Source organism: Rhodospirillaceae bacterium (genome assembly GCA_018660465.1).
Classification (GTDB): Bacteria; Pseudomonadota; Alphaproteobacteria; order Rhodospirillales; family JABJKH01; genus JABJKH01.
In genome coordinates, this window is sequence record JABJKH010000089.1 from 57,672 (window position 1) to 113,865 (window position 56,194).

Consider the following 56,194-nt stretch of genomic DNA (forward strand, 5'->3'; position numbering starts at 1 on the left):
GGCCGCGAGTTCCTGAGTTCGCTCGCGTATATCCGTTCCGAGGTCCTTAATCTTCTCCGACGACGTTTCGGATAATTCTGTAATATCGCGCAACTGTTTGCCGAAGGCTTCCGCAAGGCTGTTGGTCCGCGTTGCGCTGTGTTCGAGTCCCTTTGTTCCTGCGCTGATCGCCTCCGTCATGACTGTCATACGGGCTTCGCCCTTGTCCGCGCTCTGAACCAAGTCCTGATGGGTCACCCTCAAAGCATCCGTCAACTGACCGACATGGGTGCTGGACTTGTCTGCAGTTTCAACAACATCTTGTGCGCGTTGGCGCAAAGCTTCGCCCGCAACGTTGATACGAAGCACACTATGGGTCGATGCCTTTGACAAATCGTCGGCACGGCTCATCAGGCTGTCGCCAACTTCCGTCACAACTCCGATGGCCTTTTCAGACGCCTCGCCTAAATCATCTGACCTTTTACGGAGCGAGTCGCCGACTTGCTCAACATCTTGAAGCACCTTTTCAGAGGCGATTGAAAGATCATGCATCGTCTGGCGTAACCGGTCACTAACACCATCGGTACGGCTTGCCACCCGATCAGAGGCATCTTCCAATTCTCCGGCCTGACGTCGGAACTCATTGCCTGTTGCCGTCATGCGAAGCGAAACGTTCTCTGATGTCGCAGACAATTGACGGGCCTGTTCCGTCAGGTTATCGCCGATTTGGCGAACGTTATCTGTTACTTTTTCCGATGTTTCACTCAGGTAGCCCGTTTGCCGCCCCAAGTTGGTCTCTATCTCAGATGAATGTATGGCTACCGTTTTCGCGGTATCAGCCAAGTCTTGCATTTGTCGATGGAGGACCTGTCCAATGACCTGAGCTTGTGCTGTCACGCCCTCAGTACGCTTTGCCAGGTTATCCGTGTGCTCGTCCAACACTCCAGCCGTCTCATCGACACGCGCCGCTGCGGTATCTGAGGCTTCCAAAAGCTCTCGAACGCGACCTTCCAATATGTCGCCTATATCTTCTACGCGCGTGATGGACTGATTGGTTATTTCATCAAGGCGGTCCGTGCGCTGATCAAACGTAGAGGCCGTTTCCAATGATAGGGCTGAGGCCTGTTCTGCCGCTTGGCTCAGTTCGTCGCCCCGTCGGTGCAGCAATTCGCTTAGGTTTTCCGCCCGCGCCGACGCCCGGTCCGCCGTCGTTGCCAGATCATGAGACTGCTTGTGCAGAACCTCGCCGACATCACGCGCGCGAACCGTTGCCTTTTCGGATACATCACTCAGGTCTTCAGTCTGACGCTTCAGTACTTCTGCAATGGCTTGCGCACGAAGGTCCGCATCCTCGGAGACCTTCGACAGCCCGACGACCTGCTGGCGGATTAATTCGTAGATACCTTCTGCCCGCTCAGACGCTTCGTCCGAAGCCTTGGAAAGATCACGCGACTGACGACGCAGCGATTCGCTAATCTCCCGCATTCGGGATTCGGACTTGTCGGTTGGGTAAATGAGACGCCGCAGGTACCAGCGTAGCGCCTCAGATTCGTGGCGCGTCTGACGCCCCCGTTCAAACAATGCAATGACCATCCATAACAGTGCAATCGGCGTTGTTACCCCGGCCGCCATAGCCGCAAGCTCATAGGGCTGCAAATGTGGCAGGTTTTCCCAGCCCATATACTGATCAATGTAAAAGATAACGGGAGCCAGCCAGCCAACGGTCAGCACCATTCCGGCGATACTGAACAGCCGGTACCGCAAATAAAACGGTGCCGTCCAACGCGGAAACAGGCTTTCGTCTTCAGCCGCGGCAAGAGCGGCCTCACGGCTTTCCTCAGGTAGGTTCCACAGCTCGTCTTTAGCTGTGAGCAGATCGTCGTCGCCCGACGGTGCCTGATCCTGATTATTTTGATCGGTACTGGTTTTAGCCATAGCGGACCACCCCAAACTCAATGCCCAATTATCCCACGCTACATTTGTGGTATGAATCTAGCATATTAACAGCCTAGGCCGTTAATTTTTCAATAATTCGAAGCCCTAAAAAAGATGCTGCCCACCGGTAATCCAGACCTCGGTCCCCGTAACATAAGCAGAATCATCCGAGCACAGGTAATACACCGTGCCCGCAACGTCTCCAGGGGCCCCCATTCTGTTCAAGGGAATGCGTGGGATTAATGCTTCGTACTCTGGCTGAACCATGTCGGTTTCAATTTCACCGGGGGCGACCGCGTTAACCCGAACATCCAGGGCAGCCATCTCATTAGCGAGCTCTCGGGTCAGGGCTGACAATGCCGACTTGGAAATGGAGTAAGCCGATCCTGCAAAGGGGTGGATCATATGCCCAGCAATGGAGGTGATATTAACAATTGCACCCTTTCCTTTGTGGAGCGCCGACGCAAACCCACGTGAAAGCCGCAAGGGGGCATAAAAATTCGTCTCAAAGACCTCACGCCAGGCCTCCAAGTCGCCGTTCAAACAACCGAGGCGTTCCTTGTAGGATGTTTTCGGCGACATGCCGGCGTTGTTTACGAGGCCATGAAGGGGGGCATCGCCCAGCTGTTCGTTTGCTTGTTTGACGAACTCGGCAATGCTGTCCGCATCGGCTAAGTCCGTCGGGATATGACAGGTCCAATTGGGGTCACGCTTGCATTCTTCCGGTACATCATCTCGTGAACAGGTAATAATTCGCCATCCGCGCTCCAAAAATAGCATCGCCGTTGCGTGACCGATCCCGCGGCTGGCGCCGGTTACAATTACTGTTTTTCTGTCGTCATTTTCCATAGAGGGCAGGTTAGGACAAATGCATGTCTGTTGCCAGCAAATGAGGGGAGCGCTTGAAGCGGCAGTCTGTTTCTGTCACTTAAGTGAGATCATGTGCTCTTGCTATACCGTATCGGTCAAAATAGATGACCTAACAGCGCGCTTCGGTATTTCCGGGGTCGATTTTCAAATCCCACAACAAGATCTTCGGCCAACCAATCAAGCGCCTGTCATATGGGAGGGCACGTTGAGCGCGCTTAAATGGGGGATTCCTGCCCCCTGGGACGGCAAACCCTTGATTAATGCCCGCGCCGAAACCCTGGCGCAAAAACAAACCTTTCGCCCGTTGTTGGAGAGGCGCTGTCTGGTGCCCGCCAATGGCTACTACGAATGGCGAAAAGACGGGTCCAGCAAGCTGAAGAATTACATTGGGTGCAAAGATCACCCTGTCTTCGCTTTCGCCGGCCTGACAGACGGGACTCACTTTACCATCGTGACCTCGGCGCCGATCCCTTCAATCCAGCATATTCACAGCCGTATGCCGGTGATTCTTTCAGTTGAAGGGGAACGGGCCTGGCTGGACCCCAAGACACCATTTGCGTCAGTTTCTTCTTATTTAGAACCCGACGAATTGCTGAACCTTACCGCAAACGAAAACGTCCCCCCACCACCCCGGCAGGGGGAGTTATTTTAACTTTAACGTGCCATCAGAACAGGCAACTCGGCGTTTTCAAGAACGTAACTGGTCACACCGCCCAAAATCCATTGGCGCAGCCGAGACCGGGTGTATGCTCCCATCACAATAAAATCGGTGCCGTTTTCCTGGCAGGCCTTCAGCAATTCTGAACCTACCGGGCCAGCGCCTTCTTCGAGGACTTGAGTCTCAACCGCTAACCCGCGCCATTCCAAAGACTCGGCCAGTTGCGAGGCACCTTCTGCCTCTGTCCTATGACTTGCCGCGGTCATGATCACTGTCGATTTCGCACTTTCAATCAACGGCATTGCCGCCGTCAACGCGCGTGCAGATTGAACACTGCCGTTCCAAGCGATAGCCGCTTTTTCACCAAAGTCTTGCGGTGCCTTGGCTGGTGCCAGCAGAACCAACCGACCGGTCTCAAATAAAGCGGCATTTACTGTCATGGCCACGGACGGCTCCGGATCAGTCCCCGGCAGAGGCACGACAATCATGTCGGCAAGTCGTCCCATTTTAGCGACGATCTCTTCCTCTCGACCCACTTTCTCAACCCATCTGGCGGAGGGACCATTTCCATCCGGCGCACTCGCCACTGGAATACCCATCTCACTGCACTTGGACTCAAATAAGGCGCGTGCGTTTGTCGAGCGTTCTTCCGTTTCTTTTTCAGCAAATTCGATCATTTCTTCGATCATGTTGCCGGACATACCTTCGCCCAAAAGCGGCACAACGGATTTCGAATCAGTCTTTACGTGCAAAACATCAACATGAGACTTTACCTTGCGCGCGATCGACAAAGCGATTTCCAACGCCGGGCGTGTCGCATCTGTACCATCAAGGGGAACCAGGATATTCTTAATCGTCATACCTCACTCCTTCGTCTCAGGTTTCAGCCAACATACCATCATAACTGATTTATTATCCCTGCGTGCAAACTTTCCTCATATTCTAGTTATTATCATAAGCGCTTCGCACTATTAACACATTGATATGAATCAAATTCCCAGCACAGAGCTCAATTTACCCAAGGTTTCTCGCCGCGTCCCGGAACTATCTATTCGGGACCAGGAGATATCGCCCAGATTGTAGCCGGTTTGAAGTTGGACAATGTCTGCCTTAGCGTCCGAAGCGTTGGCCTTGCGATCAGTCACCCGTTGTACCATGACCTCCAAGGGGGCTTCCAACCAAAGTCCTTGAAAGGGTACGCCTAATTTTTCTGCGACGCGGGCGATGGCGTCCCGCTGTTCTGTATTTGAGAATACCGCGTCCGCGATCACGCTGTGCCCTGTTTTCAAAGCCGTTTCGACCTCCGCATAGAGAGTTTGAAAGGTTTTTGAGGTTACGTCAGGTGTATAACCTTCTGGACCTAGGCGATCCAATGGATGGCATCCCATCAGCCGCTTACGCAAAACATCGCTGCGCAGCACTCGGGCTCCTGGCGCACAACCAATAAGCGATGCAATCTCCCGTGCTGCATGAGATTTTCCGCTGCCAGACAAACCACCGACCGCAATTAACCGAGGCGAATGGGACTCCAGATAGCCAATCGCCATCTCTAAATATTGCGCTGCCTCATTGTGAAGAGCTTGTGCTCCCGAAGGATCGCTTAAGTTCTGAGCTGCTGCGAGAGCCACATGAGATCGGATTGATGCGCGCACAGCCATAAAGATCGGCATACATCCCAGCGCCTCGCCTTCTCCCGTGAGATCCATGTATCGGTTAAAGCAAACGTTGGCGAGACCGCGTAGGTCCCTATGATCCAAATCCATCAACAAAAACGCCAGATCATAAAGAACGTCGATATCAGAAAAATCACGGCTGAATTCGATGGCATCAAACAAGGTTGGCCTGCCGTCTAGAAGACAAATATTGCGAAGATGCAGGTCGCCATGACAGTGGCGAACCTGTCCGTTCTGCTTGCGGGCATCTAAAATCGGGCCCAGTCCATTAATCTGGCGCTTAAGCTCCTGATTTAGGTGCGCTACCTTTTCAGCGTCCAGAATACCTACGCCGAACTGGGCAAAACACGCTGCGTTGTTATCCGCGATCATTGCCAATCCAGCCAAGCCTCCTGCCTTCGATACAGGCTCCGCCAAGCCATGAAACGTAGCGATGACGTCTCCTAACTCCTCCATGATCCGGCGATCCAAAGAACCCTTAAGCGCCAATCGATCAAACAAATAGTTCTGATCAAAGCGCACCATTTCCACCAGCCAATCGAGAACCTCCCCCTCTCCATCAAGCGCGAGCTTGCCATCCTCTCGGCGGACAACAGCCTTAACACCCAAATACAATTGCGGTGCCGTCCGGCGGTTGATTGTGACTTCCGCTTCGCACGCGATGCGTCGTTTTTCCCGCGTATCAAAATCCAAATACGGAAACCGCACGGCCCGCTTCAGCTTATAGGCGCGATCTTTGATAAGGAAAATTTCGGATATATGGGTTTCTACGCGCTCGACCGTAAGGCCGTGCTCACCATACGCTTCTGGCTTTGAGAGGAATTCGACAACAGGGAGTTGATCGTTTTCCATGGACGCGCCCACTATTGAAATTCAGCCCTGTGTTCTTCGATGCCTTCTGGATCTTCGTGGATGAGAACTTCGGCCGTTGGAAATGCCTCTTGAAGAGAAAGCTCTACCGCATCTGATATTTCATGGGCATCAAACAACGTCATATTTCCGTCCATTTCTAGATGTAGTTGGATAAATGTCTGCTGGCCCGATGAGCGCGTCCGTAAATCGTGGATATCAATGACACCCGTATGGGACAGGGAAATATCACGAATACGGGTGCGATCTATGTCCGGCAGTTCATGATCCATGAGAAGATCAAGCGAACTTCGACCAATTTTTAAAGCGCCCCAAACAATATAGGCTACGATCCCAATGGCGAAGATAGGGTCAGCAAGCGTCCACCCCAGTTTTGAGGCGAGCAGCAACGAGACAATCACGCTCAGGTTGACCAAAACATCGGTCTGGTAATGAAGCGAATCTGCCTTGATCGCGACAGATCCAGTCTTTGCCACCACATAGCGCTGAAACCCAACCAGCACCAAGGTCAAGACGATGGAAAAGACCATCACGATCAGACCGACATCGGTACTGGTAATGTCCCTTGGGTGGATCAAACGTTCCGCCGACTCCAAGACCAAAAACACTGCAGAACCAGAAATAAACGCTGCTTGTGCCAAACCCGCCAAGGGTTCCGCCTTTCCATGGCCAAACCGGTGTTCACGGTCGGCCGGTTGCAACGCATGCCGAACGGCAATCAAATTAACCAGCGACGCCAACACATCGAGCATGGAATCGATCATCGTCGACAACAAACTTACCGAATCGGTAACCAACCAAGCGCCGAATTTGCAAACGATCAAAACTGCCGCGACACTGACAGACGCATAGGTCGCCAGCCGCAAAAGACGTTGAGATTCAACGGGAATCATTGCTGAGACGCCGCCATTCGCATCACGACTGGCCGCATCACTAATCGTCGAAGTATCGGTCACGGGAATAACCGCTCCGTTGTCCATCCAGTTTCGGTGCGTGTGTATACTAACCTATCATGCAGTCGGAACAATTGTTCTTCCCAAAATTCGATTGCCGTCGGTCTAATCCGAAATCCGCACCAGAATTCCGGCCGCGGTATCGTGCCGATGTGAAATTTCGCAGTATATTCGGCAATCCGCTTTTCCAACTCAAACCCCCCTGCCAGTGCGCGTGACTGTTTTGACGCCCAAGCACCGATTTGCGCGCCACGGGGTCGGGTGGCGAAATAAGCGTCGGCTTCTTCATCAGTTACCTGCTCAACCGTACCTTCGACACGCACTTGGCGCTGCAACGACTTCCAGTGAAAACAAAGCGCTGCATGGGGGTTACTGAGAAGTTCGTCGCCCTTTCGGCTTTCCTGATTGGTATAGAATACAAATCCTTCGGCGTCCGCGTCCTTTAATAGAACCATACGGGCCGACGGTATACCTTTGGAATCAGCGGTCGCCAGACAACAAGCGGTCGCAAGGCTGGGCTCGGCAGCCTCAGCCTCGGCAAACCACGTATCAAATAGGCTGATTGGGTCCTCGGAATCTGGTATGCTCATGGTATTAAAAAGGCCGAACAAAAATTTAACACATTCCTCCCTAATATAGCTTGGCTAAAGCATTGTAAAAGCGCTATCGGTAAGAATAATTAAAACTTCAGTTTCTTAATCCATTTTGGCTAAAAACGTGTAAAATCCTTCCATAAGTGGGGACAAGAGGGCTCTCGTTCAGGAGCCGACATTATAAATTGTATGGAGTAACCTATCATGAAGTTTAAAAACCTCACCGTCGTCCTGCTCAGCGCCAGCCTTTTGGGAGCCTGTGCCCAGGACGGAACCGTCAATAAAGAAGGGATCGGCACTTTGGTCGGTGCCGGTCTTGGCGCCCTGGTCGGCTCTCGCGTTGGTGGCGGCAAAGGACGGCTCGCCGCTGTTGCACTTGGTGCCCTCGGCGGTGCCTACTTAGGCAGTAAACTTGGACAGCAGTTGGACGCTGCCGATAGAGCACGGGCGGAACGCGCTCAAGAAGAAGCCCACACAACCCCCGTTGGAAAAACCATCGCTTGGAACAATCCTGACAGCGGCAACTCCGGCACCTTCACACCAACCCGCGATGGCACGGATCGGCAGACCGGCAATTATTGCCGCGAATATAAGACGACAATTAACGTGGGTGGAAAATACGAGGAAGCCTATGGCACCGCATGCCGCCAAGCAGACGGCACCTGGAGGATTCAAAAATAGGCTCCTTTCGGAGAATTCCGGAACAATTCTTGCATGCATAAAATGCCAGTTAGGGTGTTTTATGCTTTGAGGCGTTTTATGCTGGCGCTCGGAACGACTTCTTTTTAACTCATGTGCAGGCCGTAGCCATTCTATGAAAAACCCGTATCAAATCCTTGGCGTCTCGACAAATGCCAGTCAGACACAAATAAAGAAAGCCTATCGGGAAAAAGCGCAGGAACTTCATCCAGACAAACGGCCTGACGATCCTAAGGCCGAGGATGTCTTCAAGGACATCTCCGCAGCCTATAATTTACTGTCTAATCAAGACACGCGGAATCAATTCGACCGGGATGAAATCACCATGACCGGGTCGCGTCGCAAGCCCCAGTCCAAACCCCGGCAACGCCAAGGACCAAAATCATCGGCGAAGCGTCCGTTCGATCGTTTCTTCCGGCAACGAGCGACCAAATCAGAAAATCCCCTGAAGATTAAAGGAACCAATGTCACTTATACCCTGACGGTAGATTTTGCGACTGCCGCCAAGGGGGCCAAAAAACGAGTCAGCATGACAACCGGCAAGCGTCTGGAGGTCAACGTTCCCCCAGGCACCGAAGATGGCCAAATTTTACGATTAAAAGGTCAAGGTATGGAGGGTATTGGTGGCGGTGCAAACGGCGATGCCCACGTCGAAATTCGGGTCAAACCGGACTCTCTATTCAGCCGTGACGGTCACAATCTAAAGGTAAGCATTCCAGTTACGCTGCAAGAGGCCGTTATGGGGGCTAAGATTGAGGTTCCCACGATTGATGGCCCTGTAACGGTGACGATTCCGGAAGGCTCCAATACCGGCACAGTTCTACGTCTGAAAGGCAAGGGCCTGCAAAAGCCAACAGGAAAAACCCGGGGCGACCAATACATCGAACTCAAAGTCGTCCTCCCCAAAAAGACCGATGGCGAATTTACCGATTTCGTAAAACGCTGGGGGCCGGATCATACATACGACGTGGGCCGGCCAAAATCACCTGCCAAGCAAGAGACTTGATTCTACCAACTCACGTAGAATTCACAAATTGAAACAAAAGTTTAGCCGCCTCGACATTGACCATCTTGGTCCCATCGTTTAAGGCCTACGTACCGGGTGCTTTTGACTGAGAGATAAACCTACGCTGGTTTTTCACCGCTTCAGAGGCAAACCCAAACGACGAATTGGGCATGTGAGGTTTCGATGACGGGTACGCAGCCATTAATGGCCGGAAAAAAAGGTCTGATCATGGGCGTGGCGAATGATCGCTCCATTGCGTGGGGCATTGCCAAGGCGGCCCATGCGCAGGGTGCTGAACTCGCCTTTACCTATCAAGGGGAAGCCCTGAAAAAACGCGTCGAGCCGCTCGCCGAATCGCTTGGTTCGGATACGGTCTTCCCGTGTGACGTCACCAATTTGAACAGCGTAGATGCGCTCTTCGACAATCTTCGTGAGAAATGGGGCAAGCTAGACTTTGTTCTTCATGCCATCGCCTATTCCGATAAGGACGAGCTTAAGGGTCGTTATGTCGATACCAGCCTGGAAAACTTTTCCCAGAGCATGATGATTTCGTGCTATTCGTTCACCGCCATTTGCCAGCGCGCGGCACCGATCATGACCGAAGGCGGCAGCCTTTTGACCCTGACTTATTTGGGCGGCGAACGGGTCGTGCCGCATTACAACGTCATGGGCGTCGCCAAAGCAGCGCTAGAGGCCAGCGTGCGTTATTTAGCTGAAGATCTGGGCAGTGACGGCATTCGCGTTAACGCACTTTCCGCTGGACCAATGAAAACCCTGGCATCCAGTGGCATCGGGGATTTCCGCTACATTCTCAAGTGGAACGAATTCAATTCACCGCTCCGGCGCAATGTAACGTTGGATGATGTCGGGGGTGCGGGGCTGTACCTGCTAAGCGATCTTTCTGGCGGCGTGACCGGCGAAACCCATCATGTCGATTGTGGCTACCACATTGTTGGGATGAAGGCCGTCGACGCGCCTGATATTTCGACTGTCTGATGCCCGGCAACTCATACGGTACACTCTTTAGCGTTCAGACCTTCGGCGAAAGCCATGGCCCGGCCATCGGCTGCATTGTTGATGGCGTGCCGTCGGGCATTGAGTTATCCGAGCCTGATATTCAAATTTATTTGGATAAACGCAAGCCCGGTCAATCCAAGTACACCACCCAGCGTAAAGAACCCGATCAGGTGAAGATTCTTTCTGGTGTGTTTGAAGGCCAAACAACAGGCACGCCAATTGGCCTTTTGATTGAGAACCAGGACACCCGGTCCAAGGATTACGGTGATATTAAAGACAAGTTCAGACCTGGACACGCGGACTATACCTATTTCAAGAAATACGGTTTTCGAGACTATCGCGGTGGTGGTCGTTCCAGCGCACGCGAGACGGCAATGCGGGTTGCCGCCGGTGCCATTGCGCGGAAAATCTTAGGCGACGGCGTTTCCATCCGCGCAGCCCTGATCCAAATCGGTCCCCACGAAATCGACCGAAATAACTGGGATTGGGATCAGTGCGCACAAAATCCGTTTTGGAGCCCTGATGCTGCGGCTGCAGAAACCTGGGCGACGTACTTAGACGGCATCCGCAAGGCGGGGTCCAGTACCGGGGCAGTAATTGAAGTGGTTTGCTCCGGCGTTCCTGTTGGGTTGGGCTCGCCATTATTTGATAAACTCGATGGTGTGATTGCGCATGCCCTGATGAATATTCCCGCCGCCAAGGGCGTGGAAATCGGCGCAGGTTTTGGAGCGGCTGCCCTGACCGGTGAAGAAAATGCTGATGAGATGCGGATGAAGGACGGCGCTGTTGAGTTTCTGTCGAATAATGCCGGTGGCATGCTGGGCGGTATTTCGACAGGTCAAGATATCGTCGCGCGTGTTGCTATCAAACCAACCAGTTCTATCCTGATCCCTCGGAAGACAGTGACTGTTCAAGGTGAAAACACCGACATCGTCACCAAAGGCCGCCACGACCCCTGCGTTGGCATTCGCGGTGTGCCTGTCGTCGAGGCCATGATGGCCTGTGTGTTAGCTGATCAGATGCTGTTACAGCGCGCTCAGTTCGGAGAGTGAGCCTCAGCTTTTTTCCGCGCCGCGACCAAAAACTCTTTATTGCCTTCAGGCCCTAACACTGGACTTTCGGACACGCCCATCACCTGCCAATCCGGTAATTGATCAAGCCACCCGCTGATCTCGTCGCAAACTTCTTGGTGAAGATTGGGATCGCGAACGACTCCGCCTTTCTCAACCAACTCCTTAGCAACCTCAAACTGCGGCTTGATGAGAGCCACGAGCCAGGCCCCCGATGCTGCCAGCGCCATTGCGGCAGGCAGGACTGTGCGCAAGCCAATAAAACTCGCATCACAAACGACGATATCTGGCGGGTTCGGGACTTGATCAGTGGTCAAATGTCGGGCGTTGGTCCGTTCTAGCAACGTGACCTTGGGATCGTTTCGAAGTTTCCAATCGAATTGACCGTGGCCGACATCAACAGCAACAACATGTGCGGCCCCCCCTGCTAGTAAGACATCGGTAAATCCGCCAGTGGACGCGCCTATATCCAAGCCTCGCATTCCCTGAACATCAATCTCAAAATGTTCAAGACCGTGCGCCAGCTTCATCCCTCCCCTGGAAACCCAAGGGTGCTCGCGGCTTTTCACTGTCAGCTGAATGTCCGGCGCGACCTGTTGGCCAGGCTTGTCCAATCGCTTGGTTTCTGAGAGAACGTTCCCAGCCATGATCACGGCTTGTGCCTGCGTCTGGCTCTCAGCCAACCCGCGCTCCACCAACAGAAGATCGAGACGGGTTTTCTTCGCCCGACCTTTTGTCGCCATGAGGTTAGGCGCTTGCGCCCTGTGGAATTTCGTCAGCCCGTCCCAACGCCGTCAGCGCCGTTGCCACAATATGATGGGCGTTCAAGCCAGCGCTTTCGTACTGATTATAAGGGCTGTCATGCCAAATAAAGCGATCCGGCAAGGTCATCGGCCGAACTTTAAGGCCTGCGTCCAGCAACCCATCTAACGCCAGGAAGTTCAGGACGTAGCTGCCAAATCCACCGATTGATCCTTCTTCAATTGTGATCAGGACTTCGTGGTCTTTCGCCAAACGGCGCACTAAGTCTTCATCCAACGGTTTGGCAAAGCGTGCATCGGCAACTGTGGTCGATAATCCCATCGCAGCCAAATCATCCGCAGCCTTCAGGCTTTCCTGCAAGCGGCCACCAAAACTTAAGATCGCGACGCTGGTGCCCTCGCGGATAATGCGGCCCTTGCCCAATTCCAGGGGCGTTCCCTTTTCAGGCAGATCAATGCCGACGCCTTCGCCGCGCGGATAGCGGAACGCCAGGGGTCCGTCTTCATGGGCAACAGCAGTTGCTACCATGTCCATCAATTCGGCTTCGTCGCCCGCCGCCATCACCACGAAGTTCGGCAGACAGCCCAAGTAAGCTACATCAAACGAACCCGCATGGGTTTGACCATCAGCACCCACCATGCCCGCCCGATCAATAGCGAAGCGAACGGGTAAATTCTGGATCGCAACGTCATGCACGATTTGATCATAGGCACGCTGCAAGAACGTCGAATATATTGTCACGAACGGCTTGAAACCTTCCGTTGCCATGCCTGCACAGAACGTCACCGCGTGTTGTTCGGCAATGCCGACATCGAAAGTCCGTTCGGGAAACACGTCGCCAAATTTATCAAGCCCCGTGCCACTCGGCATTGCGCCTGTCACTGCGACGATCTTTTCGTCTTCTTCGGCTTCCTTGATCAAGGCTTTTGCATAAACGTTGGTGTAGCTCGGTGCATTGGCCGGGGCCTTGTGCAACTCACCCGTCACAACATTAAATTTGCCGACGCCATGATACTTATCATAGGCCTGCTCTGCAGGCTCATAGCCGGCACCCTTCTTGGTCACCACATGCAGCAACAGGGGGCCAGATTCTTTGTCGTCACGCAGGTTCTTTAGGACCGGCAGCAAGTGATCTAGATTATGGCCATCAACAGGACCCACATAATAAAGTCCCAGCTCTTCAAACAATGTACCGCCAGTGACCATGCCACGGGTGTATTCATCAACTTTCCCGGCCGCTTCTTCAATTGTGCGGGGGAATTTTTTCGACATTTCCTTGGCCACATGGCGCACCGAGCGGAAGGATTTGGACGAGATCAACTTCGACAAATACGCGCTCAACGCGCCAACCGGTGGTGCGATCGACATATCGTTATCATTCAGGATAACGATCAAGCGTGCGTCCATGGAACCCGCGTTATTCATAGCTTCATAAGCCATGCCGCCGGTCATGGCACCATCGCCGATTACCGAGATAACGTTATTATCTTTACCGAGGAAATCCCGCGCCACAGCCATGCCGAGACCTGCAGAAATAGAGGTCGAACTGTGCGCCGTGCCGAAGGGGTCGTATTCACTTTCAGAACGCTTGGTGAAACCGTAAAGGCCACCGCCCTGACGTAATGTATGAATACGGTCACGACGACCGGTTAGAATCTTGTGGGGATAGGACTGGTGCCCCACATCCCAAATCAGTCGGTCGTCTGGCGTATTGAAAACATTATGGATTGCCACAGTCAGTTCAACGACACCCAGGCTGGCTCCCAGATGTCCGCCGATGCGTGACACAGTACGAACAGTTTCATCGCGCAATTCTTGCGCGAGTTGCTTGAGTTCCTCCACAGAGAAATCTCTCATATCCGCTGGGATTTTCACCTTATCCAGCAGCGGCGTTTGGCCTTCTTCCGTCAACTCCCAACTCCCGCAAATTCTTATTTTTTATTAAGCGCTTAGCCTTATGTACGTCGTTTTACCACAAATTGCGCCAATTGTTTTAAACAATCTGCCTTTTCTCCGAAGATATCAAGGTGTTGTGACGCTTGGTCCGCTAGCATATTGGCCTGGTCTCGCGCCCTTTCAACCCCTAATAGCGACACAAATGTCGCCTTACCAGCGGCTTCATCCTTGCCAGTGGCCTTTCCGACTTCCTCCGCCGTGCCCTCAACATCAAGCAAATCATCGGCGATTTGAAAGGCCAGCCCAAGATCGTGGGCGTAGGCTTTTAGCGCATGACGTTGCGGCTCAGGGGCCTTACCCAAGATGCCTCCTGCCTCACATGAGAAACTAATAAGAGCGCCCGTTTTTAATCTTTGCAGGCGCGTAATCTCTGGTATATCCAACTCGCGTTCTTCCGCCATCAAATCCAGCATCTGCCCACCAACCATGCCTGCATCGCCAGAAGCACGTGCCAAGCTGACAACCAGTTCAGCTCGTACGGCAGGGTCAGCATGGGTTTCCGGTTCTCCCAAAATTTCGAACGCCTTGGTCAGCAACGCATCGCCTGCCAAGATCGCCGTCGCTTCGTCGAACTTTTTGTGACACGTCGGCTGACCTCGGCGGAGATCATCATCGTCCATCGCCGGCAAATCGTCGTGGATCAGTGAATAGCAGTGGATCATCTCTATCGCCGCCCCGGCGCGAAGCGCACAACGTTCGTCGACAGAAAACAACGCAGCACCAGAGACCACTAGAAATGGCCTGATCCGCTTGCCACCGCCAAGCGTCGAATATCGAACGGCGTCCATAAGGCGGGATTCTGGGTCTTGGGCAGAAGGCAGCAACCTGTCCAAGACGTCCTCAATGGCGTCCGCCTTCTCCTTTAATAAATTTACAATATCGGTCAAAAGTAAGTCCTTAATCCAAATCAGCGTCTTCGGTTTCCGGATTTCCATCAGCGTTAAGGACGATTTTTTCGACTCTCATTTGAGCGTCGGCCAATTTCGCTTCGCAGTGGCGCTTTAACATCGCGCCGCGCTCGTACGCTTTAATACCATCATCCAGCCCGCCAGAACCATCTTCCAATTGGCGCACAATATCTTCGAGTTCTTCCAAGGCTTCCTCGTAAGACATCTTCTTGATATCGGAAGGAATTTTATTCTCAGCCATGTCCTAACTCTCCAAAAGAACCCTGACGTGGGCGGCAGTGCTCAGCGCCAAGGCATCGAGGTTGTAACCGCCTTCAAGCGAAGAAACAAGCCGACCATCGCAGCAATCTTCAGCGATCGCGCGGAGTTCACGGGTGACCCAAGTGTAGTCGTCTTCCGTTAGGCCGATCTGCGCGAGTGGATCGCGCTCATGGGCATCAAACCCAGCCGAAATGATCAGCAAATCCGGATCGAATTCGCGCAGTGCCGGTAATAGCTGACGCGTGTATCCCTTTCTAAACGCATCAGAGCCCTCCCCTGCAGCCATCGGCAGATTGGCAATATTGCCGACACCCGTTTCGCTTTCAGCTCCTGTCCCCGGGTAATAGGGATACTGGTGGCTGGAGGCATAGAATAAATCCTGATCCTTCTCGAAAGAATGCTGAGTGCCATTCCCGTGATGAACATCAAAATCAACGACAGCTATCCGGCTCAGGCCGTGTTTGGTTCGGGCATAGTCCGCTGCCACCACGACATTATTAAACACGCAAAATCCCATCGAACGACCTGATTCTGCGTGATGCCCAGGGGGACGAACGGCACAAAAGGCATTCTGGACCCCGTCTTCCATTACTGCATCAACCGCCGCTAAACATCCCCCCACGGCACGAAGCGCTGCTTCCCCTGATTTGGGTGATAAAGCAGTATCCGGGTCCAAGTACACTTGCCCCGTTTCAGGGATATTTTCCATGACCAGATCTACCAATTCTGGTTGATGCACGGCCTTGATCGGGGCGAGATCTGATAAAGGGGCTTCACGCCGTTCGAGAACATTAAATTCATCTGCCGACAGAGCATCCATTACAGACTTGAGCCGACCAGGAGATTCAGGATGGCCAGAACCCGGATCATGCTCGATACAAACGGGATGGGTAAAGAGGGCTGTGGTCATGGTAAGTTCCACTATTTACTGTTGTTTGTATAAAACGTTATAGGCGAACCTGCCCTGTTGCAAATAAACCTAAGTTGCCAGTTACAAGGACTGTCTGATGTCTACGCCGATTTATAACGTAATTTTTCTATGCACTGGAAACTCTGCACGGTCCATTCTAGCCGAGGCTATTCTTAATCAGATCGGACACAGCCGATTCAAGGCATTCTCCGCAGGCTCACAGCCGACAGGAAAAGTGAACCCCTATGCCTTGAAACTGCTCACGAGCCTGAATTTGGATACGACATTTGCGCGATCAAAAAGCTGGGATGAATTTGCCGGAGCCGGGGCACCAAAAATGGATTTCGTATTGACGGTTTGTGACAACGCTGCTGCTGAGACATGCCCGATCTGGCCCGGCCACCCAATGACAGCGCATATGGGAATTCCTGACCCAGCGGCGGCAATCGGTACGGAAGAAAAAATAAACGGCGCCTTCGCGGAAGCATATAAACGACTAAACGATCGAATTTCAATGTTCGCAGGCTTGCCACTCGAAAGTTTAGACAAGTCCGCCCTTCAAAACTATTTCAATAAAATTAATCCCTAAGCTTAGGCTAGGCTAGGCTAGGCTAGGCCGACCGCACCTTTTGTCGCCTTTTTCACCTCATACATGGCCTTGTCTGCTGCATTTATGAGTTCATTTTCTGTTCGACCGTTTTGAGGGTAAAATGCGATCCCCACAGAAGCCCCAATGGTCGCCGTGCCTTCTTGAAATACAAACGGTTTGGAAAGATTATTAACCACACGCTCGCCAACAGTTTGGGCCCGTGAAACATCCTGACGTTCCAAGATAATAACAAACTCGTCACCGCCCAAACGTGCCACTGTGTCGGTTTCGCGAACACACTCCAATAATCGTTTTGCAGACTGGGTTAATACGCCGTCGCCCACATCATGTCCGAGAGTGTCATTAACGGCCTTGAAACCATCTAAATCGACAAACAACAGCGCCACTTCAGTTTCTGAACGACTGGCTCGAGCGAGCGCTCTGTTAAGATTATCCGAAAACAGCCGTCGTGTCGGCAGTGCCGTCAACGGGTCATGGTTGGCCAAATTACGGATTTCTTCCTCCGCCTCTTTAAGCGGCGTAATGTCGACAAATGCAAAAAGAAGTAATTCCTCGTCCTTAATCGGGATGCTGGACAAAGATGCCAGCCCCCACACCACACCACCGTCGGTGCGCCTCAGTCGAAGTTCAAAATTTCGCACCTCGTCTTCAACGGCAAACTTAACCATAAGTTCCTGGCGTTCATCAGGATTGACGAAAAAGTCCTCCCAAGAAGCACCCAAAACTTGGTCACCATCGCCGCCGAGGGTGTCTCTAAAAAACTGGTTGGAAAATACGACCTTGCCGTCTTCAAGGCTAAGAACCAAAATTCCCGCAGGAACCGTATCGTTAAATATTTTCAATCTCTCATCGTCACGAAATAAATTTTCAAACGATGTTATATTGAATTCAGTCATGGAACCGGATTGTAATAAAATGAGTTTTTAATTTTTATATATTTATCGATTTACGCGTACACTTTGGCGTATTGGATTTAGGGCGTCCACTCTTTTATATAACCTTCGCAAGTGTACGTCATGCTTAGGATCACGAATAATTGTCAGAATTAGATTGAGTGCACCCCGGCGATCAGGCAAAAGTGTCCGTGGAGCGCTCACTCAAAGGAGTTTTACGAACGTGACACGCAATCATGGAGTTAGCTTGGGCCGACGGACGGTCGCGGTGTTGCTGGCGGCGTTGATGCTTGGTGCCGCCTGGGACCCCGCATTCGCTCAAGAAAAAAAGAAGAAGAAGCGCGGACGGGCGATGCTGGTGGTGGCCGACAAGGTCATCAAAGAGCCCATGACCCAAACCTTCCCCGTCATTGGCAGACTTGTCGCCCGGCGTTCTGGCGTGGTCGCTGCCCGCACCCAGGGTCCGGTTGCCAAAATGCTGGTGGACGTCGGCGATCGGGTTAAAAAGAACGATGTCATCGCGTCGCTGGTGACTGATTCGATTGTCTGGCAAAGGCGCCTAAAGCAGGCCGTGGTCAAGGAAAAGAAAGCCGCTGTGACCACCGCAAATGCGCAAATCGGATTGGTAAATCAAGAACTCAAACGCCTCAAAAACCTACGTCGTTCAGCCGCCTTCTCTCAGGCTCGGTTTGAAGACAAACGCCAGGAAGTGGTTAAAGCTGAAAGTGCCGCTGCAGAAGCATCTGCTAACCTGCAACGCGCCAGGGCAGATTTAAAACTAACCGAAATTAAGCTTTATAATGCCCAGGTCCGGGCTCCCTTCGGCGGCGTGGTCAGCAAACGCTACACCGATTCAGGTGCGTTTTTGAATGTCGGTCAACCAGTGGTCGATCTTATTGACGACAACAGTCTGGAAATTGAAGCCGATGTACCGTCCAACCGTATCCGTGGGCTAACGCCAGGCACGCCGGTCAAAGGCGAAATTGATGCTGAACATAGCGTTCCGGCAACAGTCCGCGCCATGGTGCCGGAGGAAAATCCTCTGACCCGCACTCGAACGGTTAGATTTACGGCAAAATTTGATGGTAGCATTGAAAATTTGGCGGCTAGTCAGTCGGTCACTATTTTAATTCCCATCGGTCAGACCCGTACCGTTATCTCTGTCCACAAAGATGCCGTCATCACCCGCAAAGGCCAAAAGATCGTATTTGTCGTGGTCAAAAATAAGAAAGGCAAAGGCCGCAAGGCGTTCCCCAGAACCATCACTTTGGGCGAAGCTGTCGGCAGCCGATTCGAAGTCTTGTCAGGTTTAAAACCTGGCGAACGTGTCGTTGTCCGCGGTAACGAGCGGCTACGCCCAGGGCAGAAAATCAAGATCAGTAAGACGTCTTAGGTAGAGTTAGAGATAAAATAAAATGGGATTGATTCGCCTGGCAATCGATCGTCCCGTCGCAGTTATGGCGGCGGTGATTATGATCGTGATGTTTGGTCTGGTGGCGCTGTACAGCATCCCCATCCAGCTGACTCCCGATATTCGTAAGCCAATTATCACGATCACGACGATTTGGCCCGGTGCCGCCCCGGCCGAAATTGAGCGCGAAATCGTTAATAAGCAGGAAGACGAACTGAAGGGCCTGGAAGGTCTTGAGGAAATCACCGCCCGAGCCCAAGACGGCCGCGCCGTGATCCGATTGGAATTCGGCCTGCAACAGAACATGGACAAGGCACTTCTGCTGGTTGCAAATCGCTTGGACCGGGTTACCGGCTATCCAGAAGAGGCTGATGAGCCTACGTTTAAGACATCCAGTTCTGATGACAACCCTATTGCCTGGATTGTGCTCCGCCGAGTTGATGGCAACACAAAGAACATGGATCACTACCGTGACTTTGTTGAAGACGTGATCCAGGACCGGCTTGAACGGGTTCCTGGCGTGTCCCGGGTCAATGTCTATGGCGGCAGCGAACGGGAAATGCAGGTGGTTATGGAACCCGCCCAAATGGCGCGCTATGGCCTGACAGTCAGCGAAGTCCTGGGCCGACTTCGCCAGGGTAATGCGTCGGTCTCTGCCGGTGATGTAGACGAAGGCAAGCGCCGCTACGTGGTGCGTGCTGAAGGCGAGTATCAATCCCTGGAAAGCGTTCGGAATGTGGTCCTGAGATCCGACAGAGACTCCGCCACGGGACGCGTCGCCCGGGTCACTGTTGGCGATATCGCAACCGTTAAATTCGACCACAAGGAATCCATCCGGTTTATTCGTTTCCTGGGTGAGTCTGCTGTCGCGGTAAATGCAGTGCGCGACGCTGGTGCCAACGTGATCGAAACCATGGACGGCATCCGCGGCGCGATCAATGAGCTAAACCAAGCGGCACTTCCCGAAGCTGGGCTGTACTTGACGCAAGTCTATGATGAAACCGTCTATATCAAATCATCCATCAAATTGGTGAAGCAGAACATCTGGATCGGTGGCACGCTGGCGGCGATTATCTTATTGCTGTTCCTGCGCTCAATGAGTGCGACCTTGGTGGTGTCTTTGGCCATTCCTGTCTCCATCATCGGCGCATTCGTCGCAATGACGGCGCTGGGGCGTTCGCTCAATGTGATTTCGTTGGCCGGCATTGCCTTCGCCATTGGCATGGTCGTCGATGCCGCCATTGTGGTGCTGGAAAACATCTATCGACTTCGAGAAATGGGCCATTCGCGAACCGAGGCGGCTTTCAAAGGTGCTTCTGAAGTTTGGGGTGCCGTGCTGGTATCGGCGTTGACCACGGTGATGGTGTTCATTCCGATTTTGGTGATGAATTTGGAAGTTGGCCAACTCTTCAGGGATATCGCTGTTGCGCTTTCGGTCGCGGTTCTGTTGTCTCTGATCGTCTCTATTACCGTCGTTCCCGCTCTTTCAAAGCGTCTGCTGAATGACCCCAAGCGGGAGAGCCGGGTCAACATTCGCTTGCCCTTGATCGACGATTTGGCGGGTCTGTTTTCGAAGATTGTACTTGGCCTCACACGCCGTGTCTCAAAAAGCCGCACCCTGTCGTTGGCCGTAGTTGTCAGTATCGTCACAGCAGGCGGTTTGGCGTCGGTCACGTTCTTGCCGAAGTTAGATTATCTGCCGGACGGCAACCGTAATTTGTTGTTTGGCGTGATCGTGCCACCGCCGGGTTATAACCTCGGCACCACCGCAAAGATCGCTAAAAGCATCGAAGATGAAATCAGACCGCTTTGGTCCGGTGGCAAAGGCCACGCAGACGATTCCGTCAACGAAGACCGATCCAAGCCACCTAAGATTCAACGCTTCTTCTTCGTCGCATCCCGCGGGTCAACTTTCTTAGGCGCAGCAGCTGCAGACCCGACTCGGGTCAAGGAACTGCAACCCATCCTGGCCAAGGCGGCGCGGCGTGAACCTGGAACATTTGGCATTGTCCGACAACGATCTTTGTTTGGTCGAACTGTATCTGGGTCGCGGAAGATCGACTTTAATATCTCCGGCCCAAACCTGGAGACGATCTTGGGCCTGGCCCTGAAATCGGTTGGCTACATCGGTCAGGTCCTGCCACGCAGCGAAGGCACTCAAATGCGGCCCCGCCCGGGCTTGGAGCTGGGTGCGCCGGAAGTCAGGATCGTCCCCAACCGCATCAAACTGGCGGACAATGGTGTGACCGTGCGAGAACTGGGTGAGACCTTGGATGCCTTTAACGATGGTATTCGGGTCGCCGAAATCACCGTTGGCGGCAAGCGCATCGACCTTACCTTAAAAGGGCCGCTGAAACAGGTGATCGAAACCCAAGGCATCAGCAACCTGCCGGTGGTCACACGATCCGGCACAATCCTTTCCGCCAGCCAGTTGGCAGATGTACTGGTCACGTCAGGCCCGACGGAAATCCGCCACATTGAGCGCGCCCGAACTGTAACCTTAGAAATTGTACCCCCGGAACGCATCCCGCTCGAAGCGGCCATGGATGTGCTTAGGGACGATGTCATCAAGCGGCTGCGTGATGAAGGCCTGCCGCCCAACGTTCAACTGCGGCTGGCGGGCACTGCGGATCAGTTAACCCAAACCTGGGACGCCATGGTGGTGCAGCTGATCATGGCAGTCATCATTGTTTACTTAGTCATGGCGATCCTGTTTGAGAGCTTTATTTACCCAGCCATTGTCATGCTGTCGGTGCCGTTGGCAACGGCGGGCGGGATTGGCGGCTTGGCCCTGCTCAATCAGTTTACGTTCCAGACCTTGGATATGCTGACACTGTTGGGTTTCATCATCCTCGTCGGGATTGTCGTCAACAATGCAATCTTGCTGGTGCATCAGTCCTTGCATCATGTGCGACAAGAGGGAATGGAAATTTCCGATGCCATCCAAGAAGCAACCCGCAACCGCATCCGACCGATCTTCATGTCGACCCTAACGAGTATATTCGGGATGCTGCCGCTGGTAGTGGTGCCGGGAGCAGGATCAGAGCTTTACCGTGGATTAGGTTCGGTCGTCGTCGGCGGACTGACCCTGTCAGCCGTCCTGACCCTTGCGATCATTCCGCCCTTGCTCACTCTGTTCATGGGCGCCGTGGAAAGCGGCAGGAAGAACCTGCCTGTTTCAGCGGAAAGTAAACCTGCTGAGTAAGCTACTCAGTCGCCTTGCGGAAACTAATGGTATAGGTGCCGTCCTGTTCATTGCTTTCGATGAATTCATGGCCCGCCGTCTCACAAAAAGCCTGAAAGTCCTTGGGCGCCTGGGGGTCGGTCACCAGCACTTCAACATGTGCGCCAGGAGCTAAATTCCGTATCGCTTTGTTTGCTCGCAAAACCGGCAACGGACAAAGCAGTCCCTTTAAGTCTAATTTTGTGTCCGTCACAAGTTTACCCACCTCATCCAAATGTAAGTTCGTGCGATATTTTACTCGTGATCGTATAGGGGCATATTAGAGAATTATCAATTGTGCAGCGCAATATTTTTATTGCAGCGCTTTCATAAAGCGTATTTATTGTGATATTTCTTAAGGGCTGAAACCAACACCGCTTTGCGCCAGACGCGACACGGAAACTGATCAGATCATAAATTAATCGATTGTTTTAATTGTATTTTTTATTTACATATAATTTTGTATTATTAGAATAATTACATAAAATACCTGGATAAGAATATTTCCTATTATTTTGCGTCGCAATATTTTAATTTCATTTACCCCTAGAACCAAGATAGGGCGTCCATTATATTAAAAACATTGCATAGAAGAACTTTTGCCATCTCAAGAGTTTGAATGCATAGAAACTTTTTTTGTTTCACCACCTTTCAAAGGCCCTCGACTGCGGGGGTAAAGGGGAAATAAATGACAAACGAATTGTTTAAGGCGAATGTAAAGCGCGCTGGGAAATTGCTCAAAGCGTTGAGCAACGAGCACCGTCTTTTGATCCTCCAAAATTTACTGGAAAGCGAAAAGTGCGTCGGTGATTTGGAGCAGATCGTTGGCCTCAGTCAATCCGCATTATCACAGCATCTAGCACGCCTGCGCCGCGATGATTTGGTAAAAACCCGTCGGGTCGCGCAGACGATCTATTATTCTCTCGCCGGCGACGAAGTCAGTTCTGTCATTGAGACGCTGTACCAGTTGTACTGTCAGCCGTCAGTATCCCTCGCCTACGCATCCGAAGACGGGAAATCAACAGCCACTTATTGAATTTTCTAGTGAATGACGCCGGTTTCGCGCTCTTGAAATAGCATGTAGCGCAGTTCTTCTTTGATGACATCGATGTGCCGGGAATCATCTGCCTTTAAAACACTTAGGATTATGGCGTGACGCACGGCTGTTGGCAGTCGGTGGAAATTTTCCAACATTAGAAACTTAATACTTGGGCGGATGGTGTCCGATAGAAGCAGGCTTAAGATCAGCTTCTTACGGATATCAGTCCGCATGTTGCCAGCTTCGGTTAATTCGTAGAATTCCTGCACGAACTTACGTGGCGCGATGTCGCCTTCAATCAAAGAGCGTAAATTCATTCGGAGCGCCGACGTATATTGCTTGCGCGAATGAATAATAAACTTCGCCGTCTGACGCCGCACCGCATCGATGGAGTCTGGACTAAAGTCATTATCACTGACCAGATCGATACATTTTCGTACCAGTTCATGTCGACTGGCGTCACCAACCAATTCACAAACACCGGAAATTAATTTCTTATTCCGTGCAAGTGGGCTAAGACGCGTTGCCGCAGCCAGCGCCATGGGCGCTTCAGGGTCTCGGGCCGCGACCATCGCCAAAGCGATCGGGTCCTCGTAGCCCTTAAGATTAACCTCAACATTAATGAAATTTTCCGGCAAAAGGATACGCGAACGATCTTCCGGCAAAACCAACGGATCACCCTTACCGTAACTCTCTTTAATCTTTAAAGCGGTTTTAAGGCCATTCTGGGTTACCCCATGACCACTAAATTCGCCCTTTAACTTCTCATCCATCCCGCGTATCCCGCGACTATTACTTAATAAAATACAAGGCCCTGCCTACGGCCTGAGTATACCACGTGGAATTAAAATCGAAAGAAAGTATCTTTGTGCAGGCTCGAAATGTAAGACTAAATTGTAAGACCGAATCAAATCGGTCTGTAGAGGCCCAAACACACAAAAATTAACCAACTTCCCAAATCACCCACTCAAACAGTGTACAAAATATCGAAACACTGCAGCCTCACGATAGGGTCAAACAATTAACAAAACATTGCCTGAATTCGATTCAATCCCCTCGCCTTTTACGAGTCGCGGTACAACTCTAGGAAATTAGACTCAATCGCCAAAACTCTGCCTTTTTCAAGAATCATAAACCATTGAAAAGAATCACACTTTTTCTTAATTGATTCACTAAGAGTCTGTAATGAATCGCCAAATTTAGTGCACTTTATACGAGTCTATAGGACTCATCATAGGATTCTAAGGATTCAACTTCTATGAGTCCTCACAAATTTGATTCTATAGTCTCTTAAAAATATAATTACTAATAAATTGTAAATACAAGTTGACACTTTTTGTTAACCATAATATTAATTAACCACTGGGGGATTTTGGGATTGAAATCACATCGTTAGAGATTCTGTTTATACGAACAAGTCGGGATATTTGTTCGTTTTTATGAATCAAGTCGCTGTTTTGAGGTTTCAGTGCCGGAATTAGCAATTGGGGGGATCTGCCTTATGCGCGGCGAAGACACGACACAAGAGGGCCTAAATGACCATTTGGGCGCTGAACGGTCGAAGGACCTTTTCACTGTTTTTCATGTCGACCCCGCGCTATCTGACGAAATTTTCATTGATGAAATGGCAGTCGAGTCCGAGGCTGAAGCCCGGGATCTAATCGAACAACAATTTGCTGGCCATACCATCCTGATAATTCGCAAACAAACCGCCGAGAAAAGGCATGGGGAAAAGGCGGACGCCTATCCTAATGCTCGGTTCATCAATGGTGAATTTAGAGCCTCGTCTGTAGCCTAAGAAACGATCTCCTAAAGTCCAAACAACCGGCCTCTCCCGTATCTAAATTCTTCACATTCGAACGGCCAATTTATCGCCCCTGAGTCGGAATCTTTGTCACCTCTACCCGGCAAATATTGCCCACTCGGCAAATTTGATTCGGCAAAAATTGTTCTAACGCCCTGATACTGCGTAATTTTGATAATGGCACAATGATTGCTTCTACTTCTGTATCTACACGGTAATTTCCCCAATTCCGCCGTGGATTTAGATCGGAAAGGAGCTGTTGTGACGCTTATCGAGAATAAGAAAAGAGCTATCGCCGGTTTCGATACCTCAAGCACATCTGAACTCATGTCTGCCGTATTGCATCTGACCAATTGTCTGGAGCATGCCGTCCAATCAGCTGGACCGGATGAATTATCTGATTATCGGACCGCCATTGACGCCGCTCAATCAGCCGCTGGCAATGCTGAGATGCATTTAGCCGAGTGCTTGGAGCGAATATCAGTTCTAGAGCAATTGGCCATCACAGATGAGTTAACTGGCATCCTAAACCGCCGCGGCTTTTTGAGTGAATTCCATCGCGCTCTTTCCAGTGCATCGCGCTATAACGAACAAGGTGTTTTGGTTTATATTGATTTGGACGATTTCAAGCCCGTCAACGACACCTACGGACACGCCGCAGGGGACGAAGTTCTGCGCCAGGTAACCGCCATCCTACTGGAAAGCGTTCGCGGCACAGACGTCGTCGCTAGACTGGGCGGAGACGAATTTGCTGTGTTACTGACACGAACCAAGTGGGAAGACAGCATTCCACGGATCGAACAATTGGATCGATCTCTTAATCAGACAATGGTGACTTGGGAGGACCGATTGATCCGCCTGAGCGCCAGTATTGGCGTCCAAATTTATGGCCCTGAGGATCACGGGGACGACCTTTTGAACCGCGCAGATAGCGCCATGTATGAAGCCAAGAAATCTCGCAACGCATTGCCCCTACGGCATGCAACTGCATAGGAGACTAAATCAGCAATACCCAGAATGGAACTTGCTCGCGAACACATATAATAAACCAAGAACTCTAACTCGGCAGTGTGATTTCGAAGAAACGAATGCCTAACGAGGGGACGAGCAGAAAAGAAGAATTGATATTATGAGCAATAATCAACCGCTGAGTTATCTTGATCTGTTTTCCGAGGCCCATGGCCGCGAATTGGTTCCGTTCGCCCCTCCAGAACCACCAATGTCGCTAGAGCCTCAGGCCCTTCAAAAGACCAAACCCTATCAGTTGCCTTCTCCCTTCCGTGAAATTTTTGGCAGTATTGATGTCCGTAATATTTCGCCCCGGGAAATGACTGAAGGCAGCCTTTATTTATACGCCTTAGGTGTCCTTACCTGGGAAGAGTATTCCATGCTTGCCTTCCAGCCCGAGCTTCAACCCGATTACGATCAGACCATCGGTGCGCTAACCGGTCAGAAAGCCAAACCAGACGAACCCAAGGACTTCATCGCTCAGTGGGAAGAACGCATGACCTTTGCTCAACGTCATAATCCTGCCGACAGCAAGGTCATCCGACGGACAAAGCACATCCTGGCGGTGCTCCGTAAACTTGCCCCGCCAAAGTACTTGGTCGCGTAATACGCATTCGAACGACGACGAAGAAGAAAGGCCCATAGAGAAGCGGCCCTCCAGAATAGAGGGCCGCTAATTATTTCACCGAAATATGAGGAATTATCTACTAGGTTTACCGGCGACTTGAATTAGCCCTGGCTCGTCCTGGTAGGCTTCTAACATCAAGGCCAACTGTGCCCCACCCTGGTGCTTAGGGGCATTCATGCTGATGACCCATGCTTGGCGGATTTTTGATCGCTTGATCAACTTATGAATCGAGGGTTGCTCAGCCTTCGTAAAGGGTCCGACGATCACGCGATAAACATCTTTCCGACCGACCTTCGCCTTTGCCACGGAAGCTCCTAAGAGCGCATGCCGTTCGGCGTGGCGTTTTGCATAGTCTGGACCGAAGTAGCTTCCAATCACGAAATAACGGTCCGCAGCTTCGGTTGAAGCAGGAGTTTGGGCCGCAACCTTCGGCGGGCTTACCGATTTTTCCACTGGCTTGGCGACATCGGCGCTAATCTTTGTTGCGCTCACGGGTTCAACAGATGCCTTGGTCTCAACTGAAACTGTTTGTAGCGACGTCGCATAGTGAACTGGGAACGGTGTAATTGCCGGCGCATCAATCTTTTCATTGGATATAACGATTTGATCCGGCTGCGCACTTTCGGTGATTTGTTGGCCTTTAGGCAATTCCTTTCCAACATCCTTACCATTCTGCGAATAGCTCTCGACCTTGGGCTTTGCCTCGGCAATTTGAGGTTTCGAATGGAAAGAATCTACATAGGCAGTGTCATCGCCTTCAAAATCAAAACCTAGCTCGTCCACTTGGCCCTGATCATTTTGAGCAACAATGACAGACTTGTCTTCTTCCTTCCATTCAACACAGAATTGCCCCCCCTTGAACATTCGCCAGACGGAGCAGTCTTTGCCCGCAACGGCAGAAATTCCGTGTTCGGTTAAGGTTTTATCCGTAGCAACGTAGGAAATGCCGTCCGCCGCCCAGGATGCGATCGTTACGCCAACGGGAAGACCGCACCCTCCCAGTAACATAGAGGCAACGACCAGCGTCCCTCCATTTTTGATTATGTTCCCCATACCCCAAGGACATACTATATCTATGGTTAACAGATTCTTAACAGAATCAGAAACTTAGCTCCGATTCGCTAAATTTCGTCTTAAGTAATCCTAATAACCCCTATATATGGGGTGATTCAGGTATAGGTTTCGAGTCCGTTATGATTTTTCCTTAACTTTGGGTAAGTCAAGTTTAATATGCAGTTCCTTGAGCCGTTTATCATCGGTGACGGAGGGCGCTCCCATCAATAAATCCTGAGCTTGCTGGTTCATCGGAAACGCAATGACTTCGCGAATATTGGGCTCATCGGCCAATAACATGACGATCCGGTCAATTCCGGGAGCGGAACCACCGTGCGGTGGTGCGCCAAATTTAAACGCCCGTAACATGCCACCGAATTCTTTTTCCACCACGTCTGTGCCGTAACCCGCAATCTCGAACGCCTTGTACATGATATCAGGCCGGTGGTTTCGAATGGCACCACTGGAAAGCTCGACGCCATTGCAGACAATGTCATATTGCCACGCGAGGATGCTCAACGGATCCTCGTTCTCAAGTGCCTCTAGGCCGCCTTGCGGCATGGAGAATGGGTTGTGGCTAAATTCAATTTCACCGGTGTCTTCGTTGAGTTCGTACATTGGGTAGTCAACGATCCAGCAAAACCGGAAAGAATTGCCTTCGCGGAACTCAATTTCGTCGCAAATACGCTCGCGCGCCACAGCACCGAATTTCTCAGCGTCTTTTTGTTGACCACAGACAAAGAAGACCGCATCGCCGTCAACCGAACCCGTCGCTGCCTTAATCCGTGCCGTGCGGTCGCCTTCAAGGTTCTTGCCGATGGGTCCCTTGGCCTCACCATCTTCGCCGAACACGATGTAGCCAAGACCACCCGCGCCTTCTTCTCGAGCCCAATCGTTGAGCTTATCAAAGAAACTACGAGGTTTTGAGGCCGCACCAGGTGCCGGAATGGCGCGAACAACAGAGCCCTTCGCTACGTTCTTCGCGAACAGACCAAAGCCTGAGTCGCGGAACTCTTCGGTCACGTCGCTCATGATCAACGGGTTTCTAAGGTCGGGCTTGTCAGTGCCGTATTTGAGCATCGATTCAGCGTACGGAATGCGGGGGAACGGTAAGGATGTCACCGCACGGTCTTTGGCGAATTCTTCGAACACACCGCCGACGCAGGTCTCTACGTTCTTCAGCACATCGTCCTGAGTGACGTAGGCCATCTCCAGATCCAACTGATAGAACTCGCCGGGCGAGCGATCCGCGCGTGCATCTTCATCGCGGAAACAGGGGGCAATTTGGAAATACTTATCAAAGCCGGATACCATCAACAGTTGTTTGAATTGCTGCGGTGCTTGCGGCAAAGCGTAAAACTGTCCCGGATGATTACGCGACGGCACCAGATAATCTCTGGCACCTTCTGGCGAACTGGCCGTCAAAATAGGTGTTTGGAATTCAGTAAAGCCCAAGTCCACCATACGCCAACGGATCGACGTGATGACCTGACTGCGCAAAAGAATATTATTGTGTAATTCTTCGCGGCGCAGATCCAAGAACCGATACGTAAGCCGAGTTTCCTCGTTCATATCCGAGTCAACCGCGACCTGCAGGGGCAGCACGTCGGCTGGGTTCTCAACAATGACCTCGTCCATGGTGACTTCGACTTCACCGGTTGGCAGGGTGGAATTGACGGTGTCTTCGGTCCGTTCCACGACCCGCCCCGTCACGGTGATGACGCTTTCAGGGCGAACATCCTCGACCGTCTTAAACAGCGGGCTCGAAACATCAATCACGCACTGGGTAATGCCATAATGATCGCGAAGGTCCACGAAGAGTAAATTTCCGTGGTCGCGTTTTCTATGGACCCAGCCCGAAAGCCGGACCTCTGACCCTGATTGGTCCAACCGCAATTCGCCGCAATTATGTGTGCGATAGGGGTGCATAACTTCTGCCCTCACCGTTTGAATGAAAATGTATTGCTCGAATGTAGGAAAAGGGCGGAAAACCCGCTCCCAATCAAAGCCCGCGCAAAAAGGCAGAGGGGGCCGGATTTGTCAAGACAAGCGGCTTTAATCTAGGCATTTTTATTTTTTAGATCGCGTACCCTACACGCTCCTTGCGGCCCATTGCATCGATATTCTCTGGCGATAGGAGATCAGCAAGTTCATCGGCAAATTTCTCGGCCGGTGTATTTTTTTTGATAAACCCATCGGCGCCACTTGCCCAAATTTTTTGTGACCATAGGCCAGGGTCCCTTCCAGAAATCATAATGATTCGCGTATCTGTTAGTTCGCGCCGTTCACGAAGTTCACTGCAGCATTGCGCACCGTCAATACCAGGCATCATCAAGTCGACAAGGATACAATCCGGCCGCAACGATGCCGCTTCGTGTATGGCGAACAAGGGCGAGACACTCGTTAGTACCGAATGACCCCGCCCCTCTAGGGTCGCTTTAATCATATTTAGAAACTCGGTGTCATCATCAATGACAAAAATTTTCAAACTCGTTTCATCATTCATCGTAGATATCTCCTGCACATTATTTCCAGCTGAGTCGCATATTGGTGACTCTCAGTCGCCGCGAGAGGATATTTGATAGTGACCTAAAAAACCGGCCTTCAAATCCCGTAATCGTCGCGAATAAATTGTTGATTTGACGCCCATCAATAAAGAGAACTTCCGCCTCTCCCTCTGCTATTACCGATGCACTGGCACCTTCCAGGTCAATAAAGGACATTTCACCGAACACGGCACCGACCCCAAGGCGGGCTATCTCCGTTTCTTGCCCAGCAACTTTTTGAACAATCCGTAATTCGCCATGAACCAAAACATAAATCGCCTGGTTTTTAGAACTCTGCCGAATGATAGCACTGCCGTCCGCATGGGTTTCATGCTTGGCAGATTCAAGCAGCGCCAACCTTTCAAGCGCTGCGAGCGGTTCAAACATTTCATTAAAAGCCGTCACGAACCGTTCGTTTTTGAGGTGCACGAAACCTTCGCTAATCCCATCGCTTAACGCGTGTGCTTCCATTCCGTGATCCATTCTGTGTCTCCTTCAGGTATCCAGCAGTGCAATATGAGAAGGGAATCTAGCGCCCGAAAGTTTCAGGCAATTGAATGCTTCACGAACAAATTGTGAATGGAGATGAATTCCAAGGCTTGTCAGTTGCTTATGGTCGATTAGTATCGCCAGCAACCCATATGAGGAAACATTATGAATTCAAAGTCCAAAACAGCGCTCATCACCGGTTCCGGCAAGAATATAGGCCGAGGCGTGGCACTTGGCCTTGCGAAAGACGGGTTCGATATTGTCGTCAACGGGGTCTCCAACGAGGCCGCAGTTGAAAAAACCGTCAATGACATAAAAGCCCTTGGTGTAGAAGCAATTGGGGTCATGGCGGATATTGGCGATCCAGACGGCCTGTCTGGCCTTATAAAGGATGCCATGGATGCCTTCGGCGGCGTAGATGTCTTAGTTAATAATGCAGCTATTCGTCCCTCCGCCGGCTTCATTGAAATGAGCGACGAAGACTGGATGCGGGTGATGAACGTTAACTTTGGCTCTGTCCATGGCTTGTCTAAGGCATTCCTGCCCGGCATGGTCGAACGCTGCTACGGCCGGATTATCAATTTTACCGGCATGCACGCCATGCGCGGCTATGTCGGTCGCGCCCATGTATCGACGTCCAAGCACGCAGTCTGGGGACTGACGAAATCTTTGGGGCGAGAGTTTGCGGCCCAAGGTGTCACGGCTAACGTCATCTCCCCCGGCCCGATCAATGGCGACTACGAAGATGCGCGGACCCTGGATGGAATTAAAGCAACCGTCGCTCAAGTCCCGGCCAACCGCATGGGGGAACCCTCTGAGATCGCCGCCCTGGTCAAACTTCTGGTGTCGGACGAGGGCGGCTACATCAACGCTCAGTTGCTTCAAATCAACGGTGGGGCGCAAACCTAGAACGGATTACATCGTCGAATTAAAGGCGCCACCGTCCATCAAGAAATTTTGACCTGTGACGAAGCCCGCTTGGGCGCTGCACAAGTATGCACAGGCATCGCCGAATTCGTCGGCCTCGCCAAACCGTCTGGCGGGATTGGATTTCTTGCGTTGCTCGATCATCTGTTCTGCGGAAATTCCGGCCTTATCCGCTGCTGCCGCCATATTAGCGCGCAGTCGATCCGTGTCGAAGGGCCCCGGCAGAAGGTTGTTGATGGTGACGTTATGACGCGCGACTTCCCGTGAAAGACCCGCGATAAATCCGGTTAGGCCGGTGCGGGCACCATTAGAGAGACCAAGGATCGGGATCGGGGATTTGACCGAGCCTGAGGTAATGTTAACGATCCGCCCGAACTTGCGCTCGATCATGCCGTCAACAGTGGCCTTGATTAAAAATATCGAAGTCAGCATGTTGGCGTCCAGCGCCTTGATCCAGTCATCCCGGTCCCAATCGCGGAAATTACCCGGCGGTGGTCCACCCGCATTGTTCACCAGAATATCTGGGTTCGGACATGCGGCGAGAGCAGCAGCCTGACCTTCCTCGCTGACGATGTCGGCGGCAATAGCGGTGACATTGCCACCGGTTTCCTTGCGAATGTCTTCAGCCGTCGCCTCCAACGTCTCTGCCGTGCGCGCAACGATGGTGACGTCCACACCTTCCCGAGACAATGAAATGGCACAGCCACGCCCGAGCCCCTTACTGGCGGCACATACCAACGCTGATTTTCCCGAAAGTCCTAAATCCATGAAATTTTCTCCACACGATGAGTTTTTTGTTACGTCGTTTCCATATCCCGCAAGACCCTGCCAAGCAATGGTTTCGTGATTTTTTGCTGCCCTGCCAGCGCCGCCTTATCCGCCGCATCGACAAGGCGTTGAACCGCATCGAACGAGCGTTCCATACGGGGAATAAGATAGGCGATCAGACTTTCATCAACGCTCAGCTGTCGGTCGGCGAACTGCTTAACCAGGAGCGCTGTAATCAAGGTATCGTCCGGCACGCCAATCGCAACGCTAGCCGCGGCATTCAGGCGCGAACTCAGATCAGGCAAAGAAATTTTCCATTGCCCCGGCGGCGTTCGCGCCGTCAGCAACAAGTGACACTTGGTTTCCCCCAGCGCGTTATAAATATGCAGCAAGGCTTCTTCGTTCGCCCTGTGACCCGTTAATTTATCCGCATCCTCAAGGATGCAGGCAGGCGCTTGGGCAAAAGCATATGCCGTATCGCCCAAGACTTCCTCATGCTGAATGAGCCTTCCTCCTGATTGCGCCAAAAACACCTGTGCCAGATGGGTTTTCCCGGAACCAGTGGGGCCATGAATGACCAACCCTGTCGATGGCCAGTCTGGCCATTTGTCGAGCCACGCGACTGCATCTTGATTGCTGGGAGCCAACAGAAAATCTTCGCCGCCTAATGCCGGACGGTGCTTTAGATTAAGAGGGAGTTGTGTGGTCGCCATGTTAGTTGTTTTTGTAAAGAGCGCTCTCAAGATACCGGGACAACGAGAACCGCACCAGCACGCCGATTACGGCCGCCACAGGTATGGCCAACAACACGCCGGTAAATCCAAACAACGCGCCGCCCGCCATCAGGGCGAAGATCAGCCAGACCGGATGCAAACCAACCCTTTCCCCAACCAGCTTTGGGGTCAGAAAATAACTCTCCGCCGTTTGGCCAACGACAAAAATCCCGGAGACCAAGATAATGGGCCACAAGACATCAAACTGGGCAAACGCAATACCGACCCCGACAGCGAGTCCGATCGCAGCACCTATATACGGAATAAACGAAATCAACCCGGCACCAATCCCAACCAACAAGCCAAATTCCAGCCCCGCCAAGGTCAGCCCAACTGCGTAAAATGTAGCAAGAGTCAGACAAACGCTTGATTGCCCGCGAACGAACCCTGCAATGGTTTTGTCGATCTCGGACAACTGCTCACGAATTGTCGGTGCCGCGTCTTGGGGCAGCCAGCCATCGACCTTGTTAACGATCACGTCCCAATCGCGCAGCAGATAAAAGCTCACGACCGGCGTGATGATGATTAATGAAAGCACCTCAAACACGGCAACGCCACCGCCAACCAAGCCTTTAACAACACTGCTCAGCCATTTGAAAACGTCCGTCGCGTAGGTCCCAGCGGCCTTTTGCAGGGTTTCCACATCACCCGATGACAGGCTCGACTGAACTTGCTCGACCATTGGGGCGACGAAGGTTTGGAACAATTCCATGTATTTTGGAACACGTGAAACGAATCTCAGGACTTGTGATTGCAGCAACGGAAACAGCAGCATCAGAACCAAAACAACGAAGACAAAAAATGCTGCCGTGATGAGTGTTGTCGCAACTGAGCGCGAACATCCCCAGGATTCCAACTTATCGGCCAAAGGATCAAGGAAGTAGGCCACCGCCATCCCAGCGACAAACGGCAGCAATACCGAGCGCAATAAAAATAGCAGCGCTAAGAACACCGCGATCCCAATCAGCCAGCTTTTGATCTGTTGTTCCCTGGTCAAAGATCTTTCTCCGGGTTGGCTTTCTCCGCATGGGCCGCGAGTTTGGTCCACATGAATATATACGCGCCGCCAGAGAGTACCGTTGTTAGGGTCACCGTCGCAACCAGCATGTCCATGACCATCGGGAGTTCTCCCACCAGCCCGTTCGAGCCAAGCACATAGGTCGCGAGTATGATCTGTGCGACTGTATTGACCTTGCTGATGGCGATTGGAGTCATTTCCAGGGAATGGGTCACTGTTTCGTAGAGCAGCGCGCCGCCGACAATGGTAAGGTCCCTAAACACCACCAAGATTACCAGCCATGTTGCCAAGTGATCGGTGTACCCCAAGGCCAAATAGGTTGCGACTAACAAGACCTTGTCTGCAAGAGGGTCCAGAAATTTACCCAGTTCAGTCTCGGCATCAAAATGTTTGGCAATAAAGCCATCAACAGCGTCACTAATTCCGGCGGCTAAAAAAAGCCAGAAGGCGATGGCTATTTTATTACTGAGGATCAACCAAATGATGGCGGGCACAGAAATCAGCCGTGCCAGTGTAATCAGGTTCGGTATGATCATTCTCTGCGACATAAGCTTATTTACTCAAGGCCTAATTTCCCTGGCGACCAGAGAAATTCAGAACCCACTTCTCGCCATTTCCCAAAAGCGCCAGATCGGCCTGTTCCAGTGCCAGAGAAAGTTGCTCGACTTCACCGATGTAATGAAGATTGACCCGAACCGAGGTCTTGGATAGCAAGACCATATCCACCCCGCGGACCACTGCGACGGTGCCAAGCTGCTTTCTAACCCGCAGCCAATCCCTGAGACCCTTGATAGGGACATCTATAGCAATCACGGATTGCTGATCAAATTGCAATAGGTTGTCTTGTTTCCAAGAATCTTCAAGAAGCCACGACAGTTCCATCGCCGCTCGAGCCAATAGTCTGGAATCAGATTCGCCCGTGCGAGCCCGAAAAACTCGATCAATGGTCTGCGTATCAAGGGCACCACCGTGCCGAGTCATACGAACCCGCAGTTCCGGCTTGCCGGTTTTCTGGCTCAACCCAGCAACCGCGTACGTAACCAAGGCATCCCCTGCTTTGTAACGATTGGTGACGGCGGCGAGCCGTTGGGGGTCGCCTTTGACGGCCTGTTCCGCGCCAATGATCGCAATATCAGTTAGGTCACCGGTCGGTAGCCGTGTCGGCACCAGACCGTCCCCCACCTGACGCTCAGCCCACGCTTTCCGCCACGGGTTGGGGTCGTCCCACAAAACCATAATCCCCGCCGCGTGATACACCGGCAGCACCAAGGTCAATTTGCTGGGGGTTTCAGCGAACGGAATATTATAACTTATCAGTAGGTCGCGAACGTCACGGCGCTTAAATCTATAGCTCAGGGTCGCGAGATAACGCACTGATGATGTTTTTTCGTCCGCAACCGAGAAGTCCTGAACCAATGTCGCAATTTCAGACCCCTTCAGACTGGGGAGGCGATGACGGTCTTCCAGTAAGGTAATCCGTTCGAGCAGGCGGCGAAATGCGGACACTTCACCATCCGCCAAAGCTTTATTACGTGCGGCGGCAGCAGTGTCTGCCGTAACATCGACAGCAACACCCGAGATCTCATAAACGTTTGCCGCCGTCGCCGGGGATACAGGCAAAATCACCACGCCCAGCGATACAATAATCAGTACCGCACCTATCCATTTACGCATTATGATCGAGCCCCCAATTCCGAGCACCTACTATAGAGCATTGAAATGCACCCTGGAATCCGTATCTTCGCACATGGATACGTTTTATAACGTCCCTCGTACACCCCACATAACACCCCACGTAACATTCATGGGGCATGTAGCAGATATTTTAAGCAGAGGACATAGGCATTAATAAGGCAACCCCCAACGGCCCTTCAGGCCTCAGCTATAAAGAAGCCGGTGTCGATATTGACGCTGGTGAAAAGCTGGTAGACGCAATTAAACCCTTGGCCAAGTCCACGTCCAGAAGCGGCGTCATGGCAGGACTGGGCGGATTCGGTGCGCTGTTTGATCTTAAAGACGCAGGTTTCAAGGACCCCGTCCTGGTGGCTGGAACCGATGGCGTCGGCACAAAACTGAAAGTCGCCATTGAGGCCGGCACGCACGATACCGTGGGAATCGACCTCGTCGCCATGTGCGTGAACGACCTTGTGGTCCAAGGGGCAGAGCCGCTGTTTTTTCTGGATTATTTTGCAACAGCTAAACTGGACGTCGCCGCTGGCACCAACATTGTCTCAGGGATCGCCGAAGGGTGTCGTCAGGCCGGCTGTGCATTGATCGGCGGAGAGACCGCCGAAATGCCTGGTATGTACGCCAAGGATGATTATGACCTTGCGGGTTTTTCCGTTGGTGCGGTGGAGCGCGATGAAATACTGACCGGCGATAAAGTGGGGGCCGGAGACGTAATCCTAGGTCTCACTTCAAGCGGACTCCATTCCAACGGTTTTTCACTGGTCCGCCGAGTCGTAGAGAAAGCAGGCTTGGATTATGCCGCCCCTGCACCCTTCGATGACAATCAGTCCTTGGGTGCCGCGTTGTTGGAGCCCACACGAATTTATGTGAAAGCCTGCCTTGCGGCCTTAAAGGCTGGTGGTGTTCACGCCTTTGCTCATATCACAGGCGGCGGACTGATTGAGAATATCCCGCGGGTATTGCCAGAGGGATTGGGCGCGGACATTGACGTCACCCAGTGGTCCCTACCCCCGGTGTTTGTATGGCTTGCGAAGGCCGGTGGTATTGAACAGCGGGAAATGGCGCGAACATTTAACTGTGGCATTGGCATGTGCGTGATCGTTTCAGACGCAAAAGCAGATGCTGTAACAGCCGCCCTAAAGGACGCAAGCGAAACCGTTGTGCGTTTGGGCACTGTGGTTCCCCGTAAGGACGAAGGTGATGCGGTCCAGTTACAAAGTTTGGAACAGACATGGCCAAGTTAAAAATTGGCGTCCTCATTTCAGGCCGGGGCAGTAATTTACAAGTCCTAATCGACACCTGTAGTGAACCTGACTTTCCCGCTGAAATCGTCTTGGTCCTTTCTAACATTCACGGCGTCATGGGCCTCGACCGAGCCGCAAAGGCCGGAATCCCGACAGCGGTAATCGACTACACCGAATTTAATAGCCGCGAAGAATTTGATCACGAAATGACCGAGGTTTTAGAGGCTAACGGCGTCGAATTTGTTTTCATGGCTGGTTTTATGCGCCTGTTAAGCGATCCGTTTGTGGAGCGCTGGTATGATCGCTTGGTAAACATTCACCCCTCACTCTTGCCCGCCTTTAAAGGCTTAAACGTTCATCAGCGGATCATCGAAGAAGGCGCACGGTTTTCGGGATGCACGGTACATTATGTCCGCCCGGCGCTTGATGACGGTCCCATCATCGTTCAGGCCTGTGTGCCGGTCCACCAGGACGATACCCCGGATGTGCTGGCAGCCCGGGTCTTGGAGCAGGAACATGTGATTTATCCGATGGCACTAAAACTTATTGCCGAAGGGCGCGTTCAGGTCGCTGACGAGCTTGCAATTATTGAAGATCCGACCTATCCGAACGAAACGCTGATTAACCCGAAAATATAAATATGAGTCATTGCCTAGCTGCCATCGTTTTGGCAGGATGCGGCAACAACAATTTCTGATTTCTTTTGGGGAGGATTAAGCTATGGGCCACCGTGTTGATACTGTTAACGTCAACGACAGTCCGATGGAAGTTTTCATGTATGAGCCGGATGGGGACGGCCCACATCCGGGCATTGTTCTCTGCCAACATATTCCTGTTGGTCATACCGGCGTTGAGAATGACGAGTTTACCCTTGTCGCCGCGCAGCGTTACGCGGATGCAGGTTTTTCCGTCGCCGTTCCTTTTATCTTTCACTGGTGGCCAAAATCAGAAGAAATGCAGGTCAAGAGAGACGAATTCAGGGACGACTGGACGACCTTGGACCTACGGACGACATTTGATCACTTGGCCGGCCAAGACAATGTTGATAGTAAAAGAATCGCCATCGTCGGCCATTGCTGGGGCGGTCGGGTGAGTTTGCTGGGCGCATGTCATAACCCTGACTACGCAGCTTGCGCCGTCTTCTATGGTGGGCGCGCTGATGTCACGATGGGGCCGGGAACGCCTCCTGTGACCGATTTGATGGGAAATATTAACTGCCCTGTCTTCGGCTTCTTTGGTAACGAAGATGAAAACCCGTCGCCGGAATTGGTCAATAAATATGAAAAAGCGTTAACCGATGGCGGCGTCGAGAGTACGTTCTATCGATACGACGGAGCTGGCCACGCCTTCCAGAATTTTCCCTCACCGGAAAAATACCGAGAAGAACAAAGCGAAGACGCGTGGGGTAAGGTGATTGACCACCTAAAAGAAACGCTAGCGGCGTAAGGACCTAGTCCACAGGTACAACAGCGACCTTTTTGTTGCGGACCGCTAAGGCCATGGCACCTTCCTTGAGCTTTAGCGCGTCTTCTCCGAAAAGGTCGCGGCGCCAGCCATGAAGGGCGGGGGCATCTGCCTCTTCACCATAGGCGGCGATCAAATCCACATCAGCTGAAGACGCAACCAACTTTTGCGCCACGCCGGATTCGACACACTTCATTTTCAAGAGAACCTTAAGCAGTTCCGCCGTCGGGCCGATGTCGGCGGGCAAGCGTGCACGGTTCTTAGGCTTCGGACATTCCGCATCTGGCACGGCAAGCCCGCGCTTAACGGCGTCCAGCAATTCCTGGCCAGAAGCATTTTCTGCCATCCGCTTGCCAAGTCCCCGGACCCGTTCCAAGTCTGCCGTGGTCTTTGGCACATGGTGTGCAATTTCCAACAAAGCTTCGTCCCGAAGGACTCGGTTGCGCGGTAAGTCCCGTGTTTCAGCCTGGGTTTGACGCCAGCCTGCAACTTCGCGAAGGACCGCTAACAAGCGCGGCTTCGGATTGCGAACTTTTAGGCGCAAGTAAGCCCGCGCCGGATCGACATAATAGGTCTCTGCCGCTGTCAGCACTGCCATTTCTTCAACCAACCAATCGGCACGACCGTTGCTCTCCAGGGTCGCCTTTAACTTTTCGTAGGCGACCCGCAAATGAGTGACGTCCCCCAAGGCATAGTCAATTTGCCGATCCGACAAGGGCCGAACAGACCAGTCGGTAAACCTGGATGATTTATCAATTCGCACACCGGTCAATGAGCCAATCAAAGTATCGTAGCCAACAGAATCGCCATAACCGCAAACCATTGCGGCAATTTGTGAATCAAACACCGGTTTCGGCAACCGCCCCGCCAGATGATAAAAGATTTCCAAATCCTGGCGGCCCGCATGAAACACTTTCAATATATTTTCATCGGCAAACAGATCGAACAGCGGCGACAAGTCCAACCCTTCGGCCAGCGGATCGATCGCCCATGCCTCATCCGGTCCTGCGACCTGCACAAGACAGAGTATGGGCCAGTAGGTTTTCTCCCGCATGAACTCTGTATCAACGGTGATATAGGACGCTTTTGAAAGCCGCCCGCACAGTTCCTGGAGGGCGGTATTGTCAGTAATCAATGCCATAGGGTATTGCTATACACTGGAAATTCTGTGGCCAAAAGCCGAATGACGATCTTTTGCTGTCAAATTGTGGAAAACATGTATGATTGGCCAAAATTAACTTGGAAGACCCATGGAAAAAGCGCGTAGACTCAGCGACAAAATTATCGAAGCTCATGAACATGCACTGCGTTCGGGAAAAATGGACGTCGCCGACCTATTGATGAAGGCCCTGGTGACTGACCTTTCAGCAATTGGAGGCGATAAGCCGGAGTACCGCACTGCCATGGAAACCATCGAGAAGGTTTTCGCACGTCACGAAGCCGCGAGAAACCGGCTTTAATCTTTAATCCTTATAGATCATGTTGGCAGCCTTCAGAAGCAGGGTCCGATTGACGCCATCTGAATGCAAGAAGGCAGCCGCATCACGGATCAGCTTTTCAAATCCGACATCCTTCATAAAGCCGGAACCACCGTGGATTTCTGACGCTTTGGTGACGATTTCCCAGGCGATTTGAGAGGCGTATACCTTTGGGTAAGCGCCAAGCGTTGGGTCCCATCCAAGGTCTTTATTGTCTGCCGCCCAGCAGGCCCGGTGAATATAGGTCCGAGCGATATCCAACTTCATCCGCATTTCCGCCAAGTCTGCGCGAATGCCGTCATGATTTATTAATTGCGTACCGCCCTGAACCCGAACCTTGGCCCATTCCAGCGCCCGTTCGTAGGCTGACACCGCGACGCCCAATACGCTGGCGGCAGCATAGGCGTTGCTCTGCGGGAAAAATTCCGTCAGCACACCGAAGCCTTTGCCGACTTCACCGACCACGTTTTCATCGGGAATAAAACAGTCCTGAAAAATGAGCTCAGAATTATTCGCCAGCCGTTCGCCCATTTTGTCGTGGACTCTGCCAATGGTGAAGCCTTCCATTTCCCGATCGATGATGAAGCAGGTGGCACCACTGGCTAGTCCCTTGCCTTTCTCCGACTGCACGAATAACAGATAGATGTTGGCGCGGTTTCCGTTGGAGATGAAATGCTTCATGCCGTTGACTTTCCAACCGCCCTCAACCTTTTCCGCATTGGTCTGAAACGGGAATTTTGGGTCATCAAGGGGCAGAAAATAGTTGGAAGCCGTTTCCGGTTCGGTAATCCCAATCGCCAGTAATGAGCGCGGGTCATCGCGGAACCTTGGCAGGTATTTTTCTTTCTGCTGATCTGTCGTCGCGTTCTGGAAGATTTGCGCTAGCTTAAGCGTCTGCGCCATAACCACGGAAACGCCAAGGTCCCCCTTGGCCAATTCCTCAACCACCATGGATGTAGTGAGGGAGTCGGCACCAATGCCACCCCATTCTTCGGTCAGGGTCATGGTGCGGATGCCAAGTTCATCGGCCTTTTCCACCAATTCCCACGAGAAACAATCAGACGGGTCTTGCTGTCGGTCAAGGTCTGCCGCGACCGGTTTTACTTCTTCTTCAACATATTTGCGGACCGTATCCAGGATTGCTTCCTGATCCGAATCCAATACGAAAATATCGCTCATGGGAAACTGGCTCCATACCACTATAAATTTTTCGCCATCGTAGTGATATTGCCCCAAAGGGAAAGGTGCTAATTATTTCTTCTTACAGGGAAACGATTTTGAAATTGCTGCGGCCACAAGCAATGCGGCTGGATAGTGATACTGTTCTGGATGCGCACGCAGGAAACTCTTTACCACCGTCACATGAGTATGTGGTGTCGTCCCGAATGGAAAGCATGCCAGATACCCACCCACTTCTGCCTTATTCGCCATCACATCGACGACCCCGCCGATGTAACCGACGCACAGCGGGTTCTCAGGCATGCCTTCGACTTTGGTAAAACATAACTCAGCCAGGCGTTCGCCGTTCGTCCAATAGGAATTTTCCTGAGCACTTGACTGGGTAAATGCCGGCGTCACCAAAAGTGCCGCCATCAAGAGAGCCGCCAAAACAACAAGGTTTTTCATCATAATAGCCATCCTCCGTTTACGACGTACAAGGATACTCTTCAGCAAAAACCACCATTAAGGCAGAGCGGGCATTTTCATTGTGAGATTCCGGATGCTCCCGTCCCCACCGCAAAAAGGCCTGCACGGCGCGATCCTTCTGGATGCCTTCATCCGGCACACAGATCAGACTCTTACCTGCCAAGAACTGTACCAAAACCACTGAATCGATAAAGCCCGCGACATAGCTTGAACAACCATACTTGCCGATCTCAGGATTAACGGATGCAGGGTAACTGCCTTCGCAAGCCCAAATCAGTTGATCCACCTTGAGGCCAGGGGTTTCAGCATCGACGCCAATTAAGGGTTTCGCGGTGGCTGGCGCAGGCGGGATTTGGGAAGCGATCCCAGGGGCGCGAACGACGATTACTTTTTGCTCCAAGGCTAAGTCTTGTCCCCCACCTGTCACGGCCTCAGGGTTTCCGGCCGAACTGGCGGGCGCGACTGTCGGGCTCTCTTCGTTGACCAAGCCCAAAGTATCACAGCCACCAAGGCCGATTACCGTGACTATTAGCGCTGCCATAAGGGTACGTTTGAATTCAATCATGGGCGGAATCGTACAACGAGAAAGTTAATAAAAAACAATCCAGTGGTCTGTATCACCTAAATTACACTCCTACGACGATGGTATGAGGTTTCCGGCGAGGAGTGCATCGCGCCGTGGTGCCATCACCATAAACGATGCAGGACGACATCCGGAAGCCTCATACCATCGCCCTTCGGGTCAATTTTCCCATACCCTCGGGGCGTCGAGAAAGCTTGACGATGCTGCGGCATCGCCCGCACATCCTCTCCTACCGAGGAAATGGGAAAATTGATCGTAGGGGTGTAATTTAGGTGATACAGACCACTAAAGCCTAATATTGAGTAAAGTACCTGCGCGGGTAAAATAGCCCATGCCCTTAATTTCATTCCTCACCCGCAGTGTTAATGTCCGCGAGAATGAGGTGCGCGCGCTGTTCTGGTCGTTCGCCTATTTCTTCTGCCTGCTCACGGCCTACTACATCCTTCGGCCGTTGCGCGATGAAATGAGTATCGTTGGCGGCACGCGGAACCTACATTGGCTACTGACTGGAAACTTTGCCTTGATGCTATTGGCGGTGCCCTTGTTTGGCTGGGTCGTGGCCAAGTTCCCGCGACGCACGTTCATCCCTCTCGTTTATCGCTTCTTTATTCTTAACATCTTGATCTTTTTCGCGCTGATGACATTCAAGGAAAATGATCCTTGGATCGCCCGCGCCTTTTTCCTGTGGGTCGGCGTTTTTAACCTTTACATCGTGTCGGTGTTTTGGGGATTTATGGCTGATATATTTAAGTCCGAACAAGGCAAGAGATTGTTCGGTTTTATATCTGCTGGGGGCTCGGCAGGGGCGTTACTCGGCCCCATTATTGCCAGAACGCTCGCAGAACCCCTGGGGCCGGTAAATTTGCTCCTGCTATCGGCTGTGTTCTTGGAACTAACCCAGGTCTGTTTTCGCGCCCTTATCAATGACCCGGCTCTCACTAAAGCGGATCACAAACCCAAGCCCATTGGCGGAAGCATTTTTGCTGGGTTCTCTGCTGTGGCACGCTCGCCCTACTTGCTCGGCATCTGTGTTTATATGTTTCTCTACACCAGCACTTCGACGTTTCTTTGGCTTCAGCAAATCAACATCATCGATGCCAACGTAAAGGCACAGGTCGCCCGCATCGAAATTTTTGCATCGCTGGATATGATCGTCGGTGCCCTCACCATATTGGCGCAGTTGTTTGTAACGGGACGGTTCATGCCAAAACTCGGCGTTGGTGTTTTTATCGCGGCAGTACCGGTCTTTACTCTGGCCGGGTTTCTGGCGCTGATAATTGCACCACATGGGATATTCTTGATCCTTTTCAACACGCTGCGACGGGCTGCCAACTTTGCGCTCTCCAAACCAGCGCGTGAAGTTCTCTATACGGTCGTCACCCCAGAGCAAAAATTTAAGCCAAAAGTGTTTAATGATACTGTAGCCTATAGAGGCGGCGATGCGGTTACCGGATGGGTACACGCCGGCCTGGATCACGGGCTTGGGTTCGAGCTTCCAGCCCTGGCAGGGGTCGCGGCTGCCTATTCCGCCGTCTGGATCGGAACATCTGTTTATTTGGGACGCAAACAGGAACAAATGGCTGCAGGAGAAAACCATGTACGGACCTAAACTCAGCAGGAAATCGTTTCTTCAATTAGCAGGAGGCACTGCGCTGTCGGCGCTATCAGGCCAGCACGCGTGGGCAACCCCCGCGACCATGCGCACCAAGCTGATCCCTGTGTCAGGTGAAGCTTTGCCCGTTGTCGGGCTTGGAACATCCAGAGTGTTTGATATTGGTGGTAGAGAGTCAGAGCGCGCTCCCCGGCGTGAAGTTTTAAAGCTTCTATTACAAGCGGGTGGGACCGTTATCGATTCATCTCCCATGTACGGGGAGGCGGAAGAGGTTGTGGGTGATCTTCTTCGCGATATTAGCTTCACGCCAAAACCATTTGTTGCGACCAAAGTTTGGACGGAAGGCCGTCAAGATGGCATCGAGCAAATGGCAAAGTCGGCCCGCCTTCTCCGCACACCGAAGATCGACCTGATCCAAATTCATAATTTGGTCGACTGGCGCACCCATTTGAAAACCCTTCGGCGCATGAAGGAAGAAGGCACGATCCGCTACATCGGCATCACCCATTACACCGACTGGGGACAGGCCGAATTGGCGGCAATCATTGGCTCCAATCAATTCGATTTTGTGCAAACCGAATACGCCATTGATACCCGTAAGGCGGAAGAGCGTCTGCTGCCCTTGGCACGGGACAAAGGCACAGCCGTCATCATCAACCGACCGTTTCAGCGGGGCAGCTTGTTCCGCGCTGTCAGAGGCCAAAAACTTCCGCCCTGGGCGGCAGACTTTCAGTGTAAGAGCTGGGGTCAATACTTTCTAAAATTTGTTTTGTCCCATCCGTCCGTCACCTGCACGATCCCCGGCACCAGCAAGCCCAAGCATATGCGCGATAATGTGCAGGCTGGGTTGGGGCGGTTCCCAAATGAAAAAGAGCGCCAAAAGATGGTGGCCTATTTGGAGAGTCTATAAGGACGCCCGAATAATCATCTTCATCCGCCCAGGCTCATCGGTCGCTAACATTTCCATGGCCTTATTGAGATCGGTCATGGGGAGGACGTGTGTGATCAAGGGTTTTATCTGGATATCGCCATCTCGCACCAACTTGGTACTTGCCGGAAATGAATTGGCCAGCGACGCACGGGCATTGATGATTTTAAGTTCCTTGAAGTAGAAATCATAGAACGGCAGCTTGCCCTCTTTCTCCGTATAAATTCCAAAGGGAAGTATCCGGCCGCCCAACCGAACGAGGTCCATGGTCTGGGCCAGGGTGTAGAGCTTACCGGCTGTCTCAATCCCCAGATCAGCCCCGCGTCCATCGGTCGCTTCAAGGATACGCTCAGGGGTGTCTTCATCCGGCGCCAACGTCAGGTCAGCGCCAAATTTTTCCGCCATGTCACGCTTCCATTTACTGCGGGTAATGCCAATGACTTTGCCAGCACCCAGAGCCTTGGCCAATTGGACGTGAAGTTGGCCGGCAACACCTAGCCCGGTCACGACAACGGTTTCGCCCGGCACAATTTCCGCCAACATTTGCGCATGCCAGCACGTGCTAAACACTTGGATAAAGGCCGCTTCATCATCATCGACATCGTCAGGGATCGAATGGGCATTGGTCTCTGGGATTGTCATGTATTCGGCAAATCCACCGTTTCGTTCGCGGCCGATCAAAAGGCTGTTGGGGCAAAGATTGGTCTGGCCAATTTTGCAATGAAAGCAGGTTCCGCACGCACAGGTGGGATCGATTACGACTCTCGTTCCAGGTCCGGCTCCATTAGCGGTGTGGCCCTTAACAATTTCGCCAGTGATTTCGTGCCCCATGACCAACGGCAACCGAGCCGGCATGCCACCATCGAATATTTTTAAATCTGTTCCGCAGATGCCGCTGCCCGTGACGCGAACCAATGCCTCACCGTCAGCCGGGACAGGCTGGGGAATTTCTTGCTCTTCAATCTTGCTGAGCGCGGTTAGAACCATCGCCTTCATCGGGGCACCTTCTCAAAATAAATGGTGTCCATATCTAAACTAAGCACCCCTTGATGGAAAGCGTCCGCCCCTCGGCGCACGCAAAAAAAGGGTGCGTCCCTGCAAAGGAACGCACCCAGTTTTGGGAGGCTTCAGAATAAAAACTACGCGGCTTCTTTATCGCCGACGCCGAGCATCTTTTTCGCTTTACTGGTCAGTGATGCCGCCGGACCTTTGGCGATTTCGATCTTGCGCGGTTTCAGTTCCTCTGGAACTTCGCGTTCAAGATCAATGGTCAGCACGCCGTTCTCCAAATTTCCGCCGATGACTTTCAGGTGATCGGCCAAATCAAACGACCGCTGGAACGCTCGAGTTGCGATACCACGATGCAGATAGCGGGCATCGGCAGTGTCCTCAGTAGATTTGCCGCTGACGGTTAGACGATCCGCTTCGACCGTTACTTCCAAATCGTCCTCAGAAAATCCGGCAACCGCCATGGTGATCCGGTAAGCGTCTTCGTCAACCGCCTCGATATTATAGGGCGGGTAACTCGGCACCGAATTGGCGCGCTCAAGACTTTCGTCGAACACACGCTGGAAGCGATCAAAACCGATGGTGGAAGGGAACAGGGGTGAGAAATCAAATGTACGCATGACATATTCTCCTTTCGAGCAATATGTTTTAGTTTCGGAACCCGCCACCATGGCCTGGCTCCTATTTTTGCCGGTGAGATTGGGACCCTTCATAGGCATCCCAGTACCGACAAAACTGATATAGTTGGCGAAATTTCCGGCGCAAGTATCGGACGAAAAAAAATTTGATTAGGTCAAATATTTCTCAATTTCGTCAGCAAACACCTGCTCAGAATCATCCTCCGGTGCATAGCCCACGACCTCACGAGCATTATCAAGGCTCCAGAACGCACGTGTATTATCTGAAATTCCGTAAAAAATCTGATGGGGAATACCGTCTGAATTTTTGATATCGACCGTTTCGATGGATTTGATATAGAGCTGGCACATGTCACGTGGGCTAAAATAGGCGCCTAAGTTGCGGCGATACGACGTCGGGTTCGAATGTAACTTCTCACCATCAATCGTCCTGGGCGCGCCGATGCGGATGTGAACGTTTTCCACCGCCTTGCCAAACCGCCCGGTGGCGAACACAAAACCCATGTGCTCGTACGCGGCCTTCGTCCAGCCATAAAAATTATCGGATTTTGGATATGTTTCTGGGCCAATCATCCGCTTCTCACCGCTGTGTATCGTGCTTTCATACCAATCTGTTGCATGGTTGGAACTCGCCACAACGACGCGGCCTATATTTTCCTCCATCGCCAATTTAAAAACATGGAACGCCATATCCAGACTGTCCCGTTCCGGATAATACGAATCAACATTGTTGGGCGGGCGGGCGTCCAACCACTGAACAGGCGCATTGCTTTTGAGGCCAGGCCGACTGATCCGGGCATTATGAACAACGGCATCGATGCCTTGAAAATGGTGTCGGTATGACTCGATATCCGGATTGCTCAGATCGACTTCAATAATATCTTCAATCACCCCTTCCCGGCCTTGTTTCTGACTATCGAGAAGGACAAGTTCATAACGATCACGGAATATGGGCAAAAGCTGAGACGAGATATATCCAGCAGCCCCCGTTATCAGCACACGTTTTTTACTCATTATGTTGCTTTCTCCTTAAAGTTTTTTTGCCCTGTGACCCCGGTCACTGTCACTATAAGCTCAAATCGTTACTATTACGTAATGAAAATGAGGAACAGCCAGAGGAAATAGGAGGTAGAAATGAACGTATTACTTACAGTGTTAACCGATGTTTGGTATCTTTGGGCCGATCTATTTACCTGGCTCCCTTACAGCGATGTTTTTGCAGTTTGCACCTTGGCCGGTAGCCTACTAATTGCGGGCAAGATCATCCACACAGTTATGGGCAGCACCTGCCACTAAAATCCAAACACGCCCACCACCACAACATGCCGGCTACGGTGGGCAACAGCCTCGCGAACTCTTAGCTAGGGGGAAGAGTTCGCGGGGCATTTTTATGAACCCAACAAATGTAGCGGAGGATCATCATCCGTATCACGAGTGCCGCATTCCGCCTCTAGTTCCTCAAGCAGCCCTGTGACTTTATCAAGCGACATTTCAAAGTAAAATCGGCCCCCCGGTGCCAATCTCATGGATGGTCCCTTGGTACATTGGCCAAGACAAACAATGCGCTGCGTCTCAATGTCTATTTGTCGTTCGAGTATTCCCTGTTCTAAGGCTTTGGCAATATCCTCGCTGCCGCTGCCCGCGCACGACCGCTGCCCCAATTGAAAGCGGCGGTTCACACACATCACCAATATTTCGGGCTTTTCCGTCATAATTCTAAAAACACCTCCACCCGAAATTGTAACCTATTGGTTAGAACAAAGTCGCCATGTGTTGTCATTTAGGCGTCAATTTGTAAAGATTTACTGAGGGTTAGACCTAAAAGTGACGGTGGATAATAATGCTGCGAAATAGAAATACAAAAATCTTGGCGACACTCGGCCCCGCAAGCTCCGATGAGAAAATGATCTCTCAGCTGTTTGAGGCCGGTGTCGATGTCTTTCGATTCAATTTCAGTCACGGCAGCCACGAAGGCCACAAAGAGCGCTTTAAAATAATTCGCAATTTGGAAAAAAAGTTTTCCAGACCTATTGGCATCCTACAGGATCTTCAGGGCCCTAAACTTCGGGTCGGAAAATTCAAGTCTGATTCTGTAGAACTCAGACAAGGGAATGACTTCCGGCTCGATCTAAACGAAGACCCGGGCGACGAAACCCGGGCGCACATGCCCCATCCGGAAATTTTTGCGGCCCTGGAACAAGATATGGACCTGTTGCTGGATGATGGAAAAATTCGTCTGCGGGTCGCTTCGCGCGGTGCCGACTTTGCTGAAACCCATGTAATGACCGGCGGCACCCTATCCGCCAATAAGGGTGTTAACGTGCCGAGTGCAATTTTGGACTTGGACCCGGTCACGGAAAAAGATCGCAAAGACCTAAAATTTGGCCTGGATATGGGCGTTGATTGGGTCGGCTTATCTTTTGTACAGCGACCCGAGGACGTCGCCGTCGCGCGCAAGCTTATAGGCGGCCGCGCGCCGGTCTTGGTCAAACTTGAAAAACCATCGATTGTCCGCGACCTCTGGGAAATTGTCGACCTAGCTGATGCGATCATGGTCGCCCGCGGTGACCTTGGCGTCGAAGTCCCACCGGAAGATGTGCCTCCCCTACAAAAACGGATCGTGAGAACCTGCCGATATTCAGGCAAACCCGTTGTCGTCGCGACCCAAATGCTGGATTCCATGGTCAATACCCCTATTCCCACTCGGGCAGAGGCTTCTGATGTCGCAACTGCAGTCTATGATGGAGCCGACGCGGTTATGTTGTCAGCAGAATCCGCGGCCGGGTCCTTTCCACTGGAATCGGTTCAGATGATGGATCGGATTATCACCAGTGCGGAAAGGGATCCCTTGTACCGACGCATTGTTGCCGCCGAACACTATAATCCTGAAGCAACCGCCGAAGACGCTATTACCTCAGCCGCTGCCCAAGTCGCTAAAACCGTATCCGCCGCAGCAATTGTTACTTTCACGACCAGTGGTTCGACGACCTTTCGGTGCGCGCGTGAACGCCCAGAAGTTCCCATCTTAAGCTTAACCCCAGACATGCTGACAGCACGGCGGCTTGCCATCACTTGGGGTGTTCATCCGGTTCAGACCCACACCATGGATGATTTTGAATCGATGGTCGATACAGCGGTTAAAGTTGCGGTTGAAGAAGGGTTCGCAAAACCTGGACAACGGGTCGTGGTAACCGCAGGCGTTCCGTTCGGCACGCCGGGAGCGACCAATATTCTCCGCATTGCTTGGGCGAATTAGATATATTTTAGGAGTCGGTTGTACCAACAAGCTTTGAAAGGCAGCGGTTAATATTAGCCCGCTGGCGGACTTGTGCGGCATACTCCGCTAACTGCTTGCCTTCGATCTTAATCTTATTTTTGCCAATCCTGATGGCACTGCCCCGATCATAAATTTCTTTAATTTTACCGGCCTGTTTGTCCCATTTATCTAGATATACCGTCCAATCCCCATCGTGTCGTCGATCAACATAATTGATCACCCGCGTGTGGGTCAGGTTCCCCCAAATTGCGACCTTGGGCATGGGGGGGCAAGAGGAAGTATCCACTCGCTTAAGATCTTTGATCGTAGGCTCTTTAATCGCCATAGCTTTGGCCAAACTGGTTCCTGGTGCTGGACCGGAAGTACCACCAGAGGATTTGATCCGAGGAGCCGGCGCCTTCAAAGAGGGGCTTGAGCCACCGTCGTTACGCGTAGTTTCATAGTTACTGTCCGAGAGCTGCTCAGCGTTACTGTCCGAAAGCTGCTCAGCTATAAAGCCCGAAACATACCCTCCCGACAATTCAGCTGTAGCCATACTGACCACAATGACGATCAATGCAGTCGGCCCCCAAATATGGCGGCGCGAAATTCTTGCTTTTCCTTGAGCAAAACGGTCCGGTCTGGCTGCACCTTCCGTACGCCGATCTGTAGCTGCCGTTGGGACAGAACGCGATACGGCATTTTTTGTCGCAATAGACTCCTCGCGACGAGGCCCTGGATCATCTCTGCGGTCGCCGCCTCTAGTTCGACGGTCTTCGCCTTCTCGGCGCGGGTCTTTAAAATTTTTTGCACTCATGTTCAAAGCAATAATCACCCAATTTGTGTCATCGATTGCATAAATGCGCTCCGAAATACCCTGCCCAATAGATATACTCGAAGTGCTATTTAACTTACATAAAAGGTAAATTAAAAAATTCAACTAAAATATTACAAAAATTGTGATTTTGTCAGCTACGCGTCAGAATTATAGGAATTTATGCAAATTATTGTCAGAATTTGCAGGAAATTATCAGAAAATAATTTTTTTGAATAATTATGACAGCTTCACGACAGTTTCATTAAGCGTTCGATTCGGAGATTCGAGAAAGATAACATTATTTTCAATTTAAAAAGGCCGCAGGAGGGCAAAATCGAAAAAAGCCGCCCTAAATTAGAGCGGCTCAATCCAGTACAAATCTTATAATTTAGCGATTCTTATCCGACAATTTCCGTATCACTGAAAAAGAAACTGATTTCAATCGCGGCATTTTCCGGTGAATCCGAACCGTGAACGGAATTTTCCTGAACATCTACGCCAACAGCCTTACGAATTGTTCCCTCGTCGGCATTTGCCGGGTTGGTGGCTCCCATAATTTCGCGATTTCGTGCGATGGCACCGTCACCTTCCAAAACCTGCACTACAACTGGGCCGGAAATCATATAGTCAACCAGTTCAGGAAAAAATGAACGCTCAGAGTGAACGCCGTAAAACTTCTCGGCCATTTCCTTCGTCAACTGCAAGCGTTTCTGGGCAACGAACCGTAGTCCGCCCTCTTCAAAAAACGTATTAATCTTACCAGTTAGATTACGAGCCGTTGCATCCGGCTTGATGATCGAGAGCGTACGTTCGACAGCCATTCTTCTGATAACTCCAAATAATGATTTAATAACAATGTTCTAATTATTAAGACCACAAGAATATTTGACCAAGTCCCCCCGGCATCCAAATGTGGTCGGCGCGTTATATAAACGCACCATGGTGACGTGGCAACTAAATCCTTTGGCAAATCCTATGGTAAATTTTCTCAACGCTGTTTCCCAACATATACAAGCGTGCTATCACCCCGCCCATGCTTCACATCACTGATCTTACATTTCGCATCGCCGGGCGGCCCTTATTCGAGACCGCATCTGCAACTGTCCCTCAGGGCCACAAGGTGGGCCTCGTAGGGCGGAACGGTACCGGAAAGACAACCCTGTTCAAGTTGATCTCAGGGGAACTTCACGCAGATTCTGGTACGGTTTCACTGTCGGGTAGAGCTCGCGTTGGCCAGGTCCAACAAGAGGCACCGGGCGGGAAAACTTCTTTGATCGATACGGTCCTTGCAGCAGATACCGAGCGGCAATCCCTGTTAGACGAAGCAGAAACCACCCAAGACCCGCACCGGATTGGTGAAATCCATACCCGTCTGGCAGATATAGAGGCCCACGCGGCACCTGCGCGTGCAGCTTCCATCCTTGCTGGATTGGGATTCGACGAAGCGACACAGCAACAGACCTGTGATAACTTCTCCGGCGGTTGGCGTATGCGGGTAGCCTTGGCCGCCGCCCTGTTTGCCAGACCTGATCTGTTGTTACTGGATGAGCCGACCAATCACTTGGATTTGGAAGCCGTCTTGTGGCTGGAGCAATATCTTGCGGCTTGGCAAGGAACCCTTGTCGTCATCAGCCACGACAGATCTCTGCTCAACAAAGTTACCGACGAGATTATCCATTTGGAGCACCGAAAACTCGTCCGCTACACGGGCAACTATGACCGCTTTGAGAGAACCCGGCGTGAACGCTTGGAGTTGGACGCTAAAATGCGGGTTAAGCAACAAGCTGCCAGACGTCACATTGAATCGTTTGTTGATCGCTTCAGGGCACAAGCAAATAAAGCGCGCCAAGCCCAAAGCCGGATTAAGATGCTGGCACGCATGCAGCCCATCGCTTCTGTGATGGAAGAAAAGACCAGCACGTTCGCGTTTCCGAACCCTGATCCACTGGCACCGCCAATTCTAACCCTGGAAGACACAGAAGTTGGATATGAAGACGGCAACCCGGTACTCACCAACCTCAATCTTCGGATTGATATGGACGACCGGATCGCGCTTCTAGGTGCCAACGGAAATGGCAAATCGACTCTTATTAAGCTTTTGTCTAAGCGGCTAGAGCCTTCCGCCGGCACTTTGAGAAAGTCCGGCAAACTCAGGGTCGGGTATTTTGCCCAGCACCAGACCGAAGAGCTGGATGCCAACGGCACTGCCTTTAGCCATATGGCCCGGTTGTTGCCGGACCTTCCCGAATCAAAAGTTCGCGCGCGCTTGGGACAGTTCAGTTTTTCCCAAGACATGGCCAACACCGAAGTCCGTAATTTGTCTGGCGGCGAAAAGGCCCGGCTTCTGTTTGCCCTCATGGGACGACACTCTCCGCATATCCTGCTGCTAGATGAACCGACCAACCACTTAGACGTGGATTCTCGCGAAGCCCTAGTCGAAGCCCTGAACGATTATGAGGGGGCGGTAATCCTGGTGAGTCACGACGCAAACTTGATTGAACTGGTTTGTGACCGGCTGTGGATCGTTGAGAATGGCTCGTGCGGGGCCTTCGATGGCGACCTTGATGACTATCGAAAGTCGCTATTGGAAAGCCGCAGGGCGGCCCGTCGCCAGGAAAAAGGGAATGGCACCTCGGCCAACAAGCGCAATGCCCGTCGCGACCGAGCCCAAGCGCGGGCAGCCAACGCTGAATTACGGAGGTCAGTAAAAAATGCAGAACAGCGCATGGAAAAGCTGCAAACCGAGCAGGCGAAACTGGAAGCAGAACTTGCAGACCCAAAAGTTTATAATGGCTCTACTGCTGACCTCATGAAGCTCCAAGTTCGACTTGGCGAAATTAAATCTAACGTTTCCAAGGCAGAGGAAAAGTGGCTCGAAGCCTCCGCGACTTTGGAAGAAGCGACGTAAATCGAACCAGATGCCCCATTCAAAATCCCAATTGACGTGGCGTCTTGCAGGATTTTATGGCGTCTATTTTATCCTCATTGGATTTGTAAGCGCCTTTTGGCCGCTCTGGCTGAAGGATCGGGGCATCAGCGAAACCGAAATCGGGATCATCCTGGCTTCCGGCGTGTTCGCGAAAGTTTTCGTTAGTCCAACGATTGCCCATCTGGCCGACCGACGCGGCGAACGCAAAGGCCTGATGATCGTGCTCGCCTTTTGTGCGGCGGCCGTATTTTCAGTTTTTCAATTCGCCGAAGGGTTCTGGAGTATTCTTCTGGTCACGGCGCTGTTTTTTATGGCGTGGTCCTCGATCCTGCCGTTAGGCGAAAGTCTGACCATGCTCAACGCCAAGGCGAAGGGGTTGGACTACGGGCGTCTCAGGCTATGGGGATCAATCGGGTTTATCGTTGCGACCGCCGGTGGCGGTATCTTTCTGACCGACAGAAGCGTGGATACAGTCCATTGGCTCATCTTAGGGTCCGCGGTCGCTGTGTTTGCCATATGTTGGCTTCTTCCCAATACCAAGGTCGAAAAGTCAGAACAGGGCAAAGCGCCCTTTATGACCATGCTGACAAACGGGCGCTTTGTTCTGTTTATCGCAGCCTGTGCCCTGATCCAGTCCACCCATGCGATCTATTATGGTTTTGGCACCATTCATTGGAAAAACGTTGGCTACAACGAAACCGTCATCGGGGCCTTATGGGCGGAAGGCGTCGTTGCGGAAATTATCTTGTTCATTTATGGCACACAACTCATCGCCCGACTGGGGGCTGCCAGGCTTATCCTTTTGGGTGGTCTCGCCGCTGTTATTCGATGGACAGTGACGGGTCTAAGCGACGACTTGAGCGTGCTTATTGTCGTTCAAGCGCTTCATGCCTTCACGTTTGGTGCAACACACCTAGGGGCGATCCACTATATATCTGAAACGGTCGCGCCAGAACGATCTGCCACAGCACAAAGTCTATATGCTGTCGCGGTTTCTGGAGTCGCCATGGCCATGGGCCTGGCGACATCCGGGAAGCTTTATGCCATGTTTAGCGGCGGTGCCTATTTGGTTATGGCAGGGGTTGGCGTTGCGGGCGTAATCCTGGCGTTTAATTTGGATATAAAGTCCAAGCGAGATTAGTCGGCTACTGCCCCCTCACCAAACCCGGATCCTGCTTGCTTGTATTCTTCCCGGGGCGGCGAGAAAATATCTAAGACCACAGCCCCCGTATCCCCTGTTCGCACAGTATGCTCAACGTTCGGAGGAGAGCGCCAGAAATCACCGACATTCATAACTGTTTCCTTGCCACCCTGAACACGTATCAGCGATCCTTCGAGCAGATACCCCCACTGTTCTTCAGGGTGAGAATGTAAGGTGCCAGAAGAATTTGGCTCAATCCGAACCACCGACAGCATGGCGTGGTCACCGGGGAAAACCCGGGTTGTAATCCCTTCGCATAAGGTTCGCTGAATGCCTTGTGACATATCATCTACGTTAAAGGCCCATTGGTCTGCCATTTCTCAGTCTTCCTTATTTTTGAGTTCAAAAACGCATAGCAAGTTCGCCTGCCAAATTTGCGGGTGGTAGGTCAGGACGCGGTTCAATATGCCATGCAGCGCATTCTCCAGAACCCGCTTCCGCCATTTCCCCGTCGTCTGCCCAACCACATTCAAGCACGTATAGCCGGTCATAAAGGCGAGTTCCTTCACCCGGTCCGGCGTGTAGGGTGTGACGTGATCAAAGGAGCCGTAAAACATTCGCTGACCCCAAGGTGACGAAACGTTTGGCATGCGGAGTAATACTTTTCCGCCCTTGCTAAGAATCGAACGCAGTCCCTTTAGCAGCTGAATGGCGTCGTCGAGTTCCATGTGCTCAAGAATATCGAACAGAACGATGCGATCAAACGTCCTGGCACCTGAGACTTTGGCCACGTAGTCGTTGGCATCCGCACAAACGAATTCACAACCTTCGATGTCACTTAAAACTTCAGCCAAATTTTCGTCGTAGTCCACGCCGACGGTATCGCTAAACCCGCGTGCTTTTAAGTACCGTAGAAATTGCCCGGCCCCACAGCCGATTTCGAGAACTGACATGGCAACGTTCGCGCCGGTAAGCGATAAAAATTCCTGATCAAACTGGCGAAGGTGTTTTTTCTTGATCTCCGTCGCACTGCGCTCACGATGGCCTTTGTAGACTTCTGCCTTTTCATCTTTGTAAGTCATGCCCCCGCCTTCTCTTCCCAGCCGCCGCGGTCTGTTTGCTGCCAATAGGTCAGATCATACCCGGCGTCCTTGTACGTCTTCCAGTGTTCGCGGGCGGCACTGACAGCGGCATCATCTTCGCCATCAAACAACTCGAAACAGCGCTCGAATTCTCCGACATGATCCGACGATGCGCCGTCTGTTAGGAATAGGAATTGGGATTGGTTAGGGTTTTCGTCATTCGTCGTCAGCCAGACGGGTTGGTCTTCCGGCGCGCCATCTTTGCGGCTGCCATGCGGCAGCCAGGAATCGTTTTCATAGGTCCATAGAAGACCGTTCAGCGCTTCAATCTTGTCATCTGAGCCGGCCATGACGATAGCGCGCTTGCC

Annotated in this window: 59 protein-coding genes (2 of these 59 only partly in view); 23 read left to right on the top strand and 36 right to left on the bottom strand. The window is 51.9% G+C overall.

The window, feature by feature from the left end; genetic code table 11:
• Nucleotides 1-1,914, bottom strand: the beginning of a protein-coding gene (locus tag HOM51_14415; protein MBT5035702.1) for a hypothetical protein. 2,232 nt of this gene lie to the left of the window's left edge; the window shows 1,914 of its 4,146 coding nt (coding positions 1-1,914); the start codon lies at nt 1,912-1,914; its stop codon lies beyond the left edge, outside the window.
• A 105-nt stretch (nt 1,915-2,019) separates the two neighbouring features.
• Complete coding sequence (locus HOM51_14420) at nt 2,020-2,763, bottom strand: SDR family oxidoreductase (GenBank protein MBT5035703.1); 744 nt, start codon at nt 2,761-2,763, stop codon at nt 2,020-2,022.
• A gap of 91 nt (nt 2,764-2,854) precedes the next feature.
• Here HOM51_14420 and HOM51_14425 point away from each other — a divergent pair, with 91 nt between their 5' ends.
• A complete protein-coding gene (locus HOM51_14425) occupies nt 2,855-3,436 on the top strand; it encodes an SOS response-associated peptidase (protein ID MBT5035704.1) in 582 nt (193 codons plus the stop codon).
• 2 nt (nt 3,437-3,438) lie between these two features.
• Here HOM51_14425 and HOM51_14430 read toward each other — a convergent pair whose 3' ends face one another.
• The 4 genes from HOM51_14430 to pdxH all read right to left on the bottom strand — a co-directional run bounded on the left by HOM51_14430 (nt 3,439) and on the right by pdxH (nt 7,528).
• Nucleotides 3,439-4,302 (bottom strand): universal stress protein, encoded by an 864-nt coding sequence (locus HOM51_14430; GenBank protein ID MBT5035705.1) that lies wholly within the window; start codon nt 4,300-4,302, stop codon nt 3,439-3,441.
• 129 nt (nt 4,303-4,431) lie between these two features.
• Complete coding sequence (locus HOM51_14435; protein ID MBT5035706.1) at nt 4,432-5,967, bottom strand: AAA family ATPase; 1,536 nt, start codon at nt 5,965-5,967, stop codon at nt 4,432-4,434.
• 11 nt (nt 5,968-5,978) lie between these two features.
• Nucleotides 5,979-6,878 carry a cation diffusion facilitator family transporter gene (locus HOM51_14440; GenBank protein MBT5035707.1) on the bottom strand — a complete coding sequence of 300 codons (900 nt, stop codon included), beginning with the start codon at nt 6,876-6,878 and terminating at the stop codon, nt 5,979-5,981.
• A 59-nt stretch (nt 6,879-6,937) separates the two neighbouring features.
• Nucleotides 6,938-7,528 (bottom strand): pyridoxamine 5'-phosphate oxidase, encoded by a 591-nt coding sequence (pdxH, locus tag HOM51_14445; protein MBT5035708.1) that lies wholly within the window; start codon nt 7,526-7,528, stop codon nt 6,938-6,940.
• 207 nt (nt 7,529-7,735) lie between these two features.
• On the opposite strand from pdxH, the gene HOM51_14450 reads away from it, so the two are divergent.
• The 4 genes from HOM51_14450 to aroC all read left to right on the top strand — a co-directional run bounded on the left by HOM51_14450 (nt 7,736) and on the right by aroC (nt 11,305).
• A complete protein-coding gene (locus HOM51_14450; GenBank protein MBT5035709.1) occupies nt 7,736-8,212 on the top strand; it encodes a glycine zipper 2TM domain-containing protein in 477 nt (158 codons plus the stop codon).
• A 133-nt stretch (nt 8,213-8,345) separates the two neighbouring features.
• Nucleotides 8,346-9,236: a DnaJ domain-containing protein gene (locus HOM51_14455; protein MBT5035710.1), complete on the top strand. Its 891-nt coding sequence runs from the start codon at nt 8,346-8,348 to the stop codon at nt 9,234-9,236.
• Nucleotides 9,237-9,419: 183 nt separating this feature from the next.
• Nucleotides 9,420-10,232, top strand: a complete 813-nt coding sequence (fabI, locus tag HOM51_14460) for an enoyl-ACP reductase FabI (GenBank protein ID MBT5035711.1) — start codon at nt 9,420-9,422, stop codon at nt 10,230-10,232.
• Nucleotides 10,232-11,305, top strand: a complete 1,074-nt coding sequence (gene aroC / locus HOM51_14465; GenBank protein MBT5035712.1) for a chorismate synthase — start codon at nt 10,232-10,234, stop codon at nt 11,303-11,305. Before fabI ends, aroC begins: the two co-directional genes overlap by 1 nt.
• On the opposite strand, the gene HOM51_14470 is transcribed toward aroC, so the two are convergent.
• Genes HOM51_14470 through HOM51_14490 form a run of 5 tightly spaced genes read right to left on the bottom strand, consistent with a single transcriptional unit; the run spans nt 11,290 to nt 16,120 of the window.
• Nucleotides 11,290-12,066: a TlyA family RNA methyltransferase gene (locus HOM51_14470; GenBank protein ID MBT5035713.1), complete on the bottom strand. Its 777-nt coding sequence runs from the start codon at nt 12,064-12,066 to the stop codon at nt 11,290-11,292. The genes aroC and HOM51_14470 overlap by 16 nt on opposite strands.
• A 4-nt stretch (nt 12,067-12,070) precedes the next feature.
• Entirely contained in the window at nt 12,071-13,996 is a 1,926-nt protein-coding gene (locus HOM51_14475) for a 1-deoxy-D-xylulose-5-phosphate synthase (protein ID MBT5035714.1), read from the bottom strand.
• Between the two features lie 44 nt (nt 13,997-14,040).
• The gene (locus HOM51_14480) at nt 14,041-14,976 is read right to left on the bottom strand and encodes a polyprenyl synthetase family protein (protein ID MBT5035715.1); all 936 of its coding nucleotides are present in this window, start codon (nt 14,974-14,976) and stop codon (nt 14,041-14,043) included.
• Nucleotides 14,939-15,190 (bottom strand): exodeoxyribonuclease VII small subunit, encoded by a 252-nt coding sequence (locus HOM51_14485; protein MBT5035716.1) that lies wholly within the window; start codon nt 15,188-15,190, stop codon nt 14,939-14,941. The genes HOM51_14480 and HOM51_14485 overlap by 38 nt, the downstream gene beginning before the upstream one ends.
• Nucleotides 15,191-15,193: 3 nt before the next feature.
• Nucleotides 15,194-16,120: a histone deacetylase family protein gene (locus HOM51_14490; GenBank protein ID MBT5035717.1), complete on the bottom strand. Its 927-nt coding sequence runs from the start codon at nt 16,118-16,120 to the stop codon at nt 15,194-15,196.
• Between the two features lie 97 nt (nt 16,121-16,217).
• On the opposite strand from HOM51_14490, the gene HOM51_14495 reads away from it, so the two are divergent.
• The gene (locus HOM51_14495; protein MBT5035718.1) at nt 16,218-16,709 is read left to right on the top strand and encodes an arsenate reductase ArsC; all 492 of its coding nucleotides are present in this window, start codon (nt 16,218-16,220) and stop codon (nt 16,707-16,709) included.
• 17 nt (nt 16,710-16,726) lie between these two features.
• On the opposite strand, the gene HOM51_14500 is transcribed toward HOM51_14495, so the two are convergent.
• On the bottom strand, nt 16,727-17,572 hold the full coding sequence (locus HOM51_14500) for a sensor domain-containing diguanylate cyclase (protein ID MBT5035719.1): 846 nt from the start codon (nt 17,570-17,572) through the stop codon (nt 16,727-16,729).
• A 274-nt stretch (nt 17,573-17,846) separates the two neighbouring features.
• Between HOM51_14500 and HOM51_14505 the strand changes: the two genes are divergently transcribed.
• Together HOM51_14505 and HOM51_14510 are read left to right on the top strand one after the other, a co-directional pair.
• Complete coding sequence (locus HOM51_14505) at nt 17,847-19,016, top strand: efflux RND transporter periplasmic adaptor subunit (GenBank protein MBT5035720.1); 1,170 nt, start codon at nt 17,847-17,849, stop codon at nt 19,014-19,016.
• A gap of 22 nt (nt 19,017-19,038) precedes the next feature.
• Nucleotides 19,039-22,239, top strand: a complete 3,201-nt coding sequence (locus tag HOM51_14510; protein MBT5035721.1) for an efflux RND transporter permease subunit — start codon at nt 19,039-19,041, stop codon at nt 22,237-22,239.
• Nucleotide 22,240: 1 nt separating this feature from the next.
• On the opposite strand, the gene HOM51_14515 is transcribed toward HOM51_14510, so the two are convergent.
• Nucleotides 22,241-22,471 carry a sulfurtransferase TusA family protein gene (locus HOM51_14515; GenBank protein MBT5035722.1) on the bottom strand — a complete coding sequence of 77 codons (231 nt, stop codon included), beginning with the start codon at nt 22,469-22,471 and terminating at the stop codon, nt 22,241-22,243.
• Nucleotides 22,472-22,945: 474 nt separating this feature from the next.
• On the opposite strand from HOM51_14515, the gene HOM51_14520 reads away from it, so the two are divergent.
• Nucleotides 22,946-23,293: a winged helix-turn-helix transcriptional regulator gene (locus HOM51_14520; GenBank protein ID MBT5035723.1), complete on the top strand. Its 348-nt coding sequence runs from the start codon at nt 22,946-22,948 to the stop codon at nt 23,291-23,293.
• 5 nt (nt 23,294-23,298) lie between these two features.
• On the opposite strand, the gene HOM51_14525 is transcribed toward HOM51_14520, so the two are convergent.
• Nucleotides 23,299-24,069, bottom strand: coding sequence for a hypothetical protein (locus tag HOM51_14525; GenBank protein ID MBT5035724.1), 771 nt, complete (start codon nt 24,067-24,069; stop codon nt 23,299-23,301).
• Nucleotides 24,070-24,797: 728 nt separating this feature from the next.
• Here HOM51_14525 and HOM51_14530 point away from each other — a divergent pair.
• The 3 genes from HOM51_14530 (at nt 24,798) to HOM51_14540 (ending at nt 26,715) form a co-directional block, all read left to right on the top strand.
• The gene (locus HOM51_14530; protein ID MBT5035725.1) at nt 24,798-25,094 is read left to right on the top strand and encodes a hypothetical protein; all 297 of its coding nucleotides are present in this window, start codon (nt 24,798-24,800) and stop codon (nt 25,092-25,094) included.
• A gap of 333 nt (nt 25,095-25,427) precedes the next feature.
• Nucleotides 25,428-26,093 (top strand): GGDEF domain-containing protein, encoded by a 666-nt coding sequence (locus HOM51_14535; protein ID MBT5035726.1) that lies wholly within the window; start codon nt 25,428-25,430, stop codon nt 26,091-26,093.
• 136 nt (nt 26,094-26,229) lie between these two features.
• The gene (locus tag HOM51_14540; protein ID MBT5035727.1) at nt 26,230-26,715 is read left to right on the top strand and encodes a hypothetical protein; all 486 of its coding nucleotides are present in this window, start codon (nt 26,230-26,232) and stop codon (nt 26,713-26,715) included.
• A 93-nt stretch (nt 26,716-26,808) separates the two neighbouring features.
• Here the strand turns inward: HOM51_14540 and HOM51_14545 are convergent, their stop codons facing one another.
• The 4 genes from HOM51_14545 to HOM51_14560 all read right to left on the bottom strand — a co-directional run bounded on the left by HOM51_14545 (nt 26,809) and on the right by HOM51_14560 (nt 30,818).
• A complete protein-coding gene (locus HOM51_14545; GenBank protein MBT5035728.1) occupies nt 26,809-27,789 on the bottom strand; it encodes a hypothetical protein in 981 nt (326 codons plus the stop codon).
• 138 nt (nt 27,790-27,927) lie between these two features.
• Nucleotides 27,928-29,718: an aspartate--tRNA ligase gene (aspS, locus tag HOM51_14550; GenBank protein ID MBT5035729.1), complete on the bottom strand. Its 1,791-nt coding sequence runs from the start codon at nt 29,716-29,718 to the stop codon at nt 27,928-27,930.
• A gap of 148 nt (nt 29,719-29,866) precedes the next feature.
• Nucleotides 29,867-30,295, bottom strand: a complete 429-nt coding sequence (locus tag HOM51_14555) for a response regulator (GenBank protein MBT5035730.1) — start codon at nt 30,293-30,295, stop codon at nt 29,867-29,869.
• 19 nt (nt 30,296-30,314) lie between these two features.
• Entirely contained in the window at nt 30,315-30,818 is a 504-nt protein-coding gene (locus HOM51_14560) for a cyclic nucleotide-binding domain-containing protein (protein MBT5035731.1), read from the bottom strand.
• A gap of 171 nt (nt 30,819-30,989) precedes the next feature.
• Between HOM51_14560 and HOM51_14565 the strand changes: the two genes are divergently transcribed.
• Complete coding sequence (locus tag HOM51_14565; protein ID MBT5035732.1) at nt 30,990-31,733, top strand: SDR family oxidoreductase; 744 nt, start codon at nt 30,990-30,992, stop codon at nt 31,731-31,733.
• A 6-nt stretch (nt 31,734-31,739) separates the two neighbouring features.
• On the opposite strand, the gene HOM51_14570 is transcribed toward HOM51_14565, so the two are convergent.
• Genes HOM51_14570 through HOM51_14590 form a run of 5 tightly spaced genes read right to left on the bottom strand, consistent with a single transcriptional unit; the run spans nt 31,740 to nt 35,984 of the window.
• Nucleotides 31,740-32,519, bottom strand: a complete 780-nt coding sequence (locus tag HOM51_14570) for an SDR family oxidoreductase (GenBank protein MBT5035733.1) — start codon at nt 32,517-32,519, stop codon at nt 31,740-31,742.
• Between the two features lie 29 nt (nt 32,520-32,548).
• A complete protein-coding gene (locus tag HOM51_14575) occupies nt 32,549-33,232 on the bottom strand; it encodes a hypothetical protein (protein ID MBT5035734.1) in 684 nt (227 codons plus the stop codon).
• Between the two features lies 1 nt (nt 33,233).
• Nucleotides 33,234-34,289 carry an AI-2E family transporter gene (locus HOM51_14580; protein ID MBT5035735.1) on the bottom strand — a complete coding sequence of 352 codons (1,056 nt, stop codon included), beginning with the start codon at nt 34,287-34,289 and terminating at the stop codon, nt 33,234-33,236.
• A complete protein-coding gene (locus HOM51_14585) occupies nt 34,286-34,846 on the bottom strand; it encodes a CDP-alcohol phosphatidyltransferase family protein (protein MBT5035736.1) in 561 nt (186 codons plus the stop codon). The genes HOM51_14580 and HOM51_14585 overlap by 4 nt, the downstream gene beginning before the upstream one ends.
• 31 nt (nt 34,847-34,877) lie before the next feature.
• On the bottom strand, nt 34,878-35,984 hold the full coding sequence (locus HOM51_14590; GenBank protein MBT5035737.1) for a DUF2066 domain-containing protein: 1,107 nt from the start codon (nt 35,982-35,984) through the stop codon (nt 34,878-34,880).
• A gap of 170 nt (nt 35,985-36,154) precedes the next feature.
• Between HOM51_14590 and HOM51_14595 the strand changes: the two genes are divergently transcribed.
• The 3 genes from HOM51_14595 to HOM51_14605 all read left to right on the top strand — a co-directional run bounded on the left by HOM51_14595 (nt 36,155) and on the right by HOM51_14605 (nt 38,689).
• Nucleotides 36,155-37,243, top strand: coding sequence for a phosphoribosylformylglycinamidine cyclo-ligase (locus HOM51_14595; GenBank protein MBT5035738.1), 1,089 nt, complete (start codon nt 36,155-36,157; stop codon nt 37,241-37,243).
• The gene (locus HOM51_14600) at nt 37,231-37,881 is read left to right on the top strand and encodes a phosphoribosylglycinamide formyltransferase (protein MBT5035739.1); all 651 of its coding nucleotides are present in this window, start codon (nt 37,231-37,233) and stop codon (nt 37,879-37,881) included. The genes HOM51_14595 and HOM51_14600 overlap by 13 nt, the downstream gene beginning before the upstream one ends.
• An 82-nt stretch (nt 37,882-37,963) precedes the next feature.
• Entirely contained in the window at nt 37,964-38,689 is a 726-nt protein-coding gene (locus HOM51_14605; GenBank protein ID MBT5035740.1) for a dienelactone hydrolase family protein, read from the top strand.
• 4 nt (nt 38,690-38,693) lie between these two features.
• On the opposite strand, the gene rnd is transcribed toward HOM51_14605, so the two are convergent.
• Nucleotides 38,694-39,848, bottom strand: a complete 1,155-nt coding sequence (gene rnd, locus HOM51_14610) for a ribonuclease D (protein MBT5035741.1) — start codon at nt 39,846-39,848, stop codon at nt 38,694-38,696.
• A 109-nt stretch (nt 39,849-39,957) separates the two neighbouring features.
• On the opposite strand from rnd, the gene HOM51_14615 reads away from it, so the two are divergent.
• On the top strand, nt 39,958-40,167 hold the full coding sequence (locus HOM51_14615) for a hypothetical protein (GenBank protein ID MBT5035742.1): 210 nt from the start codon (nt 39,958-39,960) through the stop codon (nt 40,165-40,167).
• A 3-nt stretch (nt 40,168-40,170) separates the two neighbouring features.
• Here the strand turns inward: HOM51_14615 and HOM51_14620 are convergent, their stop codons facing one another.
• From HOM51_14620 to HOM51_14630, 3 genes are all read right to left on the bottom strand, one after another.
• Complete coding sequence (locus tag HOM51_14620; GenBank protein ID MBT5035743.1) at nt 40,171-41,364, bottom strand: hypothetical protein; 1,194 nt, start codon at nt 41,362-41,364, stop codon at nt 40,171-40,173.
• Between the two features lie 72 nt (nt 41,365-41,436).
• A complete protein-coding gene (locus HOM51_14625; GenBank protein MBT5035744.1) occupies nt 41,437-41,814 on the bottom strand; it encodes a hypothetical protein in 378 nt (125 codons plus the stop codon).
• A 16-nt stretch (nt 41,815-41,830) separates the two neighbouring features.
• Nucleotides 41,831-42,397 carry a hypothetical protein gene (locus tag HOM51_14630; protein MBT5035745.1) on the bottom strand — a complete coding sequence of 189 codons (567 nt, stop codon included), beginning with the start codon at nt 42,395-42,397 and terminating at the stop codon, nt 41,831-41,833.
• Nucleotides 42,398-42,746: 349 nt separating this feature from the next.
• On the opposite strand from HOM51_14630, the gene HOM51_14635 reads away from it, so the two are divergent.
• A complete protein-coding gene (locus HOM51_14635; GenBank protein ID MBT5035746.1) occupies nt 42,747-44,024 on the top strand; it encodes an MFS transporter in 1,278 nt (425 codons plus the stop codon).
• Between the two features lie 88 nt (nt 44,025-44,112).
• A complete protein-coding gene (locus HOM51_14640) occupies nt 44,113-44,937 on the top strand; it encodes an aldo/keto reductase (protein ID MBT5035747.1) in 825 nt (274 codons plus the stop codon).
• Here the strand turns inward: HOM51_14640 and HOM51_14645 are convergent.
• The 3 genes from HOM51_14645 to HOM51_14655 form a co-directional block, all read right to left on the bottom strand.
• Nucleotides 44,932-45,951 carry an alcohol dehydrogenase catalytic domain-containing protein gene (locus HOM51_14645; protein MBT5035748.1) on the bottom strand — a complete coding sequence of 340 codons (1,020 nt, stop codon included), beginning with the start codon at nt 45,949-45,951 and terminating at the stop codon, nt 44,932-44,934. The genes HOM51_14640 and HOM51_14645 overlap by 6 nt on opposite strands.
• Before the next feature lie 143 nt (nt 45,952-46,094).
• Nucleotides 46,095-46,583: an Hsp20 family protein gene (locus HOM51_14650; protein ID MBT5035749.1), complete on the bottom strand. Its 489-nt coding sequence runs from the start codon at nt 46,581-46,583 to the stop codon at nt 46,095-46,097.
• 168 nt (nt 46,584-46,751) lie between these two features.
• Complete coding sequence (locus HOM51_14655; GenBank protein ID MBT5035750.1) at nt 46,752-47,615, bottom strand: NAD(P)-dependent oxidoreductase; 864 nt, start codon at nt 47,613-47,615, stop codon at nt 46,752-46,754.
• A 120-nt stretch (nt 47,616-47,735) separates the two neighbouring features.
• Between HOM51_14655 and HOM51_14660 the strand changes: the two genes are divergently transcribed.
• Nucleotides 47,736-47,897 (top strand): hypothetical protein, encoded by a 162-nt coding sequence (locus HOM51_14660; GenBank protein ID MBT5035751.1) that lies wholly within the window; start codon nt 47,736-47,738, stop codon nt 47,895-47,897.
• Nucleotides 47,898-47,989: 92 nt separating this feature from the next.
• Here the strand turns inward: HOM51_14660 and HOM51_14665 are convergent, their stop codons facing one another.
• Nucleotides 47,990-48,313, bottom strand: a complete 324-nt coding sequence (locus HOM51_14665; GenBank protein MBT5035752.1) for a (2Fe-2S) ferredoxin domain-containing protein — start codon at nt 48,311-48,313, stop codon at nt 47,990-47,992.
• 128 nt (nt 48,314-48,441) lie between these two features.
• Here HOM51_14665 and pyk point away from each other — a divergent pair, with 128 nt between their 5' ends.
• Complete coding sequence (gene pyk / locus HOM51_14670; GenBank protein ID MBT5035753.1) at nt 48,442-49,857, top strand: pyruvate kinase; 1,416 nt, start codon at nt 48,442-48,444, stop codon at nt 49,855-49,857.
• 7 nt (nt 49,858-49,864) lie between these two features.
• On the opposite strand, the gene HOM51_14675 is transcribed toward pyk, so the two are convergent.
• Nucleotides 49,865-50,674: a hypothetical protein gene (locus HOM51_14675; protein ID MBT5035754.1), complete on the bottom strand. Its 810-nt coding sequence runs from the start codon at nt 50,672-50,674 to the stop codon at nt 49,865-49,867.
• A 398-nt stretch (nt 50,675-51,072) separates the two neighbouring features.
• Nucleotides 51,073-51,495: a nucleoside-diphosphate kinase gene (gene ndk / locus HOM51_14680; protein MBT5035755.1), complete on the bottom strand. Its 423-nt coding sequence runs from the start codon at nt 51,493-51,495 to the stop codon at nt 51,073-51,075.
• Between the two features lie 212 nt (nt 51,496-51,707).
• Here ndk and HOM51_14685 point away from each other — a divergent pair, with 212 nt between their 5' ends.
• On the top strand, nt 51,708-53,582 hold the full coding sequence (locus HOM51_14685) for an ABC-F family ATP-binding cassette domain-containing protein (GenBank protein MBT5035756.1): 1,875 nt from the start codon (nt 51,708-51,710) through the stop codon (nt 53,580-53,582).
• A gap of 10 nt (nt 53,583-53,592) precedes the next feature.
• Nucleotides 53,593-54,744 carry an MFS transporter gene (locus tag HOM51_14690; GenBank protein MBT5035757.1) on the top strand — a complete coding sequence of 384 codons (1,152 nt, stop codon included), beginning with the start codon at nt 53,593-53,595 and terminating at the stop codon, nt 54,742-54,744.
• Here HOM51_14690 and HOM51_14695 read toward each other — a convergent pair.
• The 3 genes in view from HOM51_14695 to HOM51_14705 are tightly spaced (at most 3 nt apart) and all read right to left on the bottom strand, a layout consistent with a single transcriptional unit that may run on beyond the window.
• Nucleotides 54,741-55,121 carry a cupin domain-containing protein gene (locus HOM51_14695; protein ID MBT5035758.1) on the bottom strand — a complete coding sequence of 127 codons (381 nt, stop codon included), beginning with the start codon at nt 55,119-55,121 and terminating at the stop codon, nt 54,741-54,743. The two genes, HOM51_14690 and HOM51_14695, sit on opposite strands and share 4 nt — an antisense overlap.
• A 3-nt stretch (nt 55,122-55,124) precedes the next feature.
• On the bottom strand, nt 55,125-55,826 hold the full coding sequence (locus HOM51_14700; GenBank protein ID MBT5035759.1) for a class I SAM-dependent methyltransferase: 702 nt from the start codon (nt 55,824-55,826) through the stop codon (nt 55,125-55,127).
• Nucleotides 55,823-56,194: the 3' portion of a DNA polymerase III subunit chi gene (locus tag HOM51_14705; protein MBT5035760.1), read on the bottom strand. Its footprint extends 84 nt past the window's final position; only the last 372 of its 456 coding nucleotides appear in the window; its start codon lies off the right edge, out of view; it ends in the stop codon at nt 55,823-55,825. Before HOM51_14705 ends, HOM51_14700 begins: the two co-directional genes overlap by 4 nt.

What these genes read in the sequence shown, in the direction of transcription:
- HOM51_14420 (MBT5035703.1), bottom strand. Translation starts at nt 2,763, where the DNA reads ATGGAAAATGACGACAGAAAAACAGTAATTGTAACCGGCGCCAGCCGC.
- HOM51_14425 (MBT5035704.1), top strand. Translation starts at nt 2,855, where the DNA reads ATGTGCTCTTGCTATACCGTATCGGTCAAAATAGATGACCTAACAGCG.
- HOM51_14430 (MBT5035705.1), bottom strand. Translation starts at nt 4,302, where the DNA reads ATGACGATTAAGAATATCCTGGTTCCCCTTGATGGTACAGATGCGACA.
- HOM51_14435 (MBT5035706.1), bottom strand. Translation starts at nt 5,967, where the DNA reads ATGGAAAACGATCAACTCCCTGTTGTCGAATTCCTCTCAAAGCCAGAA.
- HOM51_14440 (MBT5035707.1), bottom strand. Translation starts at nt 6,878, where the DNA reads ATGATTCCCGTTGAATCTCAACGTCTTTTGCGGCTGGCGACCTATGCG.
- pdxH (MBT5035708.1), bottom strand. Translation starts at nt 7,528, where the DNA reads ATGAGCATACCAGATTCCGAGGACCCAATCAGCCTATTTGATACGTGG.
- HOM51_14450 (MBT5035709.1), top strand. Translation starts at nt 7,736, where the DNA reads ATGAAGTTTAAAAACCTCACCGTCGTCCTGCTCAGCGCCAGCCTTTTG.
- HOM51_14455 (MBT5035710.1), top strand. Translation starts at nt 8,346, where the DNA reads ATGAAAAACCCGTATCAAATCCTTGGCGTCTCGACAAATGCCAGTCAG.
- fabI (MBT5035711.1), top strand. Translation starts at nt 9,420, where the DNA reads ATGACGGGTACGCAGCCATTAATGGCCGGAAAAAAAGGTCTGATCATG.
- aroC (MBT5035712.1), top strand. Translation starts at nt 10,232, where the DNA reads ATGCCCGGCAACTCATACGGTACACTCTTTAGCGTTCAGACCTTCGGC.
- HOM51_14470 (MBT5035713.1), bottom strand. Translation starts at nt 12,066, where the DNA reads ATGGCGACAAAAGGTCGGGCGAAGAAAACCCGTCTCGATCTTCTGTTG.
- HOM51_14480 (MBT5035715.1), bottom strand. Translation starts at nt 14,976, where the DNA reads ATGGAAATCCGGAAACCGAAGACGCTGATTTGGATTAAGGACTTACTT.
- HOM51_14485 (MBT5035716.1), bottom strand. Translation starts at nt 15,190, where the DNA reads ATGGCTGAGAATAAAATTCCTTCCGATATCAAGAAGATGTCTTACGAG.
- HOM51_14490 (MBT5035717.1), bottom strand. Translation starts at nt 16,120, where the DNA reads ATGACCACAGCCCTCTTTACCCATCCCGTTTGTATCGAGCATGATCCG.
- HOM51_14495 (MBT5035718.1), top strand. Translation starts at nt 16,218, where the DNA reads ATGTCTACGCCGATTTATAACGTAATTTTTCTATGCACTGGAAACTCT.
- HOM51_14510 (MBT5035721.1), top strand. Translation starts at nt 19,039, where the DNA reads ATGGGATTGATTCGCCTGGCAATCGATCGTCCCGTCGCAGTTATGGCG.
- HOM51_14520 (MBT5035723.1), top strand. Translation starts at nt 22,946, where the DNA reads ATGACAAACGAATTGTTTAAGGCGAATGTAAAGCGCGCTGGGAAATTG.
- HOM51_14525 (MBT5035724.1), bottom strand. Translation starts at nt 24,069, where the DNA reads ATGGATGAGAAGTTAAAGGGCGAATTTAGTGGTCATGGGGTAACCCAG.
- HOM51_14530 (MBT5035725.1), top strand. Translation starts at nt 24,798, where the DNA reads ATGCGCGGCGAAGACACGACACAAGAGGGCCTAAATGACCATTTGGGC.
- HOM51_14535 (MBT5035726.1), top strand. Translation starts at nt 25,428, where the DNA reads ATGTCTGCCGTATTGCATCTGACCAATTGTCTGGAGCATGCCGTCCAA.
- HOM51_14540 (MBT5035727.1), top strand. Translation starts at nt 26,230, where the DNA reads ATGAGCAATAATCAACCGCTGAGTTATCTTGATCTGTTTTCCGAGGCC.
- HOM51_14545 (MBT5035728.1), bottom strand. Translation starts at nt 27,789, where the DNA reads ATGGGGAACATAATCAAAAATGGAGGGACGCTGGTCGTTGCCTCTATG.
- aspS (MBT5035729.1), bottom strand. Translation starts at nt 29,718, where the DNA reads ATGCACCCCTATCGCACACATAATTGCGGCGAATTGCGGTTGGACCAA.
- HOM51_14555 (MBT5035730.1), bottom strand. Translation starts at nt 30,295, where the DNA reads ATGAATGATGAAACGAGTTTGAAAATTTTTGTCATTGATGATGACACC.
- HOM51_14560 (MBT5035731.1), bottom strand. Translation starts at nt 30,818, where the DNA reads ATGGATCACGGAATGGAAGCACACGCGTTAAGCGATGGGATTAGCGAA.
- HOM51_14565 (MBT5035732.1), top strand. Translation starts at nt 30,990, where the DNA reads ATGAATTCAAAGTCCAAAACAGCGCTCATCACCGGTTCCGGCAAGAAT.
- HOM51_14570 (MBT5035733.1), bottom strand. Translation starts at nt 32,519, where the DNA reads ATGGATTTAGGACTTTCGGGAAAATCAGCGTTGGTATGTGCCGCCAGT.
- HOM51_14575 (MBT5035734.1), bottom strand. Translation starts at nt 33,232, where the DNA reads ATGGCGACCACACAACTCCCTCTTAATCTAAAGCACCGTCCGGCATTA.
- HOM51_14585 (MBT5035736.1), bottom strand. Translation starts at nt 34,846, where the DNA reads ATGATCATACCGAACCTGATTACACTGGCACGGCTGATTTCTGTGCCC.
- HOM51_14590 (MBT5035737.1), bottom strand. Translation starts at nt 35,984, where the DNA reads ATGCGTAAATGGATAGGTGCGGTACTGATTATTGTATCGCTGGGCGTG.
- HOM51_14600 (MBT5035739.1), top strand. Translation starts at nt 37,231, where the DNA reads ATGGCCAAGTTAAAAATTGGCGTCCTCATTTCAGGCCGGGGCAGTAAT.
- HOM51_14605 (MBT5035740.1), top strand. Translation starts at nt 37,964, where the DNA reads ATGGGCCACCGTGTTGATACTGTTAACGTCAACGACAGTCCGATGGAA.
- rnd (MBT5035741.1), bottom strand. Translation starts at nt 39,848, where the DNA reads ATGGCATTGATTACTGACAATACCGCCCTCCAGGAACTGTGCGGGCGG.
- HOM51_14615 (MBT5035742.1), top strand. Translation starts at nt 39,958, where the DNA reads ATGGAAAAAGCGCGTAGACTCAGCGACAAAATTATCGAAGCTCATGAA.
- HOM51_14620 (MBT5035743.1), bottom strand. Translation starts at nt 41,364, where the DNA reads ATGAGCGATATTTTCGTATTGGATTCGGATCAGGAAGCAATCCTGGAT.
- HOM51_14625 (MBT5035744.1), bottom strand. Translation starts at nt 41,814, where the DNA reads ATGATGAAAAACCTTGTTGTTTTGGCGGCTCTCTTGATGGCGGCACTT.
- HOM51_14630 (MBT5035745.1), bottom strand. Translation starts at nt 42,397, where the DNA reads ATGATTGAATTCAAACGTACCCTTATGGCAGCGCTAATAGTCACGGTA.
- HOM51_14635 (MBT5035746.1), top strand. Translation starts at nt 42,747, where the DNA reads ATGCCCTTAATTTCATTCCTCACCCGCAGTGTTAATGTCCGCGAGAAT.
- HOM51_14640 (MBT5035747.1), top strand. Translation starts at nt 44,113, where the DNA reads ATGCGCACCAAGCTGATCCCTGTGTCAGGTGAAGCTTTGCCCGTTGTC.
- HOM51_14645 (MBT5035748.1), bottom strand. Translation starts at nt 45,951, where the DNA reads ATGAAGGCGATGGTTCTAACCGCGCTCAGCAAGATTGAAGAGCAAGAA.
- HOM51_14650 (MBT5035749.1), bottom strand. Translation starts at nt 46,583, where the DNA reads ATGCGTACATTTGATTTCTCACCCCTGTTCCCTTCCACCATCGGTTTT.
- HOM51_14655 (MBT5035750.1), bottom strand. Translation starts at nt 47,615, where the DNA reads ATGAGTAAAAAACGTGTGCTGATAACGGGGGCTGCTGGATATATCTCG.
- HOM51_14660 (MBT5035751.1), top strand. Translation starts at nt 47,736, where the DNA reads ATGAACGTATTACTTACAGTGTTAACCGATGTTTGGTATCTTTGGGCC.
- HOM51_14665 (MBT5035752.1), bottom strand. Translation starts at nt 48,313, where the DNA reads ATGACGGAAAAGCCCGAAATATTGGTGATGTGTGTGAACCGCCGCTTT.
- pyk (MBT5035753.1), top strand. Translation starts at nt 48,442, where the DNA reads ATGCTGCGAAATAGAAATACAAAAATCTTGGCGACACTCGGCCCCGCA.
- HOM51_14675 (MBT5035754.1), bottom strand. Translation starts at nt 50,674, where the DNA reads ATGAGTGCAAAAAATTTTAAAGACCCGCGCCGAGAAGGCGAAGACCGT.
- ndk (MBT5035755.1), bottom strand. Translation starts at nt 51,495, where the DNA reads ATGGCTGTCGAACGTACGCTCTCGATCATCAAGCCGGATGCAACGGCT.
- HOM51_14685 (MBT5035756.1), top strand. Translation starts at nt 51,708, where the DNA reads ATGCTTCACATCACTGATCTTACATTTCGCATCGCCGGGCGGCCCTTA.
- HOM51_14690 (MBT5035757.1), top strand. Translation starts at nt 53,593, where the DNA reads ATGCCCCATTCAAAATCCCAATTGACGTGGCGTCTTGCAGGATTTTAT.
- HOM51_14695 (MBT5035758.1), bottom strand. Translation starts at nt 55,121, where the DNA reads ATGGCAGACCAATGGGCCTTTAACGTAGATGATATGTCACAAGGCATT.
- HOM51_14700 (MBT5035759.1), bottom strand. Translation starts at nt 55,826, where the DNA reads ATGACTTACAAAGATGAAAAGGCAGAAGTCTACAAAGGCCATCGTGAG.